The sequence below is a fragment of the Conexibacter arvalis genome (genome assembly GCF_014199525.1).
Taxonomy (GTDB): Bacteria; Actinomycetota; Thermoleophilia; order Solirubrobacterales; family Solirubrobacteraceae; genus Conexibacter; species Conexibacter arvalis.
Map to the genome: position 1 here is coordinate 1 of NZ_JACHNU010000007.1, position 57265 is coordinate 57265.

Genomic DNA, 57265 nt, shown 5'->3' on the forward strand with positions numbered 1-57265 from the left:
CTGGACCTACAACCATCGCCGCCCACACGGCGCCCTCAGCCACAAGCCCCCGGCAGCCCGCCTCCGCGAGCTGAACAACCTGCTCAGCACTTACACCTAGCGATCTCGCGCGTCAGCAGTACCGTCGCGGTTCACGGCGGCTCCGGTCGGACCTTGCGAGTTTTCGAGTTGCGGCACGGAGCCTCCAATTCCCGGAAGGAGGCATTGGGTGAGCACGACCTTCTTGATGGGTTCCACGTGCGACGAGTGCCGTCTCGAGGTCGCGGACGCTTCGATGCGAGCCGCCGCAACTGCGATCTCGGATGAGAGAGCTCGACGATCCCAAGACGAAAGCTCTGCAAACAGCTGAGAGCCATCAAAATGGGCTCTTAGCCGTCAGAGCACCCACGACCGGGGTTTCATAGCCAGGGGAAGATCGACTTCAACGAATCCAGGACGACCCACCACGATCGCCGTCTGCTCAGACGGCCAGTCGCTGACGCACCTCCTCGAAGAGGCTCTCCCATTTCGAGACGTGGCGACCGATGCGTTGCGACGCGCCCCACTTGCCAGCGTGTTTCGCGAGCTTCTTGCGTCGACGGCTGTTCCCGACCGACGTCGACAGCGCTTCGAACCAGTCGCCGTCCGCAACCAGTTCGCCGCCTTGCTTCTCGCCGAGTCCCAGGTAGGGGCCGACAGGGGACGCGAGCCAGGGGACACCGAGCACCGCGTACTCCTTCAGCTTCACGTTGGACCGACAGCGGTTGAAGGGGATGTCGGCGATCGGCGCGATACCCACGTCGAACTCGGCGACGTGTCGGTCGAGATCCATGAAACGAATGTCGCGCACGTTGCGATATCGCGGATGGTCGATCTGCAGGCGCGCGCCGATCGTCACAACCTCGACGGCGGCGTGTGCGTCGAGCAGTGCCGCACAGGTCTCGCTGATCTTCAGCAGCGAGACGTCGAGGTGGTGCTCGGCACCAGCGAGCCACCCCACAACGACTCTGCCTCCGTTCCATCGGTTGGTCGGTCGCAGGTCATCACGAACGTAGTTCTCCAGAACGCGCACGTCAGAGGCACCGAGCTCGCGAAAGCGCTCCGCGAGCCCATGGCTTGGTGTGGTCACGACATCGACTGCCTGCAGTGTCTTGCTGAGGTCCCGCCGAAAGGTCGCACCTGCCATTCCTCTCATGGCGCTCGCGGCGATGTTGTTCTTCGGCACGGCCGTCTGATCGTCATCGTTGTCCCAGATGACGCCGACGCCACGCTGCTTCGCGTGGGCGATCGCATCGAGAATCCCGCGGTCGGAAGCGCGATGGATCAGCAAGACATCGCAGCCGAGGACCGGATCGAGACTCAGAGCGCCGCGTCTGTCGAAGGCCGGCACAGCCTCGTGGCCAAGACGCTGCAGCGCCTGCAGCGGGCCGAGCGCCCGATACCACGAATTTGGCGTTCGCAGATCGGCGAAGAACGCGATCCTCATCCCGCAGCCCCCTTCTGTCGCGGCAACCCCCGATATTCCGCCCTCGCGGAATCCAACAGCGCCTCGCAACTTCGCGACGGCATCGAAGCCACCATACCGATTGTCGACCGCCTCGGCACGATTCATCGCAAAAGCAACAGGTGCGCTGGGAGGATTGTCGGCTTCCGATGGTTCACGCAGCAGATTGCCGCATTTCCGGCCGCCGCCTGACCGCAATCTTGCTTGTGGTAATGCCGCTCTGGTATGTTGCGGCTGCTCGGCGTTGCGGCCGCAAGGGGGACTTGCTCCATGGTGCCGCGCACTGAGTTCTGGTCGCGGGCGAACGCAGCAGTCTGCATTCGCGTCTGCGTGCACCCATCACGAGAAAGGGGGGATGCCACCCGACCTTGCACAGCCGTGCGCGAGCACGGTGATGGCGGTCGTAGTCACGACCGCGTATGAACGTATGTGATAATCCACTCGCCAGTATAACTGGCGAAAACCGAGGAGAAACCATGAAGAAGCTGCTTCTGAGCGCGGCTCTCGCCGTCACGGCGATGCTCGCGTTCACTTCGGTCGCGTCGGCGACCATCATCTCGCCGGATCCTGGCAGACCGGCGACTGCTAACGGCACGATCGAGTTCCAGGGCAACATACTCACGGCGACGTGCAGCATGACGCTCAGCGGTACCGTCGCGACGACGACCACAGTCGACGTCGGTGGTGGCAGCGGTAACTGCAGCGCCGGTGCCCTGACCCTTTCAGGGTTCAACTGGCTGAAGACGGTCAACCTAGATGGAACGTGGAGCCTCTCGACGATAAGAGCGACCGTTGCCGTTCCGGTGGTCGGCAACTGCTCGTACGCCGGGACGATCGGCGGAACGTGGGCGTCCGATGGCGTCAACACCATACTAACCGTGTTCGATGAGCTGAGCTCTGTCGAGAAGACCGGCGGTAGCCCCCTGTGCATCAACGACCCGGTGCTCGCCGGGACCATGACCCTACTAGGGGTTGTCACGGGCTGAGCATTGCTTGTGACCGTGCCGTGAAGCGCGGTCGCTTGCACATGTAGTTGACGGGGCCGGCCTGAGGGCCGGCCCCGTCTGGCTTGTACCGGAGTTTGAACTGCGTGAGGGGGCGTGAGAATGCGAATCGCGGTGCTGTGTGATAGACGGATCGTGAATTCGCTGTATCGAGCGTCGATCCCGTTCGGCGCGCTGCAGGAGCGCGGACATGACGTACGGTGGGACGGGAACAAGGGCGCGTCATTCGACGTTGAGATGCTCGCCGGATGTGATCTCGTCTTCGTGCATCGGCACTTCGACCGCGACATGCAGCGTCTCGCCGGCGCGTTGCGCGACCGAGGCGTTGCGCTGTGGTGGGACAACGACGACGACATACTTGCCGTCCCAAAAGGTGCGCCCGGCTATGAGTCTGTCGGAGGGTTGCGCGGGAAGCAGATCTTCGCGGGGATGGTGAAGATGATGCAGGCGGCCGATGTGGTCACGACACCGAGCGCCGTGCTCGCCGATAAGTACAGGGGCCATGGCGCTGCTGTCGTCACGGTGCTGGAGAACTACCTCCCGAACGGCGCTGTTGTTGGTCGCAGTCGGAGACGCCGAGAGGGTCCGGTCATCGGATGGATCGGCGGGCTGGAGCATCAAATCGACGTCGAGGCGCTCGGAATCGCATCGGCGCTCGATCGTGTTTGTGGCCGACACAGAGGGGCGCGAGTGGTCTCGGTCGGCGTCAAACTGTCGATGGACGCTCCGTACGAGCACATCCCCGGCGTGGCGTTCAGTCGCCTTTCCGAGGTGGCCGCGGGCTTCGACGTCGGTATCGCGCCTCTCGCGGACATTGCGCTCAATCGTTCGCGCTCGAACGTGAAACTGAAGGAGTACGCGGCGGCTGGTACGCCGTGGCTGGCATCCGCGATGGGCCCGTACGTCGGCATGGGTGAGCGTGAGGGCGGGCGGCTCGTCGCCGACGATGGATGGGCGGAGGCGGTGGAGCGGCTGTTGTCGTCGCGGTGGGAGCGCGGCCGGTTGGCACGTCGGGCGGCCAAGTGGGCGCACAGCCAGACGATCGGTGCGAATGTCGAGGCTTGGGAGCAAGTGGCGCGCGATGCGGTCGACCGTGCACGTGTCAGGCGGACAGCTGGTGCGCGGAGGCACGTTCGACCAGCTGCGGGTTCGTAGTTGCATCCGGCGCGTCTTAGCCCGATACTGGGAGACAGAAGCGTTTCTGCAAAGCGTTGTCGTAGGTCGCGCGCGACGCGTCGAGGAGAGGGAAGTTGATGACTGTGGAGGAGCAGGCATGTCGTGTCGTGTGACTGAGCGCGGCACTCGGCGTCGAGGTCGCGTGCTCGCGAGCCTGGTGGCGGTTGGTGCGTCCGGGGTGGTGCTGTTCGCGCCCTTGCAAGCACAGGCCGCCCCGGAAGGCATGGCCTATGAGATGGTCTCCCCGCCAGCCAAGTACAACGGCGGCGTCGTGTTCGGTCAGCGTGCGTCCGACGACGGCGATGCGATCGCGTTCATCATGAATGCTGCGACTGGTGGTGACGCGGCCGCCTACGCGCTCGCACCCTACGTCGCTCGTCGTGGGGCCACCGGCTGGGAGACGTTGCGTGGGGCGCCACACATCCGATCGGAGTTCCGCGGATCGGGAAACGTCCAGGCGCTGATGGTCGACTTCAACGACGACTTCTCGTCGATCGTGCTGCGCACGAACGATCGCATCGATCCCGCTGACATGGAAGCGCCCGCCAGCAGAAGCGCTGACTTCGGTTACGACTTCTATCGCTTCGGGCTCGGGACCGATACGGGCACGTGGCTCAGTCGGCCGATCCCATCCCTCGCAGCGGAGTATGCCGCCGGCGGCAACCTCAGCACCGCCTACGCTGGGCAGTCGCGCGACGGGGAGCACGTCTTCTTCCTGACGACGAGACGGTTGACCGCAGATGCTCCGAACAACACGTCGCCAAAGCTGTACGAGGCGTTCGACGGAGCGGTCCGACTCGTCTCCGTCAGACCGGACGGGACACCGCTCACGACCCAGGCGTTCCTCGGGACCAGCACGTCGACTCGCACCGAGAGCGACCGTGGCACGAGCGCGATCTCGGACGACGGCGCTCGCGTGTTCTGGTCCGGAGGGATAATACCCCGAGCACTCTACGTGCGAGAGAACGGGAACACGACGATCCCGATCTCGGTCTCGCAGAGAACGGGCTCAGTCGGGACGCTGGCTGCCGGGGACTTTCTCGCGGCGTCGCGCGACGGGTCGATCGTGTACTTCTCCAGCTTTACGCAGCTCACGGACGATGCGACGGCCGGGGGAGGTGTGTACCGCTACGAGCTCGATAGTGGTGACCTGACCTTCCTGGCAAGAGGAGCGACGACGAATCCGGCGATGGCCTCCGACGACGGCTCTCGCCTGTACTTCCTCACGACTGCTACGCCGACGCCTGAAGGGCAAGCCGGTGCAAGCAATCTCTATCTCTGGGATGACGGTCAGCTCAGATTCGTCGCGGCGACCGGTACTTCGGCGCCGGTCAGCGATCCTCGCCTGAACGTCTCGCGTGATGGACGGTTCGTCGTCTTCACGTCGCGTCGCCAGATCGACCTCCGGCACGCGGACGGCGTCAACCAGGTGTACCGCTATGACGCTCAAGCCGACGAGGTGAGCTGCGCCTCGTGCCGGCCTGACGGCGAGGTCACCGAGGGCGAAGCGCGAATGCGCCCCTCGACATCCAGATACGCGATACTCGCCTCGCCGGCGCTCGTCGCTCCGCGCAACATGTCTGTGGACGGGCGCGTCTTCTTCGAGACGGACGAGCCACTCGTGACCGCCGACCGCAACGGCTCGACGGACGTGTACTCGTTCGACGGGACGGACGTGACGCTCATCTCGAGCGGTACCGGGGATGGCAGCGACTACGTCGACAACAGCGAGGACGGCGACAGCGTCTTCTTCTCGACCGCAGAGTCGCTGTTGCCGCACGACCATGACGGCGGGTATCCGGATATCTACGTGGCTCGCACCGGTGGTGGCTTCCCGTTTGAGATCAACGAGCAGACGCCGTGTCGCGAGGATGCCTGCCAGGGCTCGCCGACAGCCCCGCCGCTGATCTCGATCCCTGGAAGCGCGCAGACCGCGCCGGACGAGTCGGGCGACGAACCGGCTCCGAGAAGCGTCACGTTTCGGTTGACGCGGCCCTCGGCGAAGCAGCGCCTTGCCTTCGCGAGACGTGGACGCATCACGCTCCGAGTCGGCGTTAGTGCACGCGGTACGGTCACCGCCGTCGCACGCGCGAGAGTCGGAAAGAGAGTGCGCGGTGTCGGCAAGGGTTGGGCCGTCGCGTCGAGACGCGGCTCCGTCCGCCTGACGATCCCGCTCAACCGAGCAGTCCGCTCGAGGCTCGGGCGCAGAGGCGTCGCCGTGACCGTGGTCGTGCGCCACTCCGCCGCTGACACCAGCAAGCGGATGAACCTGCGGCTGAGACGCGGTGCCCGATGAGAGCGAGAACCGAGAAGAGGACGACCGTGACCACGTCGAACGCGCGCCGGATGCTCGCAGCACTGGCGCTCGCCACCATCGTCGCCGTCGTGTCGGCTGCGCCGGCGTCGGCGGAGTTCGGCTTCGAGTACTTCGAAACCGACACCCATACGCCCGTGCCGGACCCGGACGGCCCTCCGGCACCACCGAGCAGACACGTCAACCAGGCCGGCGCCCACGCTGACTCGACCCTGCGGTTTCGGATGAGAACCAAGGTCGACGAGTACGGCAACACCATCCCGGATGGATCATTGAAGGACGTGGTCGTCGACCTCCCCGCTGGCTTCGCTGGCAACCCGCAGGCCGTGCCGCAGTGCCACCCGGCGGTCTTCAACAACCTCGCGGCAGGGAGCTGCCCGCCCAGCACACAGGTGGGGGTGGCGAAGACTGAGATCCCCGCCGGCAACCTCGGTGAGCCGAACGCCATCTACCAGAGCGCAATCTATAATCTGGTTCCTTCCGAGGGGGAGACCGCGGCGTTCGGCTTCTACGTCGTGTTCACGCCGGTGAAGATCGTCGCTTCGGTTCGCACGGACGGCGACTACGGCCTGCGCACCACAGTCTCGAACATCAGCCAGGCTGCGACGGTCTTTGGGCAGGAGTTGACGTTGTGGGGGGTTCCTGCAGACCCGGTCCACGACTACCAGCGCGGCCGGAACACCGTCATAGAGAGCCGTCCTGCAGGCATTGCGCCCAGACCGTTTCTGACGCTCCCGGCGACGTGCCCCGGTCCGATGACCAACACGATGAGAGCGCGCCCGTGGGGTGGCGGCGACTGGGAGACGATCACCGAAGTCACGACGAACCCCGACACGGGCCTGGAGGAAGGCCCGCAGCACTGCGAGAAGGTGCCGTTCGATGCCAGACTGACGATGCAGCCGAGTGATACGCGCGCCGGACAGCCAGCGCCGTACACGGCCAAGCTCAACGCCGCGTTCGATGACCACCCATCAGCGCTCGGTAACGCCCACATCAAGGATGTGCGGGTGACATTGCCGGAGGGGACCGCGATCTCACCGCCCAATGCTGACGGCCTCCAAGCGTGCTCGCCCGAGCAGCTCAAGCTCGGAAGCACCGATGACGCGACCTGCCCGCAGGCATCCAAGATCGGTGAAGTGCAGGTGGACACCCCGCTGCTGTCCGGCCCGCTCACGGGCGAGGTCTACCTTCGCAGTCCGACGAGAGAGCAGCTGTTCGCGATCGCCCTCGTCGTTCGCGGGCATGGATTGATCATCAAGCTGCCCGGCGAGATCTACCCCGACCACAGAACCGGACAGATCACCACCGAGTTCAGAAACAACCCGCAGCTGTCATTCGAGCGGATGACGCTCAGATTCAAGGGTGGGCCGCGGGCGCCGTTGACGAATCCGCAGACATGCGGCGTGCACACGACCACGACGACGATCACGTCGTGGGCCGGGCACAGCCAGACGTCGACCGATTCGTTCACGATCGACAAGGGGCCTGATGGCGGTCCTTGCCGTCCGCTCGGCTTCTCGCCGAGCTTCCAGGCTGGCTCCGTCGACCCGACCGGCGGCGGCTCGTCGACCTTCTCGCTGACGTTCGGCCGCTCTGATGCCGACCAGGACCTGCGCGACATCACCGTGCAGATGCCCGAGGGCGTGACCGGCAAACTGGCGCTCGCCGAGCAGTGCGCTGACGCCCTCGCGGCGGTCGGTGCCTGCGGCGAGGAGTCGAAGGTCGGCAGCGTGACGGTCGGTTCCGGCGCGGGCAGCAACCCGTTCTACCTGCCCGGTCGGGTCTACATGACCGGTCCGTACAAGGGCGCGCCGCTCGGACTCGCGATCGTCGTGCCGGCGGTCGCAGGACCGTTCGACCTCGGGACGGTCGTCGTTCGCGCTGCCGTGCACGTCGACCGCACCAGCGCGGCGCTGCGCGTCGTCGCCGATCCCATGCCGACGATCCTCGAGGGAGTGCCGCTGCGGGTCCGCACCGTCAACGTGCGGATGGACCGGCCCGGCTTCATGGTCAACCCGACCAGCTGCCGCGGCAAGACGGTCAGCGGCGTCATCAACTCGACGGCCGGCGCCAGCGCCGCAGTCAGCAGCCGCTACGCGGCCGCCAACTGCGCTCGCATGCCGCTCAAGCCGAAGATGGTGTTGAGAGTCGGTGCGAGAGGGCGGACGCGGGTCCGGATCACGACGCCGTTGACGGTGACGTTGACGCAGACGCCGGGTCAGTCGAACCTGCGGATCGCCGACGTCGACCTGCCGCGGTCGCTGGCCTCGCGGTTGGAGGTCGTCACCGAGCGGGTCGCCTGCACGCCGGAGCAGTACGCGGCGGAGAGATGCCCGGCGCATGTCGGCACGGCGACGGCGGTGACGCCGCTCCTGCGGGATCCGATGGAGGGCAAGATCTACCTCGTCAGAAAGCCCAACCAGTCGCTGCCGGACCTCACGGTGCGCCTCAAGGGCACCGGGGTGACGAGAGCGATCGAGATCGACCTCGTCGGAACGATCAACATCGAGCGCGACCTCTCGCTCCGCACGAGATTCCGCGAGGTCCCGGACGTGCCGATCTCGAAGTTCACGATGCGGCTGACCCCGGGCAGAAACGGCGCGATCGGCGTCGCGACCAACCTCTGCTCGCGAGAGGGCAAGCGGGACAGAGCGACGCTGCGCTTCCGCGGTCAGAACGGGAGATTCGTCATCCGCAAGCAGCGGCTGAAGATCAGCGGCTGCGCCGCGAGAAGAGCCGGCAGACCGGCGGCGAAGAAGAAGGCCGCGGCCAAGAAGAAGGCGGCCGCCAAGAAGCAGGCCAGCAAGAAGAAGTAGCGCCGAACGACGACGGCCGGGAGCGATGCCGCTCCCGGCCGTGACGCGCGACGAGGGCGCGGGCGGCCGGGAGGCCGGCCGCGCCCTTCGCGTTTCTCAGTGGTCGGCGACGGTGCCGTCGGGATCGGAGAGCGGGAGGCCGCCCTCGACCCAGGCGACGATTCCGCCGCTCATGTTGCGCGCGTCCCAGCCGGAGGCGCGGAAGGCGTCGGTCGCCATCTGCGAGCGGCCGCCAAGGCGGCAGTAGAAGACGATCGGCCGGTCGCGGTCGAGCTGCTCGGCCGCTCCCATCAGCTCCTGCAGCGGGACGTGCTTGGCGCCGGCGATCGCGCCGGCCTCGTGCTCGTGCGGCTCGCGGACGTCGATCAGCTGGATCTCGCCCTCGTCGGCGAGCAGCGCGTGGACCTCGGCGGGCGTGTGTTCCGTGGGCGTTGACACGGTCGCAAGGATAGCCGCGGATCGCTGGCCTGCCCGCGCGAAGGCCCATGCCACGGCAGTAGGCTCGGGACATGTGGCGCAACTGGGCAGGAGACGAGAGCTGCCGGCCGACCGCGATCGAGCGGCCCGGCAGCGTGGCGGAGGTCGTCGTGGCGCTCGAACGGGCCGCGACCGCGGGGGAGCGGCTGCGGGTGGCCGGCTCGGGCCACTCCTTCAGCGACGTCGCGTGCAGCGACGGGCGGCTGATGACGCTCGAGCGGATGGGACGGGTGCTCGACGTCGACCGCGCCGGCGGGCGGGTCCGCGTCGAGGGCGGCATCACCCTCAACGCGCTCAACGCCGCGCTCGCCGAGCACGGCCTCGCGATGGAGAACCTCGGCGACGTCGACGCGCAGACGGTCGCCGGCGCGATCGCGACCGCCACCCACGGGACCGGCGCGCGGCTGCGCAACATCTCCGCGCAGGTCGAGTCGCTCGAGCTCGTCCTCGCCGACGGCAGCCAGCTGACGGTCGCCGCCTCCGACGCCGACGCCGATCCGTACCTCGCCGCGCGCGTCGCCGTCGGCTCGCTCGGCGTCGTCACCGCGGTCACGCTCCGCTGCGTCCCCGCCTTCACGCTCCACGGCGTCGACGCGCAGGCGCCGCTGGAGGAGACGCTCGACCGGCTCGAAGAGCACGGCGCCGCCAACGACCACTTCGAGTTCTACGTCTTCCCGCACACGCGCACGGCCCTCACGCGCACCAACAACCGCGTCGACGGCCCGGCGAGACCGCGCTCGCGCAGCCGCGAATGGGTCGAGGACGTGCTCGTCACCAACCATCTCCTGCACGCCTTCTGCCTCGCCGGCCGCGCCGCGCCGCCGCTGATCCCGCGCATCAACCGCGTCGTCACGCGCCTCGCAGGCACCCACGAGGTGACCGACCGCAGCGACCGGATCTTCGCGACCAGACGGCTCGTGCGCTTCACCGAGATGGAATACGCCGTGCCGCGCGAGCACACCGCGACCGCCGTCCGCCGCGTGCTCGACCTGATCGACGAGCGCGGCTTCCGCATCCCCTTCCCGATCGAGGTCCGTCTCGTCGCCCAGGACGACGCCTTCCTCAGCCCCGTGCAGGGCCGACCGAGCGGCTACATAGCGGTCCACACCTTCAAGGGGATGGAATGGAGACCGTACTTCCGCGCCGTCGAGCAGATCATGGACGAGCTCGACGGCCGGCCGCACTGGGGCAAGCGGCACTTCCAGACCGCCGCGACGCTGCGCCCGCGCTACCCAGACTGGGACCGCTTCCAGGCAGTCCGCGCGCGCCTCGATCCCGACGGCCGCTTCGTGAATATGCATACCGACCGGGTGCTCGGACCGATCGCGGCGCCCGTGTCGGCGTGATCATGTCGCGAACGTCGCCGCGGCGGACGATCTCACCCTGATGCCTCACCCTCTGGTCGAGGGTGAGGTTACGCGCTTGACACCATGTCGACGTGGTGTCAGGGGGACATAAAGCGCCGCGGGGGGCATAAGCGCCGCGCGCGGCGGCTCACAGGAAGCACTGGCCCTCGCCGCGATAGGTCGGGACCGATTCGACGACGCGGTCGCCTTCGATCAGGTGAAGCGTCTCGAACCGCTCGCACAGCTCACCTGCCTTCGCGTGGCGGAACCAGACGCGGTCGCCGATCCGCAGGCCGTCGGCGGCGCGCCCTATCAGCGGCGTCTGGACCTCGCCGGCGCCCTCGCGGCCGTCGAGCCGCAGTCCGGTCGGCAGCACGGGGCGGGGGAGGCGACTGCGCTCCGCCGGTCCCGAGGCGACGTAGCCGCCGCCGAGCGCGGTCGCGACGTTGCGGCCGGGGCGGCGCACGACCGGCAGCGCGAACAGCGCCGCCGGCAGCGGCGTGAAGCGGGAGTAGGCGTCGAACAGGGTCGGGCCGTAGAGGCCCGAGCCGGCGGCCAGCTCGGTCACCGCAGGCTCGGCGGCGGTCAGCTCGAGGCTGCCGGTCCCGCCGCCGTTCACGAGCTCCAGCGGCGCGACCGCCTCGACCGCCGCGACGATCGCCGCCCGCCGCTCGGCCAGCTCGCGCGCCGACGCCCGTTGCATCGCCCGCAGCGCCAGGCCCATCGCGGGATTGCCCGGCGGCCGGTCGCCGACGCCGGCGATCTGCGCCTCGTAGGCCATCAGCCCGACGAGGCGGAAGCGCGGGCGGGCGACGATCGCGCGGGCGAACGCCGCCACCTGGGCCGGCGTATGCAGCGGCGAGCGCCTCACGCCGAGCCGGACGCGGCCGCCGAGCGGCCACCAGCCGGCGTCGGCCTCGATGCAGAGCCGGATCGGACGCGGCTCCGCCTCCTCGGCACGCCGCCCACGGCGGCGCACGCCGGGCGCGCCGCCCGCGGTGCTCGTGCCGCCGCGCGTCGGGCCTCCGTCGCCCGCGTCGGCGACCGCCCGCTCGATCAGGTCGAGCTGCGCGACGTCGTCGACCATCAGCGCGATTCCGGCGTCGTCCTCGCGCGCAGCGAGCCGGCGCAGCGCCTCCCGGTCGGTCGTGGGGTATGCGACGACGAGATCGCGCAAGCCGTGGTCGGCGAGCCACAGCGCCTCGGACAGCGTGAAGGCGAGCGTGCCCTGGAAGCCGGGGTCGGAGGCGAGCGTCCGCTCCAGCAGCGCGCGGCAGCGGATCGACTTGCTCGCCAGCCGGATCGGACGGCCGCCGGCGCGGCGCAGCAGGTCGCCGGCGTTGGCGTCGTAGGCCGCGAGGTCGACGGCGGCGAACGGCGCGTCGAGGTGCTCGGTCGCGCGGTTCAGGCGGTCGAGTCGGTCGCCGTCCACGCGCCAACCGTAGCGGGCACGCGCCGGCTTGGGTTCATAAAGCGTTTTTGCTGGACATAACCTGGCGCCCAGGCCTGCCGGCGCTCCATAAGGCGCCCCTACGCGCGCGATGCGTCCAGATCCAAGGGCTCGGCTCCATAACCGTTCGACATCGCTCCGCGGGCCTTGCTAGCCTGCTCGCCGTCGTTCGAGAACCCAGCCGAATCTTCGACGTCGCAACCGTCGGAGAGCGGGGGAACCAAAGAGTCCGGCAGGACTCCGGGGCGAATCGTCGTAGTCCCCACGACGTAGCGCTGCTCTTTCTGCGCGAGCCCGACAGCTAACCCCGCAGGCGCCCGAAAGAGAAGGGGTTGCACCTTGTCGTCCAACGCTGGTCGGTCTGCCATACGCCTTTCCGCGGTCGTTTTCGCGGCTGTGGCGACCGTGCTGTTCATCTCCTCGACGGCGTTCGCCGCCGCGCTCGGGAGACGCACCCTCACGCAGGGCATGAGCGGCCAGGACGTCCGCGTCCTGCAGGACTTCCTCACGAGAGCTGGTTTCTCCACCCCGATCGCCGGCGAGTTCGGCCCGATCACGGTCAGAAACGTCAAGGCGTTCGAGAAGCGCCACAGACTTCGCGTCGACGGCGTCGTCGACTCCGCGTTCGTCGCGAAGATCCGCTCGATCGTCGAGCCCAACGGCTCCCGTCGCGGGACGCGCGCCGTCGTCGGCAGAGGCAGCCGCCACCTCGGCGACCGCGTCCTCCGTCGCGGCATGAAGGGCCAGGACGTCCGCGTCCTGCAGGACTACCTCAACCGCGCGGGCTTCGACACGTCGATCGACGGCGCGTTCGGCCCGGGCACGCTCCGCATGGTCAAGCGCTTCCAGCAGGCGCAGGAGCTGAAGGCCAACGGCGTCGTCGACGCCAAGACCGTCGCCGCGCTCCGTCGCATCGGGGACGCCGACAGCGCCGGCGGCGCGAACTTCGACATGACGACCGTCGAGGCGCCGGTCGGCAGAGCGAAGCTCCTCTCCAACGGCCTCGCGGTCGCTCCCGCCGACGCCCCGCAGGCCGTCAAGGACGTGATCGCGGCCGGCAACGAGATCGCCACCAAGCCGTACGTCTACGGCGGCGGCCACGGCAAGTGGATCGACCGCGGCTACGACTGCTCCGGCTCGGTCAGCTACGCGCTCTACAGAGCGGGCCTGCTGAAGAACTCGATGCCCTCGGGCGGCTTCATGAACTGGGAGCAGCCGGGCAAGGGCGACTGGATCACCATCTACGCCCATGGCGGCCACATGTACATGGTCGTCGCCGGTCTCCGCTTCGACACGAGCGGTGCCAAGCCGTCGCGCTGGCAGACCGCCATGCGCTCCTCGTCGGGCTTCACCGTCCGTCACCCCGCCGGCTACTAGCCGCGCGGATCGCGCAAACGCTTCGCCCGAAGGGGCCGTGCCGGGAGACCGGCGCGGCCCCTTCGGCGTTTCGGGGTCGTGTGCCGACAGCTTCCGACCAGGTGGTATGTGCCCATCCTCGCAATTGGCGTTCCCGGCGGCGTCGCGCGAGTACGATCGGCCGCATGTCCGCACTTGCCGATGCCTACGCCCTCACCGACGAACAGCGCGACTTCCGCGACACGATCCGCAAGGTGGCCCAGGAGCGCGTCGCTCCCCGCGCCGCGGAGATCGACGCGAAGGCCGAGTACCCCTGGGACCTGCGTGAGCTGTTCTCGGAGCTGAACCTCTTCGGGCTCCCGTTCGAGCCTGAGCACGGCGGCACCGGCACGGGCGTGCTGATGCTCAACATCGCCGTCGAGGAGATCGCGAAGGCGTGCGCCTCGACCGCGCTGATGCTGATGGTCCAGGAGCTCGGCACGCTCCCGATCAAGCTGTTCGGCAGCGAGGAGTTGAAGAACCGCTTCCTGCCGAAGTGCGCGACGGGCGAGTGGACGCCCGCCTTCGCCCTCTCCGAGCCGGAGGCCGGCTCCGACCCGGGCGGCATGATCACCAAGGCTGTCAGAGATGGCGACGAGTGGGTCATCACCGGCACGAAGAACTGGATCTCGAACCTCGGCGTCGCCGACTTCTACATCGTCTTCGCCGTCACCGACCCGACCGCCGGCCACTCCAAGGGCATCAGCGCCTTCGTCGTCGAGAGAACGCGCGAGGGCTTCTCGGTCGGCAACTACGAGCACAAGCTCGGCATCAAGGGCAGCCCGACCGGCCAGCCGATCTTCGACGAGGTCCGCGTCCCGGCCGAGAACCTCATCGGCGAGGTCAACAAGGGCATGCACGTCGCGCTCGGCACGCTCGACTACTCGCGCCTCGGCGTCGCCGCGCAGGCGCTCGGCATCGCCCAGGGGGCGACCGACTACGCGGCCGCCTACGCGCGCGAGCGCAGACAGTTCGGCAAGCCGATCAACGCCTTCCAGGGCATCCAGTTCAAGCTCGCCGACATGGAGACGCAGACGGCCGCCGGCCGCGAGCTGCTCTACCAGGCGTGCGCGAAGGCCGACCGCGGCGACGCCGACCGCGGCAAGTACTCGGCGATGGCCAAGCTCTACAACGCCGACAACGCGATGCGCGTCACCGTCGAGGCGGTGCAGATCCTTGGCGGCTACGGCTACGTCAGCGAGTACCCGGTCGAGCGGATGATGCGCGACGCGAAGATCACGCAGATCTACGAGGGCACGAACGAGATCCAGCGCGTCGTGATCGCGCGCACGATGCGCTAGACCGCATTGCGCGGGCGGGTGGAGGCCGCCTGGGGTGGCCTCCACTTGCCGGTGCGACTAACGTAGGGGCAGGCCATGCCCGCTCCGACGCCTCAGCGCATCCTCCTCTCCGCCGCAGCCGCGCTGCTGCTCGGCATAGCGGTGATCACCGCCTTCAACGGCTTCTCGCCCGACTACCCGATGCGGCTGTTCCAAGGGATCGCCGTCGTCGTCGCCGCGGTGCTGGCGCTCGCGTTCGTCGCGTCGCTCGTCACCGGCTCGCTCGCCAACTGGCGCACGCCGGAGAGCGACGAGGAGTTCGAGGAGCTGGTCGAGCGCAGCGAGCGGCTCGCGCGCCAGGGCTCGTGGGGCGAGGGCGAGGAGGACTGGGAGGAGCTCGACGACGACGATGACGACGACCTGATCGATCCCTGGAACGAAGAGGACTTCAAGGCGATCGTCCGCTCCGCGATCGACGAGCTGCCGCTCGAGTTCCACCGCGCGCTCGAGCACGTCGCGATCGTCGTCTCCGACGGCGGCCGACGGCGCGGCGCCTACGGCCTCTACCACGGCGACACCGTCGCCCGCGACGGCTTCGCCGATCGCATCATCATCTACCGCGACACGCTCCTGCGCGACTTCGGGCACGACATCGACCTGCTGCGCGCGCAGGTGGTCCGCACCGTCCGCCACGAGCTCGCCCACCATCTCGGCTGGGACGAGGACGGCGTGCGCGGCCTCGGCCTCTGAGCCGGCGGCGCGCGGGCGCGCTACGCGAGCCCGAACCGGCGTCGGTTCCGGAAACGCCGGTTACCCTGGAGGCAGGCCCCCGTGGAGTGCGACCGCCGGGGATGACAACGCCCGTGGAGTGAGACCGCCGGGCACCTCACGAAAGGAAGCACCATGGCTGATGCCGTGATCGTCGACGCCGTGCGCACGCCGATCGGCCGCGCCGGCAAGGGATCGCTGCGCTCCGTGCGCGCCGACGACCTCGCCGCAATCCCGCTGCGAGCGCTGCGGGAGCGCAACCCGCAGCTCGACCCCGCCGACGTCTCCGACGTGATGATGGGCGCCGCCAGCGGCGAGGGCGAGCAGAACTACAACATCGGCCGCAACGCGCTGCTGCTGGCCGGCTACCCGATCTCGGTGCCGGGCTGCACGCTCAACCGCTTCTGCGCCTCGTCGCTGCAGACGCTGCGGATGGCCTTCCACGCGATCCGCGCGGGGGAGGGAGACGTCTACGTCGCCGCGGGCGTCGAGGCGGTCTCGCGCGCCGGCGGCTCGCCGATGCCCTTCCACCCCAAGCTCGACGGCTCGCCGGGCTCGCTGATGAACGTCTACATCCCGATGGGTCTGACGGCCGAGAACGTCGCCGAGCGCAAGGGGGTCTCGCGCGAGGAGCAGGACCGCTGGGCGCTGATCTCGCAGACGCGCGCGGTCGCCGCGCAGGCCGACGGCCACTTCGACCGCGAGATCGTGCCGGTCGACGTCCCCGAGCACGTCGAGACGACGCCGGAGGGCGAGGAGGTGACGGTCGCCGAGACGACCGTGAGCAGAGACGACGGCCCGCGTCCCGGCACGACGGCCGAGAAGCTGGCGGCGCTGAGACCGGTCTTCAGAGCCGACGGCACCGTCACCGCCGGCAACGCCTGCCCGCTCAACGACGGCGCCGCCGCGGTGCTGGTGACGAGCGCCGAGAAGGCCGCCGAGCTGGGCCTGAAGCCGCGCGCCCGCATCCTCGCCTCCGCGATCGGCGCGCTGGAGCCGGAGTACATGGGCCTCGGCCCGATCCCGGCGGTGCGCAACGTGCTGAAGCAGGCCGGCATGACGATCGACGACGTCGACGTCGTCGAGCTGAACGAGGCGTTCGCCGCCCAGGTCGTCCCCTGTCAGCGGGAGTGGGGGATCGACGACGAGAAGCTCAACCCGTTCGGCGGCGCGATCGCGCTCGGCCACCCCTTCGGGATGACCGGCGCGCGCATCATGACGACGCTGCTGAACGACCTCGAGACGCTCGACAAGAGCATCGGGCTGGAGACGATGTGCGTCGCCGGCGGCATGGGCCAGGCGATGATCGTCGAGCGGCTGAGTTAGCTCGATCGATGGCGCTCTGTACAGGACCATCCTGTGCAGAGCGCCGGTGATCGCTCACTTCGGCGGCATCCGCAGCGCGCCGTCGAGCCGGATCACCTCGCCGTTGAGCATCGGATTCTCGGCGACGTGGACGGCCAGGGCGCCGAACTCGTCGGGATCGCCGAGCCGGGACGGGAAGGGGACCTGGCGGCCGAGCTCGGTCCGGGCCGGCTCCGGCAGCGCCGCCAGCAGCGGCGTGTCGAAGGTGCCGGGCGCGATCGTGCAGACGCGGATCGCGTGCTGCGCCAGGTCACGCGCCGCCGGCAGCGTCAGCCCGACGACGCCGCCCTTCGAGGCCGCGTAGGCGATCTGGCCGATCTGCCCGTCGTAGGCGGCGATCGAGGCGGTGTTGAGGCAGATGCCCCGCTCGCCGCCGGCGTCGGGCTCGTTGCCCTTCATCGCGTCGGCCGACAGGCGCAGGACGTTGAACGTGCCGAGCAGGTTGACCGCGATCACGCGCTCGAAGGAGGCGAGGTCGTGCGGGCCGCGCTTGGAGGTGACGCGCCCGGCGTGGCCGATGCCGGCGCAGCAGACGCTGATCCGCAGGCCGCCGGGCAGCGCCGCCGCCTGCGCGACGGCCGCCGCGACCGCCTCGGAGTCGGTGACGTCGGCGCGCGCGAAGCGAGCGCGGCCGTCGCCCAGCTCGGCGGCGAGCGCCGCGCCCAGCTCCTCGTTCAGGTCCGCGATCACGACGTTCGCGCCGGCCGCGTGGAGCCGCCGGGCCGTCGCCGCCCCGAGGCCCGACGCGCCTCCGGCGACCAGTGCTGCGCTGCCTTCGATCTGCATCCGCGGGACCCTAGCCGCCGCGCGCGGCGACGAACGCCGGCAGCGCGGGGAGGCAGCGCGGGTCCGTGAGCGCTGCCCGGCAGCGCGGGCGCCCGCCGGTCAGGCCGGCGCCGCCAGCGACAGCGCGAACCGCTCGTCGCCGTCGGTGTGCCAGCCGGCGAGCCGCAGGCCGGCGGCGGCGAAGTCCTGCTCGACGCGCGTGCGCGTGAACTTGGCGCTGATCTCGGTGCGGATCTCCTCGCCGGCGGCGAGCTCGACGCGCAGGCCGAGCGCGCCGACCATCACCGAGCAGGGGCGCAGCGCCCGCAGCCGCATCTCGATCCACTCGTTGCGGCGGTCGAAGAAGGCGACGTGGGCGAAGCCGTCGAGCGGGAAGTCGGCCTCCAGCTCGCGGTTGACGACCCGCAGCACGTTGCGGTTGAACTCGGCCGTCACGCCGGCCGCGTCGTCGTAGGCGGCCTCGATCACCGCCGGCTCCTTGACGAGGTCGGTGCCGAGCAGCAGGTGGTCGCCCGGCCCGAGCAGCGCGGCGATCCGGCGCAGCAGCCGCCGCCGCGACCCGGGCGGGAAGTTGCCGATCGTGCCGCCGAGCAGCGCGACGATCCGCCGCTGCCCGCCGTCGGGGCCGGGGATCCGGTCGAGGTGGCGCTCGAAGTCGCCGACGACGCCGTGGACCCGCAGACCGGGGTACTCGGCGACGAGCTGCTCGGCGCTGGAGCGCACGACCGACTCGGCCACGTCGAAGGGGACGTAGCGGCGCAGCCTCGACGCGTCGCTCATCGCGTCGAGCAGCACGCGCGTCTTGGCCGCCGTCCCGGAGCCCAGCTCGACCAGCTCGGTCGCGCCGGTCGCGGCGACGATCGCCTCCGCGTCGCTCTCCAGGATCGACCGCTCGGCGCGGGTCGGGTAGTACTCGGGCAGCTCGCAGATCGCGTCGAACAGCTCGCAGCCGCGCTCGTCGTAGAAGTGCTTCGGCGGCAGCTCCTTGAACGGCCGCGTCAGGCCGTCGAGCACGTCGTCCGCGAGCCCGCGCTCGTGCGCCTCGTCGAGGTGGCTGTCGATCATGACCGCGGCGTCGGCGGTGCTCGGCGGGGCCATCTACACGTCCTTTGCGATCCGGAAGCCGGCGAAGATCTGGCGGCGCTGCGGGTGGTCCCAGTTGCGGAAGGTCGGCGTCGCGACGCGCGCGCGGGTCGCCCACGAGCCGCCGCGCAGGACGCGGTAGCCGTCGTCGCCGAAGAAGACCTCGCTGTACTCGCGGTAGGGCTCGGCGACGAAGCCCGGGTAGCCGTCGAAGCGGCCGGCGGTCCATTCCCACGTGTCGCCGACCATGCCGAGGCAACCGCTGGGGGCGGGGGCGCCGGCGGCGCCGACGGGCACCGTCCCGAAGGTGCGCCAGTCGACGTTGCCGGTCGCGGCGGCGAGCGCCTCGTCGCCGGCGGCGGCGCCGATCTCCTGGTCCCAGGTCGCCGCCTTCTCCCACTCGAACTCGGTGGGGAGGCGAGCGCCGTGCGCGCGGGCGAAGGCGTCGGCCTCGAACCAGGAGACGTGCACGACCGGCCGATCGGGATGGAGCGGCTCCAGCCGCCCCGCTCGCCACTCGCGGCCGTCGGCCGTCCAGCCGGCGGGGCGCTCGATGTCGTACTCCTCCTTCCACGCCCACGCCTCGCGCGACCACCACTCGCGGCGCTCGTAGCCGCCGCCCTCGACGAAGGTCAGGAAGGTCGCGTTCGTGATCGGCGTGCGGCCGATGCGGAAGGCCGGCAGCTCGCGCAGGTGGCGCGGCCGCTCGTTGTCGTAGGAGAAGCCGTCGGCGCGGTCGCGCCCGATCGCGCACGGACCGGCCGCGATCTCGATCAGCTCGAGGCCGCCGGCGCCCGGCGCGGCGGCGCCGGCGCTCCGCTCCTCGCGCTCGGCGGCCCGCGGCGGCAGCGGCAGCCGCGCCAGCTCGATCGCCTGCAGCATCGTCTCGCCGTGCTGCTGCTCGTGGCGCAGGACCAGCTCGTGCAGCAGCCCGTCGCCGAGCCCGCGGCGGGCGACCGCGGCGAGCGTCCGCTCGCGCACCGCCTCGAGGTAGGCGAGCGCCTCCCGGCGGCGCAGGAACGGCAGCGTCCCGCGATCGGCGCGCGGCGTCTCGAAGGCGTCGTAGACCTGCGCGAGGTCGGGGCGGAGCAGCGGCTCGCCGCCGAAGCGGTGGACGGCCCACAGGTCCTCGAACGCCGCGATGTGGCCGAGGTCCCAGACGAGCGGGCTCATCAGCGCCGAGTGGACCGACTCGACGGCCGCGTCGTCGAGGTGGGCGACGAGCGCGAGCGTCCGCTCTCGGGTCTCGGCGAGGAGGAAGAGCAGGTCGGTCGAGGGAGCTGCCGTCTGGCCCGGCATCGAGCCACAGTCTTTCACCGCATGCTCGAAACCGAAACCTGGAGCGTCGAAGCGCCCGGCCTCGGGCGCCCGGCGGCATCGATGCCGCCGCCTACTGCGGCGCGGCGGTGTGGTCGACGATCAGCTCGACCTCGCTGCGATCGCCGTCGAGCAGGCTGGCGGGGATCCGCTCGCTCGGGCCGGCGAGCATCTGGCCGATCGCCCACGCCTTGCCGGCCCCCTCGGCGAGCACGATCACTCTCCGCGCCGCGCGCAGCATCGGCAGCGTGAACGTGATGCGCTCGAACGGCGGCTTGGTGCCGTGGACGGCGAGACAGAGCTTCGACTGCTCCTCGAGCACGGGGTCGTTGGGGAAGAGCGACGCGGTGTGGCCGTCCTCGCCGAGCCCGAGCAGCGCGACGTCGAGCTGCGGCGGGTCGCCGTCGACGGTCGCGCGCAGCAGCGCCTCGTAGGCCGCCGCCGCCCCGGCCGGGTCGTCCTCGACACCCTCGACCGCGTGGACGATCGGATGCGGCCGCGCCGCGCTTGCGAGCAGAGTGTCGGCGACGAGGCGGTGGTTGCTCTCGGGGTCGTCGAGCGGGACGCAACGCTCGTCGCCGAACCACAGGTGGACGCCGCTCCAGTCGGTGACGAGCCGCGCGAGCATCCGGTAGGTGCGGCCGGGCGTGCGGCCGCCGGCGAGCGAGACGTGGGCGATGCCGCGCTCGGCGCGGGCCTCGGCGATCGCCGCCGCGATCCGCTCTGCGGTCGTGCGAGCTGCGGCGTCGGCGTCCCCGGCGACGGTCAGTTGGATCATGCGGCCTGTCCTCGATCAGTGGCGGTCTCCCTGAGCCTAGCCCGCCGGGCTGCTGCGCAAGCATCCGGCGCACGACGGGGCGCGACGAGCCTCCGCGCCGCTCATCGCACCCGGTAGCGCAGGTAGAGCGAGCCGCGCCGCTCCAGCGCCCACAGCAGCTCGAGCGCGTCGGGGGGCGTGAGCGGCGCCCCGGTCGTCATCGGATCGGCGCTCCCGCCGCCGGCGAGCAGCGGAGCGACCGTCAGGAACAGCTCGTCGACGAGCCGCTCGTGCAGCAGTCCGCTCAGCAGCGCCGGGCCGCCCTCGCAGAGGACCGACCTGATCCCGCGGGCGCGGCGCAGGTCTCGCAGCGCGCCGGTCAGCAGCGGGCGATCGCCCTCCTCCAACCGCACGACCTCGACCCGCGCCGGCACGTCCGGGACGGCCATCTCGATCGTCGTGTAGACGATCACATGGGCCTCCGGGTCGTGGAACAGCGGGATCTCCAGCGGCAGTCTGCCGCTGCGCGTCACCGTCACCAGCGGCGGCACCGGCTCCAGCCCGATCCGCTCGCGGATCGCGCGCAGGTCGGCTCTGCGGATCGGGCGCGAGTACTCCTCCTGCGCGATCGTCCCGGTGCCGACGAGCAGCGCGTCGCCCTGCGTCCGCAGCCGGCGGAAGAGGTCGTGGTCGCCGTCGTCGCCGATCCCGCCCGAGCGGCCGTCGATCGCGATGCGGCCGTCCACCGTCGCGGCGAAGTTCGTCACGACGTACGGCCGGTCGGCGTGCGCGCGGGCGCCGAGGCCGAGGTCTCCGAGCAGCTCGGCGGTGTCGACGACGCCGGCGGAGGGGAAGAGACGGGTGAACTCCATCGCGCGCCACGCTATCGCGCCGTGTGCGCGGCCGGCATACGGTCAGACATTTCCGGGGGACGGTGGTAGCGTCCGCCACTCCGGCGCCCTCACACCACCCGAACGCGCCACTTCACACATGACTTCGACTCCCCCGCATGACCGTCCCGATCGCAACCTCGCGCTCGAGTTGGCGCGCGTCACCGAGGCCGCCGCGCTCGCCGCCGCGCGCCTCGTCGGACGCGGCGACAAGGAGGCGGCCGACCAGGCCGCCGTCGACGCGATGCGCTTCGTGCTCGACTCGGTGCCGATGAACGGCACGGTCGTGATCGGCGAGGGCGAGAAGGACGAGGCGCCGATGCTCTACAACGGCGAGCAGATCGGCGACGGCTCCCCGCCGGAGGTCGACATCGCCGTCGACCCGCTGGAAGGCACCCGCCTGTGCGCGCTCGGCATGCCGTCGGCGATCTCCGTGATCGCGCTCGCCGAGCGCGGCACGATGTTCGACCCGGGGCCGATCGTCTACATGGAGAAGATCGCCGGCGACGAGGAGCTCGCCGACCTGCTCGACCTCGATCGCCCGCTCGCCGAGACGCTGAGACTGGTCGCCCAGCGCAAGGGGATGGCGATCGGCGACGTGACCGTCGTGATGCTCGACCGCCCCCGCCACGAACAGGCGATGAAGGAGGTCCGCGAGGCCGGCGGCCGCATCAAGCTGATCACCGACGGCGACGTCTCCGCGGCGCTGCTCGCCGTCAGCGAACGCTCCTCGGTCGACCTCCTCTACGGGATCGGCGGCACGCCCGAGGGCGTCATCACCGCCGCCGCGCTCAAGTGCATGGGCGGCGCGATCCTCGGCCGCCTGTGGCCGCGCGACGAGGAGGAGAGACAGGCGGCGATCGACGCCGGCTACGACCTCGCCAGAGTTCTCACGACCGACGACCTCTGCTGGGGCAGAGACGTCTTCTTCTCCGCCACCGGCGTGACCGACGGCGACGTCCTCCAGGGCGTCCGCTACCGCGGCAGAGGGGCGACGACCGAGTCGCTCGTGATGCGCTCCCGCTCCGGCACCGTCCGCCGCGTCCACGCGACCCACGACCGCTCGAAGCTGCGCGCGATCACGGGCGAGCGGTACGGCTGAGCCGAACCGGCCCGGCGGCCGATTCGGGCGGGAGCTCCACGGCGGCGCGCCGCAGCGCGCGCCGTCGGGGGAGCTCCCGCTAGGTGGGGTCCGGCACGTCCTCGACGCGCTCCGGCGCGAAGCGGCCGACGCGCGACTCGGCGAGGTCGAGGCGGGCGAGCGAGCGCAGGAAGCCGTGCGTCACGAGCACGTGCACGAACGACTGCGTCCATCTGTACACGTGGCGGCTGATGCTGTGGGCGATCGCCGGGTAGAAGTTGGCGACCTCGACCTCGACGTGGAGGCGCTCCATCCCCGGCTCGCGGCCGGCCGGACCGCAGCGTCTGACGTCGATCTGCAGGCGCCCGTCGCCATGGCGCCCGGCGCGGGCGACCAGCAGACCGTCGTCGATCCGCCAGCGGACGATCCCGCGCTCGCCGTCCATCTCGTACTCGGGCGCCTGGAAGCGCAGCAGCCGCAGCGGCTGGCGCAGCAGCACGACCGTCCGCTGCGTCTCGCTGTAGTCGACGCGGATCAGCCCCAGCGTGACGCGCGAGAGGAAGCGCCAGTAGGTCGCCGCCAGCCGCTCCAGCTGCGCCGGCGTCCACAGCTGCTCGAGCACCTGCGCCGGCATCGTGAGGTCGGCCGCCTGGGTCGAGCGGACGGCGCCGCGCCGGTCGAGCGTCGTGTGGTCCTCCGCGCTGACGATCCGCGCCCGCGCCGGCCACGCGCGGCGGGCGCGGCGGCGGACCGCGACGGCGGCGGCGGTGAAGAGCGCGAGCATGGCGGCGAGGAGCGGCACGTCTCCCTGATTGTGCCGCGCCGCGCGCATCGCCCGCTCAGATCCGCTCGACCGGGATCGACTCGCCGGCCGCGACCTCGCCGTCGCCGATCGCGACGAACGCCAGCCCGTCGGCGCCCAGGAGCGAGCGCGTGATGTGCGAGCCCTGCGGCCCGGTCGGCGTCGCGGTCGCGTGCGGCCGCCCGTCGGCGCCGGGGGCGGTCGCGAGCCGGACGCGGACGACCTGCTCGCGTCCGCGGCGCGGCAGCGCCGTCGTCAGCACGGCCTCCTCGCGCGGCGGCAGCGGCGCGCTCGCGCCCTGCAGCGCCCGCAGCGCCGGGCGGGCGAACAGCAGGAAGGTCACGTAGCTGGAGACCGGGTTGCCGGGCAGCCCGAGCACGAGCCGCTCGCCGCGCGTCCCGAACCAGGTCGGCTTGCCCGGCTGGAGCGAGACGCGCCAGAAGCGCTCCTCGACGCCGAGCGCCGTCAGCGCCGGCTTCACGTGGTCGTGCGGGCCGACGGAGACGCCGCCGGAGGCGATCACGAGGTCGGCGTCGTCGAGCGCGGCGGCGAACGCGGCCTCGGTCGCGTCGCGCTCGTCGGCGACCCGCTCGTCGGCGACCAGCTCGGCGCCTTCTCGCCGCGCCAGCGCGGCGAGCATGACCGCGTTGGAGTTGTGGATCTCGCCGGGACCGAGCGGCGCGCCCGGCTCGCGCAGCTCGTCGCCGGTGCAGAGGATCGCGACGCGCGGCCGGCGGGCGCAGACGACGGCGCCCGCGCCGGCGCCGACGGCGACCGCCAGCTCGGCGGCGCCGAGCCGCGTGCCGGCCTCCAGCACCCGCTCGCCGGCGCGCAGGTCCTCGCCGGCGGCGCGGACGTTCTGGCCGGCGGCGACGGCTGCCGTCAGCTCGACGCGGCCGTCGGACTCGGCCGTGTCCTCGACGCGGGCGACGGCGTCGGCGCCGGCCGGCACCGGGGCGCCGGTCGAGATCCGGATCGCCTCCCCGGGGCCGACGCTGACCGGCGAGGGGCGGCCGGCACGCGACTCGCCGACGATCGGCAGCGGGCCGCTGGACGCGTCGTGGCGGACGGCGAATCCGTCCATGGCCGAATTTCCGAACGGCGGTACGTCGGCGGCCGCGGCGAGCGGCTCGGCGAGCGTGCGATCGAGCGCGATCCCAAGCGGGATGGGCTCGGAGGGCAGCTGGACGACTGCCGCGAGGACCGCTTCGCGAGCGGCTGAGATCGGCATGAGGGCTCCGGACACAGGTCCATTGTGTCCACTGGAGCTTGGCCTTGTCTGCCGACACTGGTATAGACCCTTGGATGACGGATTCGAGGACGCCTCGTCCTCACCGCCCCGACCCGATCGCGTGGGGGGCGGTCGAGACGCTCGCGGGGCGCGCTCAGACGATTGCCAAGGGATGGCTGCTGCTTCTGCTCGAGCGAGCGCCGCTCGACGCCGCCGGAGCGATCCCGGCGGCCGCGCTCGCGGCCGAGGGACCGGGCCTCAGCGCGGCGTTCGCGCGCGGCCTCGGCTCCGACGTCGAGCTCGCGCGCCTCGGCGAGGCCGGCGATCTCGCGGAGGGCGTCCGCCGGCTCCCGCTGCTGGCCGGCGCCCGCGACGCCACCGAGACGGTCGCCGCCGTCGACGCGCTGCGCGCCTGCGTCTGGGAGGCCGCGCTCGACGGGCCGGTCGACCGCGCCGACCCGGCCGCCGTCGCGCAGCTCGCCGCCCGCCTCGCCGCCGTCACCGCCGCCGTCGCCGCGACCGCGCTCGCCGGCGCGCCGCGGGCCGTCGCCGCGTCGCCGGCGGAGCAGCCGTCGGCCGCCGAGCCGCCGTCCGCCGCCGAGCCGCCGCCCGCCGCCGCGCCGTCGCCGGTCGCGCCGGCCACGCCGCAGGGCACGTCTCATGCCGTGTCGGCGGAGCCGCCGCCGTTCGCCGATCCGCCGCCCGCCGCCGCGCCGTCGCCGGTCGCGCCGGCCACGCCGCAGGGCACGTCTCATGCCGCGTCGGCGGAGCCGCCGCCGTTCGCCGATCCGCCGTCCGCCGCCGCGCCGTCGCCGGTCGCGCCGGGGCAGACGGCGTCGTTCGCGCCGCCGCCGGCGCCCGCGACCGCCTCCAACGGCCATCTCCCGAACGGACCCGCGTTCGCGGAGCCCGGCGCTGGCCAGCAGAGCGGGCCGACGCTCCACGACCTGCGTGGCGGCGACGGGGAGGAGGAGGCCGGCGCGCCGGCGGCCGGCGTCACCCACCTGCCGCCGCGGCCGGCGAGCGACCCGCGCGACGGGCCGGCCGGCGCGATGGACGACAGCGACCTGTGGATCGCGACGCTGGAGCGCCACATCGACCGCTGCCAGCGCGAGGGCGGCGGCCTGGCGCTGCTGCGCGTCGAGCTGGTCGACGGCGACCGCGTCGCCGCGAGCGCGCCCGAGGGCGAGGCGCACGTCCCGTACGGCCGCCTCGCCCAGGCGATCCGCCGCGCGATCCGCCGTCAGGACCTCGTCGCCTCCGACCACCAGGGCCGCGCCTGGGTGATCGCGCCCGGAGTCGGCCGCGCCGGAGCGATCGCGCTCGCAGAGCGGATCGGGGCCGGCGTCGAGAACGGCGAGAGCTGGCAGGGAGCGCCGCTGGCGGCGACGATCGGCTTCGCCGTCTACGGCGAGGACGGCCAGGATGCCGCGACGCTGATCGACCGCGCCGAGGAGGCGATGCTGGCGGCGACCGCCGCGGGCGTCCGCATCGGCGAGGCCGTCCCGCAGCCCGACGGCAACCCGGACCGCCCGGGCGCCGGCGGCCCGCGCCTGCTGCGCTGAGCGGCCGGCGGGGGTCCGCGCGTCGGCGGGTGCGCGGCGCGACGCGACGGCGCGGTGTCAGCGCGTCCGCGACCGGCGGGAAGTCAGCGCGCCCACGACTGGCGGAAGGCGGCGCGCCCGCGACCGGCGCGAAGAGAGCGCGCGCGACTGGCGGAAGGCGGCGCGCCAGCGACCGGCGCGAAGAGAGCGCGCGCGACTGGCGCGAAGAGAGCGCGCGCGACTGGCGCGAAGAGAGCGCGCCCGCGACCGGCGCGAAGGCGGCGCGCTGCGTGGCGCGAACGGCTGCGCGCGCCCGCAGCCGGGCGCGCTCGCTGCTAGCGGCGGATCGCCGGCGCGTCGTAGGGCGTCTTCAGGCGCGGCTTGCCGTTCAGCGGCAGCGCGCCGACGGTGATCAGGCCGCGCTCGACGTCGCCGAGCGCCTCGGCGGTCGCCTTCGTCAGGTCCCACGTGCGTCCCGTGATGAACGGGCCGCGGTCGATCACGGGGACGACGATCGTCGCGCCTCTGTAATAGAGCTGCACCTGCGTCCCGCATCTCAGCGTCTTGTGCGCGACGCCGAGCGTCGTCGTGGTGAGCGGGACGCCGCAGGCGGTCTTCCCCGGCTTCTTCGGCGATGCCGGTCCGTACCAGCTGGCGACTCCGGGGCGGTAGACGGTGACGTCGACCTGCGGAGCCTCGTCGGCCGCACGGGCGGCGACGGTTCCGGCGACCGCGCGCAGCTGCTGGGCGCCGACGGCGCGCGGGCGCCAGGCGGCCTTGAAGGAGCCCTTCGCGGAGATCGTCGCGGTCGCGACCTGCTGCCAGCCCCGCTTCGCCGTCAGCTGCTGGATCGCGACCCGTCTGAGGCGGGCGGGGGCGCTGCCGCTGACGGTCGCGCGGCGGTTCAGCAGCACGGCCCCGTTCGAGGAGATCGTGATGCCGTTGGCGCTCGCGGTCGCGACCGGCAGCGGGGTCGTGAGCGCGGGCGCCTCCTCGGGCGCGGCGGGCGCGGCGTCGGCGGAGGCGCCGCCGTGCATGGCGGCGTGCGCGCTCCCGGCGGGGAGCGCGACCGCGAGCATGGCGGCAGCGAGGAAGGCGACTGGGCGGCGGCGAACGATCATGGATGGGCGCCTGTGCCTACGAGGTGAGCTGTCGGGCTCGCAACGCCTGTCGGCGCCGCTACGGTCCGAGACTGCGACCGATTCGCCCCGGCGAGCCAGCGGCTCGCAGTGGGTCCCCCGTCGGTCCCGCGCTGGGCGCGGAGCCGTTCGGCGTGGCGGCGGGCAGTATACGAAACTCTGCCGGAGCAAAGAGGTTTTGGCACGCCGCTCATCGCTCCGGGAACAGGAGCGCTCAAGCGCCGTCGCGCCGAGCCGATCAGGATGGGTGAAGGGCGCGCAACTTGAAACGTTCGCGACCGTTCTGCGTAGTAGGTACAGGACCTCGACGCGCGCGCATCGGACCCGGCATCCGGGCATGGCTGCATCCCCACAGGCGACGACGCGTTGACTTCAAAAAATGAAGTAGCTAGACTCCCGTCCATGTTTGGATGGCAGTGGTGCGCGCTTCGGAGGGCGCTTCTGCCGGATGACCGCGCCGAGGGCGGGATGTCGGGGTGGCGCACGCGACGAGAAACGGAACCAGATGTCTGTAGCTGAACTTCAGGAACTCGAAGAGATCAAGGGTCTCGTCACCCGCGGTACGCAGCTTGGCGTCCTGACGTACGCCGAGATCGCGACCGCGGTCAGCGAGCTCGACCTCGACGAGTCCGACGTCGAGGACCTCCACGGCTTCCTCGAGAGAGCCGAGATCGAGCTGGTCGAGGAGATCGATCCGGCGACGGCCGCCAACAACCAGGTCGAGCGGGCGCCCGACAGACGGCGCGGCCGCCGTGCGAGAACGGCGCTCGACCTGAAGCCGGACATGACGACCGACTCCCTTCAGCTGTTCCTGAAGGACATCGGCAAGGTGCGGCTCCTGACCGCCCAGGAGGAGGTCGACCTCGCCAAGCGGATTGAGCGCGGCGACCTCGACGCGAAGCAGAAGATGGTCGAGTCGAACCTCCGCCTCGTCGTCTCGATCGCGAAGAACTACCGCAACCAGGGCCTGCCCTTCCTCGACCTGATCCAGGAGGGCACGCTCGGCCTCGTCCGCGCCGCGGAGAAGTTCGACTACCGCAAGGGCTTCAAGTTCTCGACCTACGCGACCTGGTGGATCCGCCAGGCGATCGCCCGCGCGCTCGCCGACAAGGCGCGCACGATCCGCATCCCCGTCCATGTCGTCGAGAAGCTGAACAAGATCGGCCGCGCCGAGCGCAAGCTCGTCACCGAGCTCGGTCGCGAGCCCACCGCCGAGGAGATCGCCGAGGTCACCGGGATCGATCCGGAGGAGGTCGACTCGATCAAGCGCTCCGCGCAGGCGCCGGTCTCGCTCGAGAAGCCGGTCGGCGACGAGGAGGAGTCGGAGTTCGGCCAGTTCATCGCCGACGAGAGGGCAGAATCCCCGTACGAGCGGGCCGCCGAGATCCTCACCAAGGAGGCGCTGCGGGAGGCGCTCGAGAACCTCTCCTACCGCGAGCGCCGCGTGCTGGAGCTGCGCTACGGCCTCGGCGGCGAGCATCCGCGCACGCTCGACGAGGTCGGTCGCACCTTCAACGTCACGCGCGAGCGGATCCGCCAGATCGAGAACCAGTCGCTGAAGAAGCTGCAGTCGCTGGCGGAGGCGCAGAAGCTCCGCGACGTCGCCTAGTCCCGCCGCTCCGACGTCACCGTTTCTCGAAGGGCCCCGGTTCGCCGGGGCCCTTCGCCGTTCTCGGGCGTCCGCGCCGCCTCGCGTCCGCGTTTGCCTCTCCCGGTCGGCAGACTGAGGGGAGCTCTCCGGTTCTTCGCGCGCCGGGGCGCACAGGCACGCCGTCCCGGTACTTCAGTTCGTGAAGTCTTGCGCTACCATCGATACATGTCGTACGACGACAGCTGCCCCGTCTGCCGCACCGCGGAGATCGTGTGCGGCAAGTGGACGCTCCTCATCATCCGTGACCTGGCCGAGGGCCGCTCGCGCTTCTGCGAGCTGGAGCGCTCGCTGAAGGGCATCAGTCCGCGCACGCTGTCGCTGCGTCTGCGCGCGCTGGAGGAGGAGGGGATCGTCGAGCGCCAGACCTTCCCCGAGGTCCCGCCGCGGGTCGAGTACGCGCTGACCGAGAAGGGGCTCGCGCTCGTGCCGCTGATCGAGGACATGCGCTCCTACGGCCGCCGCTGGCTCGGCGCCGACGGCGAGTGCACCCCGGCGAGCGGGGAGGCCGAGCTGGTCGTGCCTGCGCCGCCCGCCGCCGCCGCCGCGTAGCCGGCCTGCCGCGCGCCCGCCTGGCGTCCGTGTCGCCGCTTGCGCGCGCCTGCTTCCTGCAAGCCCGCATGCGGCGGCAGGAGTCACCGCCGCGGCCGGCGAACGCCTCCGCATGCGCAACCGCACGCTCCATCAGCTGCTCCGGGCGTTCACCGAGGACGCCGGCCTCCAGCTGGCCGCTGAGACCGCGCGCGGTGCCGAGATCCCGTTCGAGGTCGTCGAGGAGCCCGGCGCCCGCTCAGCGCTCTACTGCTACCGGCCGCTGACAGGCAACTTCATCCGCTCGCGCATGGGGATCCTCGACAGGCTCCCGTCCTACCTGCCGGCGGCCCGCACGATCGGCGCTATCGCGGGGCTCGACGGCTACCTGCGCAAGCGCGGCGAGCCGCGGATCCCGCCGGACGAGCGCGAGCGGGCCGACGCCGCCCTGCGCTCCTTCCTCTCCGCCGTCTACGCCGACACGAGCGAGTTCGGCTTCCAGGCCGATCGCTTCGACGCCGCCTACGCTGAGCTCGAGGCCGCGCTCTACGAGGGGCGCCAGGTCGCGCTCGTCGTCGCGCCGGTGCTCGGGCTGGCGCTCGAGTCCGACGACGTGCCGCTCGGCGAGGGGCTGTCGCTGGCGCGCGGGGAGAGCGTCCCGGACGTGCCCCCGGAAGCCGTCTGGTCGACGCCCGGCGAGGTCGAGCACGGCAGCGTGCTGGCGGTGCTGACGCTCGAGGGCGAGCGGCTCGCCGGCCCGCCGCTGACGACGGCGCGGACCCGCTTCCGCCGCCTGCTCAGCGCACTGCGGCTGTTCGACGAGGGCGTCTACGCGCTCGGGCCGGTCGCGTGGGCGCGGCTCGACGCCGGGCCGTGGCAGGTGGTGCCGCTCGGCGCCAGCGGCCGGGCCCGCGGACGCCGTACGCTCGTGCTCGAGCAGGAGGACGAGCTGCGCGCCTTCTGCAACCTGATCGCGCGACGCACGCCGCGCGCGGGCGAGGTCGCGTGGGCGCTGAGCCGCTTCGAGATGGCGCGGGAGCGGGTCGTCCCGTTCGAGTCGCTGACCGACGACCTGCTCGCCCTCCGCGCGCTGCTCGAGCCCGAGGGCCCGGACAGCGGCCGGCTGGCGCAGCGGCTGTCGGTGATCTGCGCCCAGCCGGAGGAGCGCGCCGCGCTCGCCGAGCGCATCGCGCGGGCGGTGACGCTGGAGCGGGCGGTGATAGCGGGGCTGGCGCAGCCCGGCGAGAACGTCGACCGCCTCGTCGAGGAGATATCGGGCCACCTGCGCGCGCTCCTGCGCGACATCCTCTGCGGCCACCTCGACAGCGACGTCCGATCGCTCGCCGACGAGCTGCTCGCCGAAGCGGCCGCGGCGTAGCCGCCGCCGCGCAGAGACGGCGCGCCCCGCGCCCCACACGCCACATCTTCCTTGCCACGCTGGCCGGGTGCCCGATCCGCGCCACGAGCTGCGTCAATCTGCCTACCGCAGCGGTAGGCAGATTGACGCAGCTCCCGATCGGGTGATGGCGCGGTGTGCAGATCGCCAGCACGGTGTGGTGAGCCGCGCGCAGCTGCTCGACATGGGGATGACGGCGCGCGTGGTCGACCGGCGGGTGAGAGCAGGGTTGCTCGTGAGACTCCACCGCGGTGTCTACGCCGTCGGGCACCGTCGGCTGACGCGGGAGGGGGAGTGGCTGGCGGCGGTGCTCGCCGCCGGGCCCGGGGCGGCGCTCAGCCACCGCAGTGCGGCCGCGCTCCACGGGCTTCTGCCTGAACGGGGGAGACGGGTCGACGTCACGACCGCGGCACGACGACGGACGACCAACTGGGTCGAGGTCCACACCGTGCGGCAGCTGGGGGCCGAGGACGTGATCGGACGGGCGGGAATACCGGTGACGACGATCGCGCGGACGCTGGTCGACCTCGCCGGGCTGGTCGCGCGCGACGACCTCGAGCGGGCCGTCAACGAGGCCGACGTGCTGAGAGCGCTCGATGTCGAGGGGGTGCTCGCGTGCGCGGCGCGGGTGCGCGGGCGGCGGGACGGGGGACATGCGGCGCTGGAGGCGGTGTTGGCACGACACCACGGCCCGGTGGTGCTGCGCTCCGGGCTGGAGCGGCGTTTCCGGGCGCTGCTGCAGGCGCACGGCCTGCCGGCGGCCGAGCACAACGTGCGTGTCGGACGGTGGGAGGTCGACGCGCTGTGGCGGGCCGAGCGGCTGGCGGTCGAGCTCGACAGCGCGAGATTCCACGACACCGCCGCCGCGCGGGCGCGCGACGTGCGGAAGAGCGCCGAGCTGGAGGCGGCCGGCTGGACCGTGCGCCGCTACCGCAAGCGACACCTCGTCGGCGCGCGTGGGAACGCGACCGCCGCCGAACTGCGCGGGCTGCTGGGGAGGGCGGCCGCTGATGGGGCGGGGCCGGAGGGCGGCGTGGCGGCGGCCGCCGGTGGGGCGGGGCCGGTGGGGGCGGCGCGCGCTGGTGGGGCGGGCGATGTGGGCGCAGCGGCGGACGGCGGTCAGCCGGAGGGCGTGGGGTCGGCGGGGCGGACGCGGTAGAGGGGGACGGGGTGGTCGACGCCGCGGAGGCGGCGGTTGGGGAGCGACGACCAGCGCCAGTGGGCGTCGTCGCCGATCGCCTCGCGGGTCGCGCCGGCGGCGACGACGCTGCCGGGGCGGGCGATGCCGGTGATGCGGCTGGCGATGTTGACCGGGCTGCCGTACCAGTCGCCGGCGCGCCCGAGCACGGGGCCGGTCGCGACGCCGGCGCGCAGGCGCGGGAACTCGTCGCCCTCCTCCTCGGCGGCGGCGACCAGCTCCAGCGAGGTCTCCAACAGCGCGTCGGGGTCGGGCGAGACGAGCATCGCCGCGTCGCCGATCGTCTTCACCAGCCGCACCGGCGGACGGGCGGCGGTCGCCTCGCCGGCGAGCTCGCCCAGCCGCCGCGCGATCGCACCCAGCTCCTCCGCCGGCACCCGCTCGCCGAGCTTCGTGAAGCCGACGAGGTCGGCGAAGGCGATCGACATCGGCACCGCGCCGAGCACGCCGCCGCGCGCCAGCTCCGCACGCCCGACGACGTCGGTCCGGAGCTGGTCGCGCAGGTGCATGTTCAGCACCTGCTGCATCACGACGCCGAGCTGCGGGCCGAGCGTCGCGCTCGCGGCGGCGTAGCGGTCGCTCAGCTCCTGCTCGCCGATCCCGGGCTGGAGGAAGGCGTCGCGCACGAGCGTCCGCAACGTCGCGGCGACCCGCGCGAGCCCCTCGCCGAGCACGCGCGCCACCTCGAGGATCCCCTCCTCCGAGAGGCCGGCGGCGTGGAACAGCTTCAGCCGCGCGGCCGCCTCGACGTCGCTGTCGGTCAGCACGCGGTCGTCGGGATCGGGGCGCGGCAGGCCGAGCTCCTGACGCATCTTCAGCACCAGCTCCAGCGGCAGGCCGACCCGCTCGGCGACCTCGCGCGCCGTGTACTGCTCGGTGCCGAGCATCCGCTCGACCTGCAGCAGCACGAGGCGGTCCTCGGCCGCCGCCCGCTTCAGCTCCTCCAGCGGGATCCCGTCGGCGAGCAGCCGCTCCAGCAGCACGATCCGATCGGCGCGCGCCTGCGCGTCCTCGATCCCCTCAAGCAGCCCCTCCGCGGCGAAGTCCATCGCCGCGGAGCCTACCGGCGGCGCGAAGAGGGAAGGGGCGGCCGACGAGGGTGGCGGGCGGTGCGGGCGCGGGCGGTGGGCGAGCGAGCGGGGGGGCCGGCGCAGCGGGCGGGCGGCGGCGGACGGTGGGCGAGTGAGCCCGGGCGGGCGGGCGGCGTCGGCGCGGACGGTGGGCGGGCGAGCGGAGGCGAGCCGCGCAGCGGGCGGGCGGCGAGCGGTGACGTGGGCCGGCGGCCGCTCAGGCGAACAGGAAGCCGCCGACGCGCAGCAGGCCGGCGGCGTCGTGGACGTCGTCGTCGAGGTGGGGGACGAGCACGAGCGGCACCTCCGGTCCGAGCCGCTCCTGCAGGTGGGCGACGTTCTCGCGGTCGCGCAGCGCGAGCGCGTGCTCGTCGGCGAAGCAGGCGGCGACGCTGCGGGCGACGCCGCCCGGCAGACCGGTCTCGGCGACGATCCGCGCCGCGAGCCCGTCGAGCGGCTCGTCGCCGAGCTGGTCGGCGTGGACGCGGTTGACGATCGCGCCGCCGAAGCCCATCCGCGCGGCCTTCAGCTTGCGGTGGAAGTAGATCGCCTCGTCGATCGGCTCGCGCTCGGGCGACGTGACGAGCAGGAAGCGGGTCGCCGGGTCGTGCAGCAGCGCCTCGACCTGCGCGGCGCGCGCTCTGAACCCCTCCAGCAGGCCGCCGAGCAGGCGGAAGAAGTTCGACAGGTCGGTCAGCAGGTCGACGCCGGTGATCCGCTTCAGGACGCTCATCGCCATCCCCGCCGGCCGGCCGAGCAGCCGCATCCCGACGTTGCCGGGCCGCAGCAGCGCCTGCAGCGCGCGGCCCTCGAAGAACTGCGTCAGGCGGTCGGGCGCGTCGAGGAAGTCGAGCGCGTTGCGCGACGGCGGCGTGTCGAGCACCAGCAGGTCGAAGCGTCCGCTCTCGGCGAGGTCGTGCAGCTTCGCGATCGCGGTGAACTCCTGGGAGCCGGCCACAGCGCCCGACAGCTCACGGTAGATGCGGTTGGAGAGGATCTCCTCGCGCGTGCGCTCGTCGGGCGCGAGCCGCTCGATCAGGTCGTCGAAGGTGCGCTTGGCGTCGAGCTGGAGCGCCCACAGCTCGCCGGCGAGCGGCGCACCGGCGGTCGCGAACGCGGCCGGGTCGACGCGCACCGGCTCGTTGCCCAGCGCGTCGAGGCCGAGCGCGTCGGCGAGGCGCTGGGCGGGGTCGATCGTGACGACGCAGACGGTCAGCCCGCGCGCCGCCATCCCGGCCGCGATCGCCGCCGAGGTCGTCGTCTTGCCGACGCCGCCCGAACCGCCGCAGACGCAGACCCGCGTCCCCTCCAGCCACCGCTCGACGCCCATCAGAGCGCCGCCTCGAGCCGGTCGGCGAGCAGCTCCAGCCCGTCGCGGTCGACGGTCGGGGCGAACAGGTACGGCAGCGTCAGCGGCTCGGCGCCGAGCCCGGCGGTCAGCCGCTCCACCTGCTCGCGCTGGGCGCCGGCGCGGACGTGCTCGGAGTGGGCCGCCTGCAGCGCCGCGGCGACCGCCGGCGAGGTGCCGGGGCCGGCGAGCGCGAGCGCGTCGGCGACTCTGCGCGCCTGGCGCGGGCCGAGCCGGTCGGGCACGAGCGCGTTGACGACCGCGAGCGCCAGCTCGATCCCCAGCTCGTCGCGCAGCCGCCGCCGCAGCCCGAGCGTCTCGTTGACCGGCATCTCCTCGGCCAGCGCGACGGCGACGACGGCCGTCTGCGCCGGGTCGGTGAAGCTCTCGTCGAGCGCGCGGCCCTGGCCGGCGATCGGCCCGACCCTCGCGATCTCGGCGAAGGTCCGCGGCGTGCGCAGCGCCGCGATCCCGTGGCCGGTCGCGTGCGCGTCGACGACGACGAGGTCGTACGGCTCGGTGCCGGCGGCGCGCCGCTCCGGCTGCGCCAGCTCCCATGCCTTGCCGAGCGTCAGCAGCTCGCGCATGCCGGGGGTGGCCGAGAGGAAGGCGTGGAAGGTGCGCGAGCCCGACAGCACCCCGCCGAGCGCGCCGGCCTTCAGGTGGAGGTAGTCGTCGAGCGCGTGCTGCGCGTCGATCGAGATCGTGAAGAGGTTCTCCGCGAGCCGCAGCTCGTGCGCGTGGCCTGCGCCGTCGGTGCGGCCGAAGGCGGCCGCGACCCGGTCCTGGCCGCTCAGCTCGGCGACGATCGTGCGCAGTCCGCGGCGCGCGGCGGCGATCCCGAGCGCGGCCGCGACGGTCGACTTGCCGACGCCGCCCTTGCCGGTAACGAACAGCATGCGCTTGTCGGAGAGGCCCGCCACGCGCCGTCAGCCTACCCGCGCGCCCGGTCTGCCGGCGGTGCGCCGGCGCGAGGAGGAATCGCCGCCGGGGCTGCGAATAGAGGCGCGTATGGGTTTTCGGACGCATCGGAGTCATCAGTGAACGGCCAGGCCAAGGTCATCGCCTTCGCCAACCAGAAGGGCGGCGTCGCGAAGACCACCACGACGCTCAACCTCGCCGTGGCCTTCGCCGAGGAGGGCCACCGCGTGCTCTGCTGCGACATGGATCCGCAGGGCAACCTGACGATGTCGCAGGGGATCGACCCGGACACCGTCGAGACCTCGATGTACCACGTGCTGGTCCATCACGTCTCGATCCGAGAGGTGATCCGCCGCCGCGAGATCGACGTCGCCTGCGCGTCGATCGACCTCGCAGGCGCGGAGATCGCGATGTCGACCCAGATCGGCCGCGAGCGCTCCCTGGAGAAGGCGTTCCGCCCGATCAAGGACGACTACGACTTCATCTTCATCGACACCCCGCCGAGCCTCGGGCTGCTCACGATCAACGCCCTGACGGCGGCGGACAAGGTGATCGTCCCCGTGCAATGCGAGTATCTGTCGATGCGCGGGCTCCTCCAGCTCCAGAACACGCTCACGATGATCCGCGAGAACCTGAACCCGAACGTCGACATCGAAGGCATCCTGCCGACGCTCGTCGACACGCGGACGCTGCATGCCAAGGAGGCGATCGAGCTGCTCGAGGAGAGCTTCGGAGAGCGCGTGTTCGCGTCGCGCATCCGCAAGACGGTGAGGTTCGCGGAGGCGCCTGTGCAGGGCATGTCCGTGCTGAAGTACGACCCTGACGGCATGGCAGCCCACGCCTACCGGCAGCTCGCGAAGGAGGTTCTCCACAATGGCCAGCGGTAGACGCGCGAGCATGAGGGAGGGGCCGCTCGCGGCGCTCTTCCGCAGAACCGAGGAGGAGGGGCTCGACGGGCGCGGCGCGTCCGCCGACGGCGCCTCCGCCCCGCAGGCTCCGGCCGCTCCCGCCGCGTCGCAGGCGCAGGCGGCGACGCCGGCGCAGCCCGCGCAGCAGCCGCTGCCGCAGGTCGACCGCGCCCCGGCGCCGGCGACGCCGGCCGCCCGCGAGGCCGACGACCGCCCGCACCCGTCGCTGCGCCGCGACCTCCCGCCCGCTCCCGTCGAGCAGCCGCCGGCGATCCCGTCGCCGCAGGAGCGGCTGCGCCAGGCATTCTCGGCCGACATCCCGGAGAACATGATGGAGCCGCCGGCCCCCGTCTCTGCCCCGCGCGACGTCTACGACACGCGCATCGACGACCCCGGCCTGCCCTCGGCCGCCTACGGCACGGGCCGCCAGCACGGCCCCGTCCTGCGCGTCGTCGGCGTCGGCGGCGGCGGCGTCAACGCCGTCAACCGGATGGTCGAGGCCGAGGTCCACGGCGTCGAGTTCATCGCCGTCAACACCGACGTGCAGTCGCTGCAGCAGTCGGCGGCCCACCTGACCCTCCACATCGGCGCGAACGTCACGCGCGGCCTGGGCTCCGGCTCGGACCCGTCGATCGGCCACAGAGCGGCGATGGAGGAGTACGACAAGATCAAGTCGCTGCTGAAGGGCTCCGACATGATCTTCATCACCGCCGGCGAGGGCGGCGGCACCGGCACCGGCGCGGCGCCGGTCGTCGCGCGGATCGCCCGCGAGGTCGGCGCGCTGACCGTCGGCATCGTCACGAAGCCGTTCGGCTTCGAGGGCTCCCGCCGCAAGGCCCAGGCCGACGAGGGCATCGAGGCGCTCGCGACCGAGGTCGACACGCTGATCGTCGTCCCCAACAACCGGCTGCTGTCGGTGCTGGAGCGCGGCACCTCGATGGTCGACGCCTTCCGCGTCGCCGACGACGTGCTGCGCCAGGGCGTGCAGGGGATCTCCGACCTCGTCACGCTGCCGGGCCTGATCAACCTCGACTTCGCCGACGTGCGCACGATCATGGCCGACGCCGGCAGCGCGCTGCTCGGGATCGGCATGGGCGCCGGCGAGCGGCGCGCGATCGACGCCGCCGAGCAGGCCGTCGCCTCGCCGCTGCTGGAGACGAGCATGGACGGCGCCCGCTCGATCCTGCTGTCGATCACCGGCGGGCACGACCTCTCGCTGTGGGAGGTCAACGAGGCGGCGAAGGCGGTCTCCGAGGCGGCCCACCCGGACGCGAACATCATCTTCGGCGCGACGGTCGACGAGAAGCTCGACGACCAGGTGTGGGTGACGGTCGTCGCGACCGGCTACGGCGATCCGCGCCCGCCGCGGCTGACGCGCGAGGAGCTGCTCGGCGCCGACATCGGCCGCCCGCGTGACGAGCGCCCGGCCCACCGCGAGCCGCGCCCGGCGCCGACGCAGTACGCCGAGCCGGCCGGCGAGGTGCGCGTCGCGCGTACGAGCGAGCCGCGCCCCGAGCCGGTCCGTGCGCAGCGGCGCGAGCGGGCCGCCGGCGAGATCGACGTGCCCGAGTTCATCCCGGTGCGCTGAGGCCGGAGGCCGGAGCCGGCGCGCTCCGGCCCGCGACAGCTCATGACCGGCGGGGCCGGCGCGCACGCGCCGGCCCCGCCGTCGTTCGCGCCCGGCCGACGGCTTCCGCCACGCGCGCCCGCCGCACGTGGGATGCTGGCGCCGTGACCGCAGTTCCGAGCAGAGGGCGCGGCGTCGTCGCGGCCGGCCACCCCGTCTCGGCCGAGGCGGGGGCGGAGGCGCTGCGCGCGGGCGGCAACGCGGTCGACGCCGCGCTCGCGGCGATGGTGACCTCGTTCGCCGCCGAGCCGTTGCTGACCGGTCTCGGCGCCGGCGGCTACATGCTCGTCGTCCCCGGCGAGGGGCCGACGTGGCCCGGCGAGGAGCGCGACCCGGTGCTGCTCGACTTCTTCGTCGAGGTCCCCGGCCGCGGCGCCGACCACGACGGCCGCGGCGAGCTGGTGCCGGTCTCGGTCTCCTTCGGCGACGCCGTCCAGGTCTTCAACGCCGGCGCGGCGTCGGTCGGCACCTACGGGATGCCGCGCGGCGTCTGCGACGCGGCGGAGCGGTTCGGGCGGATCCCGCTGGCGGAGCTGGTCGCCCCGGCGGCCGCGCTCGCCCGCGCCGGCGTCCCGCTCAATCCCGAGCAGGCGTACGTCGTCGAGATCCTCGACGGGATATGCCGGCTGACGCCCGGCGTCGCGGCGATCTTCGCGCCCGACGGGCGGCTGCTCGGCGAGGGCGAGGCGATCCGGCAGCCGGAGCTGGCGGCGACGCTGGAGCTGCTCGCCGGCGAGGGCGCGCGGCCGTTCTACGAGGGCGAGATCGCGGCCGCCGCGACGGCCGTGCTCGCCGAGCAGGGCGGCCTGCTGACGGCCGCCGACCTCGCCGCCTACGAGACCGTCGCGCGGCCGCCGGTGCGCGCCGCCTACCGCGGCCGCGAGGTCCTCTCCAACCCGCCGCCGTCGGCCGGCGGGACGCTGATCGCCTACGCGCTGGCGCTGCTGGAGCGGGAACGCGACGCGGCGGGAGACGGCGGCGGGCCGACGGCGCGTCAGCTGGTGGAGGCGATGCGCGCCTCCCAGGCGGAGCGCACGCCCGACTTCCTCGACGGCCTCGCGCGCGAGGGCTTCCTCGACGAGTTCCTCGCCGCGCGGCTGGGCTCGACGACCCACGTCTCGGTGCTCGACGGCGCCGGCGGCGCCTGCAGCGTCACCTGCTCCAACGGCGAGGGCGCCGGCATCGTCGTGCCGGGCACCGGGATCCACCTCAACAACATGCTCGGCGAGCAGGACCTCAACCCGCTCGGCTTCCACCGCTTCGCGCCCGGCCGCCGCCTGCCGAGCATGATGGCGCCGACGGTCGTGCTGCGCGACGGCCGGCCCGAGCTGGTGCTCGGCAGCGCCGGCTCCAACCGCATCCGCTCGGCGATCCTGCAGACGATCGTCGCCGTCGTCGACCACGGCCTCACCGCCGACGCCGCGGTGCGGGCGCCGCGGATCCACTTCGAGGACGGGATCGTCTACGCCGAGCCGGGCGCCGACACCGACGAGCTGGAGCAGGACGGCCACGCGATCGCCCGCTTCAGAGCGCGCAACCTCTTCTTCGGCGGCGTCCAGGCCGTCGAGCGCGATCCGGCGACCGGAGCGCTGTCGGGCGGCGGCGACCCGCGGCGGGGCGGAGCGGCGGTGGTCGCGTGATGCTCGGCTGGCGCCTCGCATCCCGTTCGAGAACGCGCCAGCGGCTCGTGCTCGGGGCGGAAAGCGGAAGGCCTCAGAACTCGCCAGGGGCTCGTGCTCGACGGCGCTCGCTGCGCCGGCGGCTCGTTCTCGGGGCCGCGGCCGCGGTCGCGCTCACCGCGGCCGGCTGCGGCGGCGCCTACTCGGACCTGCTGGCGATCGAGCGGACCGGCTCGCTGCCGGACGCGCGGGTCTCGTTCGTCATCAACGACGGCGGCACGATCCGCTGCGACGGAGGGGAGGAGGAGCAGCTGCCGTCGAAGCTGCTGCTGGAGGCGCGCGACATCGTCGACGCGCTGAGAGCCGAGTTCGAGGCGAGAACGGTCTATCCGCGCTCGTCGTCGGCGCTGCTGCGCTTCAGAGCGGAGACGGCCGACGGCGAGATGGCCTTCAGCGACGTCGACGGGCCCCGCGACCCCGACGTCGCGCGGCTCGTGCTGCTAGTGCGCAGAACGGCGCAGCAGATGTGCGGGACCGCGCGCTGAGCGCTCAGTCCTGGCCGGCCTCCTTGGCGGCCTCCGCCGTCCCGCTCCAGTCGCCGGCGGCCTCCTCCGCGGCGTCGTCGGGCGGAGAGTCCTCGCGCGGGCGGGCGCCGGGCACGCTCGGATCCTCGCGCAGCGCCTCCCACTCCTTGCGCGTCGCCTCGATGTCGCGCTCGACGCGGTCGCTCTCGCGCTGCATCGCGGCGACCTCGTCGTCGCGGATCCGCTCGAGGTGGTGGATCCCCGCCTCGTCGTCGGGGGCTCGGTCGGTCGCTCTGCTGCGGTCCATGCGACCTGGCTACCCGCCGTCGCCCCGGCGCAAGCGGTTGGCGTCGGCGCCGCCCGCCCTGCGCGGCGCGCCGCCGGGCGCCCTCAGGCCGGAGGCCGCCGCCGGCCGCGTGCGGGAAGCGAGAAGCCGGCGAGCCGCTTGGCGGTTCGCCCGAGCAGGTCGGCGCGGGTGCCGCGCTCCTCGCGGCTCTCGGCCCGCTGGACGGCGTCGCGGACGGCGAGCGCGCCGGCGAACCGCAGCGGATCGGGGGGCAGCAGCCCGGGCGGTCCGCCGACGAGCGCGCAGCGGGTGTAGGGGTCGTCGCGCCGCAGCGCCCGGCGCGCCAGGATCCGGCCGATCAGGGCGCTCGGTCCGACGCCGTTGCCGGAGTAGCCGATGCCGTAGTGGATGTTCTCGTGGTCGCCGAGCGCCCCGACGAACGGCAGATGGCCGGGGGCGCGGTCGACCGGGCCGCCCCAGGCGTGGGTGAGCGGGACGTCGGCGAGCTGCGGGAACCAGCGGCGGAAGTCGGCGGCGACGACGTCGGCCGTCGCCTGGTCGGTGAAGTGCTTGGGGATGACGCGATTGGCGGCGCTGATCGCGCCGCCGCCGCGGCCGAAGACGATCCGGCCCTCGGGCGTCACCTGCGCGTAGTGGACGAACATCCGCGCGTCGCCGAACAGCATCCCGTCGCGCCACGGCCACGGCGCCACCCGCTCCGGGATCGGCTCGGTCGCGACCATCTGCGTGCCGACGACGAAGACGGCGCGGCGCAGCTCGCGCACGCGTGCCGCCCAGACGTTGGTCGCCAGCACGACCTGGTCGGCCTCGACCCGGCCGCTGGCCGTCACGACGGCCGCAACCGGACCGCGCTCGAGCCGCAGCATCGGCGAGCCCTCGTGGATCGTCACACCCGCTCTGAGCGCGGCGGCGCGCAGCCCGCGCGCCAGCAGCGCCGGCTGGACGGCGGCGCTGTCGTGCAGCAGCAGGCCGCCGCGGGCGATCGCCGAGCCGGTCAACCGCTCGACCTCGGCGCCGTCGACGGCGGTCGCGACCTCGCCGCGACCGAGCCGGCGGCATGCCGCCAGCGGGCCGGCGACGACGGCGTCCTGCGACGGCGCGTTGGAGGTCCACAGCGAGCCCTGCGGGCGGAAGCGGCAGTCGAAGCCGTGCTCCTCGGCGGTCTCGCCGATGCGCGCGACCGCGGCGCTCGACTGGTCGGCGAGCCAGCGGCCCTGCTCGTCGCCGAAGCGTTCGACGAGGCGGTCGAGCTCGTCGTACCAGCTGGTCGCCCAGCCGCCGTTGCGCCCGCTCGCGCCGAAGCCGCATGCCTGCCCCTCGACGACGACGACGCGCAGGTCGGGCGCATCGGCGCGCAGCTCCAGCGCCGTCCAGAGGCCGGTGTAGCCGCCGCCGACGATGCAGACGTCGGCGCGCACGGTGCCGGCCAGCGGCGGGCAGGCCGGCCCGTCGTCGGAGGCCATCGCCTCCTCGAGCCAGAGGACCGGACCGGAGCGGGGGGCGGCCGTCGCGGCGCGCCCGGTGCGGCGGGAAAAGGGCATGAGGCGACATGGTGGCGGCTCCCGGCCGGAGGGGAGCCTGCGAAACGTCGCAAGCTCGCGTCCAGCTTTTGACGTTCACGACGCTGACCGCACCCGCGCGCCGCTGCGATAGTGACGCCGCGGCCGGAGGAGAGAGATCGGCCGAGTCCAAGTCGAAGTGCGAGGTGCAGGCAGCAGTGGATCGCCCGCGTCGACGCCTGAGCCGATTCGGCGGGCGATGATGATCGTGTCCGACAGAGCCGAGGCCGACACGACCGCAGCGGCCGACGGCGGCGCGACCGGCGCGCTGTCGGTCGCGGCGGCGCTGAGACTGGAGGCGCTCGCCGTCGGCGCGCCCGAGCTGCTAGCCGGCGCCGCCGGGCTGGACCGGCCGATCCGCCGCGCCCATGCCGGCGAGGTCCCGAACCTCGCCTCCTTCCTGCGCGGCGGCGAGCTGCTGCTGACGACCGGGATGGGCCTGAGGGACGACGCCGCGATGCGGCGGTTCGTCGCCGAGCTGGCCGATCGCGGCGTCGCGGCGGTCGTGCTCGAGCTCGGCAGCGCCTTCGAGAGCGCGCCGAGAGCGCTGGTCGACGCCGCCGCCGAGCACGACCTGCCGCTGATCGCGCTCCATCGCGAGGTCCCCTTCGTCGAGGTCGTCGAGGCGGTCGACCACGAGCTGATCGACCGGCAGCTGCTGCACGTCGCGCGCGCCGAGGCGATCCACAGCCAGCTGACCGGGCTGATGCTCGACGGCGCCGGGATCCCCGAGGTGCTCGGCGCGCTGGCCGCGATCGTCGCCAACCCGGTCGTGCTCGAGCGCGAGGACGGCGAGCTGCTCTTCCACGCCGTCCACCGCCGCGACTCGGCCGAGGCGCTCGCCGCCTGGGACGCCGTCCGGCGCGAGCTGCCCGGCGCGCCGCCGTCGATCGCGGTGCCGCTGCCGAGCGGCCGCGACGCGCAGCGCGGACGGCTGGTGACCGTCGCCGTCGACTCGCCGCTGGCCGAGGTCTCCGAGCTGGCGCTGCAACGCGCCGGCGGGCTGGTCGCGCTGATGAGCCGGCAGCTGCGCCAGGAGGAGATGCTCGTCGCGCGCGAGCGCGGCAACCTGCTGCAGGGGCTGCTCGAGCAGGAGCTGGGCGAGGCCGAGATCGCGCGCCAGGTCGACGCGATGGGGTTCCCGCGCCGCGTCCCCTACCTGCTCCCGTGCGTGCTGGCGGGAAGGGGACCTGCCTGGTTCGTCCCGCAGGGCTCGCGCGCGACCGTCTGGACGATGGTCTGGCGGGAGGTCCGCCAGGAGCTGGAGTCGCAGCTGATCCCGGTGCTCGGCGGCCTGATGGCCGGCGACCGCCAGATCGCGCTCGTCGTCGGCCTCTCCACCGCCAAGCAGCGCGAGGCCCGCGCCGACGCCCTCACCGCCCTCTTCGCGGCGGCGCTCGAGCGCCAGTTCGGCAGCCGCGAGGCCGGTCTCCTCTACGTCGGCGACACCGCGCCGTCGTGGACCGGCGTGATCAGCTCGCTCGGCGAGGTCGTGCAGGCGGCGGCGTCGCCCCGCCCGGAGATCAAGGGCTGGTACGACGCGACCCGCCCCGACCTCCAGCGGCTGCTGTGGTCGCTGCGCGAGGCCGCCGACCTGCGCGCCTTCGTCGACCGCCGCCTCGCCACGCTGATCGAGTACGACCGGCGTCGCAACGCGCAGCTGCTGCCGACGCTCGAGGTCTACCTCGCCTTCGGCGGGCGCAAGGCCGACGCGGCCCGCGCCCTCCATCTGGAGCGGCAGTCGCTCTACCACCGGATCAGCCGCATCGAGACGCTGCTGGAGGAGTCGCTCGACGACGAGGACACGCGGCTCGGGCTCCATCTCGCGCTCCGAGCGCGGCGCATGATGCGCAGGCCGGAGGCGCCGCCGCGCTGAGCGTCGCCGTCGGCCGGCGAGCCCCCTCCGACCCCTTGACGTTTCGTCGGGATGCCCGCGATTCGTTTGACGCGCGGAGGCTGGGAAGGGCGAACCGGCGGCACGACACTCGACGTGTCCACAAGACGAGGAACACATGACCGCTCTTCGCCGCATCGGAGTCGACACGGGAGGCACCTTCACGGACTGCGTCCTGATCGACTATGAGACCAACGACATCGTCGTCGCCAAAGTGCCGTCGCGCCCCAGAGCGCCGCACGAGGCGATCATGCACGGCATCGGCGAGCTGGCCGTCCCCGCCGACGCCGGCGACGGCGCCGCCCACCGCGTCGAGTCCGTCACGCATGGCACGACGATCGCGACCAACGCCGTCATCACCGGCGACTTCGCCCGGATCGGCTTCATCACCACCGAGGGCTTCCGCGACGTGCTGGAGATCGGCACGCAGATGCGGCCGAAGCTCTACGACCTCCACCAGAGCCCGCGCGCCCCGATGGTCGCGCGGCGGCTGCGGGCCGAGGTCTCCGAGCGGATCTCCGCGACCGGCGAGGTGATCGCGCCGCTCGACCGCGACGAGGTCGAGGCGGTCGCGCGGCGGCTGCTCGACGAGCAGGTCGAGGCGATCGCGATCGGCTGCATGTTCTCCTTCGCCAACGCCGAGCACGAGGAGCGGATCCAGGAGATCGTCGAGGCGATCGCCCCCGGCCTCTACGTCGGGCGCTCCTCGCGCATCAGCCAGGAGCCGCGCGAGTACCCGCGCTTCGCGACCGCGGCCGTCAACGCCGCGCTGGCGCCGCGGATCGACGCCTACATCCGCGGCCTCGAGGAGCGGCTCGCCGAGCACGCGCCCGGGACGCGCCTCTACGTGATGCAGAGCAACGGCGGCATCGGGACGGCCGAGCGGTCGGTCGGCGAGCACGTCCACCGGCTGATCCTGTCGGGCCCGGCGGCCGGCGTGATGGGCGGCGCCCGCGCCGCCGCCGAGTGCGGCTTCGACGACTGCATCACCTTCGACGTCGGCGGGACCAGCGCCGACGTCGGGGTCGTCACCGGCGGCCGGCCCCGCACCGGGATCGAGATGGAGCTGCCGAACGGCGTCCCGTGCAAGCTGCCGCACATCGAGGTCGAGGCGATCGGCGCCGGCGGCGGCAGCATCGCCTGGGTCGACCTCGGCGGCGCGCTCAACGTCGGGCCGCAGAGCGCCGGCGCCGACCCCGGGCCGGCCTGCTACGGCCGCTCGGGGACGGAGCCGACCGTCACCGACGCCCACCTGCTGCTCGGGCGGCTCTCGCCGCGCGGCCTCGTCGACGGCGGGCTCGAGCTCGACGTCGAGCGGGCGCGCGAGGCGCTGGCGGCGCTGGCCGGCAAGCTCGGGATCGACACCGACGCGGCGGCGCTCGGCGTGCTGGCGCTGCTCGAGCAGAACATGGCCGGCGCGATCCGCCGCGCCGCCGCCCGCCACGGCGACGACCTGCGCGACTTCGTGCTGGTCGCCGGCGGCGGCGCCGGGCCGCTCCACGCCGTCAGCGTGATGCGCTCGCTGGGGATGGCCGGCGCGGTGATCCCGCCCCATCCCGGCCTGCTGAGCGCGCTCGGGCTGCTCGCCGCCCATCTCCGCCACGACCGCGTCACGCCGCTGCTCGGCCTGACCGGCACGCTCTCCGACGACGCGATCGAGGACGCCTTCGCCGCGCTGGAGGGGGAGGCGGCGCTGGCGCTCGCCGAGGACGGCGTCGCGGCCGAGGACCGCCGCTTCGAGCGCCTCCTCGACCTGCGCTACCTCGGCCAGGAGTACACGCTGCGCGTCCCGACCGCGGCCGGCGAGTCGCAGGCGGAGGTGGTCGCCCGCTTCCACGAGCTGCACGAGCGGACCTTCGGCCACGCGGCGCCCAAGGAGCAGACCGAGCTGGTCGCGGCGCGGCTGGTGGCGATCGGCGTGCGCGCCGCGCCGCTGATCGAGCAGGCGCTGCCGCGCGAGCCGGGCGCGCCGTACGACCGCCGCCGCGTCACCTTCGACGCCGCGAGCGGTCCGGTCGAGGCGGCGATCTACCAGCGGGAGCGGCTCGCCGCCGAGCAGCGGGTCGACGGCCCGGCCGTGATCGAGCAGCTCGACTCGACCACGCTGATCCCCGTCGGCTGCCACGCCGTCGTCCACCCGTCGGGCAGCCTCGTCGTCACGGTCTCGGAGGAGAGATGACCATGGATCCGGTCACCGTCGCGGTCATCGCCAGCTCGCTGCAGGCGACCGCGCAGGAGATGTCGGAGGCGCTCCGGCGCAGCTCCCACTCGCCGATCATCCGCGAGATGCTCGACTACTCGTGCGCCGTCTTCACGGCGGACGGGGAGACCGTCGCCCAGGACGACCTGATCCCGGCCTTCCTCGGCACGATGGCCTCGACGCTGCCGCACGTGATCGCCGCGATCGGCGACGCGCCGCTGCGCGACGGCGACGCGTACATGACGAACGACCCCTACCGGGGCGGCACCCACACCCCCGACATCCAGGTGTTCGTGCCGGTGCTCCACGACGGCAGGCTGGTCGCGTGGTGCGGCAACATCGCCCACCACAGCGACGTCGGCGGCACCAACCCCGGCTCGGAGGGGTACGCCAACAGCTCGATCTTCGAGGAGGGGCTGCGGATCCCGCCGATCCGCTTCAGCGACGACGGCACGCTCAACGACGCCGTCCTGACGCTGATCGGCAACAACATCCGCGACCCCGCCTCGACCGCCGGCGACCTGCGCGCCCAGCTGGCGGCCGCGAAGCTCGGCCAGCGCCGCCTCGGGGAGGCGATCGCGCGCTACGGGACCGGGAAGCTGACGGCGGCGATGGACGCGGTGCTCGACCAGTCCGAGCGGCGGATCCGCGCGGCGATCGCCGCCCGCAGAGACGGCGTCGCGACCGCCGAGGGCTGGCTCGACGACGACGGCCTCGGCTCGGACCCGGTGCGGATCGCCGTCGCCGTCGAGGTCCGCGGCGACCGCGTCGCCGTCGACCTGACCGGCACCGACCCGCAGATGCGCGGCGGCCTCAACGTCTCCGCGACGGCCGCCCGCGCCTCGATCATCTTCGCGGTCAAGGCGATCTTCGACCCCGACGGGCCGCAGAACGGCGGCGCGATGCGGGCCGTCGACATCGTGCTGCCGGAGGGGTCGATGGTCAACCCGCGCTTCCCGGCGGCGGTCAGCCTCCGCCATCTCGGCGTGCAGCGGCTCGCCGACACGCTCGTGCGCGCCTTCGGCGACCTCTACCCCGAGCACGCGACCGCCGGCGCCTTCGTCGGCTTCTCCAGCCTCGCGGCGGCCTGCCGCCATCCGCGCGCCGGCAACGAGGTCGTGATCCAGGACGACCTCGGCGGCGGGATGGGCGGCCACGCCGGCGGCGACGGGCTCGACGCCGTCGACGTCTACCTCGGCAACGTGCAGATGCTGCCGGCGGAGATCTGCGAGCTGCAGTACCCGGTGCGGATCGTGCGGACCGAGCTGGTCCCCGACTCGGGCGGGCCGGGGCAGTTCCGCGGCGGGCTGGCGCTGCGCCGCGTCTACGAGTTCCTCGACGAGGCCGACGGCGTCTTCTACAGCGAGCAGACCCGCGACCAGTTCGCGCCGTTCGGCGTCAACGGCGGCCGCGCCGGCACCGCGGCCCGGCTCGAGGTCGAGCGGGCCGACGGCAGCCGCGAGGAGCTGACCAAGCGGCGGCTGACGATGCTGCCGGGCGACCGGCTCGTCACGACGACCGGCGGGGGAGGGGGCTACGGCGATCCGGCGCGACGGGAGCGCGCCGCCGTCGTGCGGGATCTGGAGGAGGGGAAGGTGAGTCTGCGGGTCGCGCTCGACGTGTACCAGCTGGACGCCGCCGCGATCGCGGCCCGGGGTTCGGACGGTCACGTCGGCGTACCCGTCGGGTCACTGGACGGCACAGCGTTCACGAGCATCAGGAGGTAGTCCCGTGGCCCGGTTCAGCGATAGCACCAGCCTCGCCCAAGGCGTCACCCGCGCCGTCTTCCTGCGGCGGGCGGCCGCGGCAGGCGCGGCCGTCTCGCTCGCCCCGCTGCTCGCCGCCTGCGGCAGCAGCGGCGGCGGCGCGGGCACCACCGCCTCGAGCGCCGGCGTCGCGCTCGACGAGCTCGGACAGGTGGAGGGCACCCTGCGGCTGATGACCTACGCCGGCTACGAGGGCGGCGACCCGATCAAGCCGTGGCTGCGCAGAAGCGGCGTCGACCTGAAGACGACGTTCATCAACAACCAGGACGACGTCACGACGAGATTGCGCACGCCGGCCGGCAGACGGACCGACGCCGCGCAGCTCGGGCTCGCGCAGCTCGACCAGTACCGCGAGCTCGGGCTCGCCTACCCGCTCCAGCCCGAGTGGTTCTCCAACCTCGACGCGATGATCCCGTTCTTCAAGGACCTCGTCGCCGACGACGACGGGACGCTGACGACGATGCCGTTCGTCTGGGGCGGGCTCGGCTGCAACTACCTGCCGAGCAAGACCGGCGAGCTGACCAGCTGGAGAGAGCTGACCGAGCCGCGCTTCAAGAACCGCATCGCGATGATCGACGACCCGGTCTCGACCGTCCAGACCGGCGCGCTGGCCGTCGGCATCAGAGATCCGAGCAGGATGACCGTCGACCAGCTCGCCGAGGTGAAGGAGTTCCTGCTGGCGGTGAAGGCCAACGCGCGCACGGTCGCGGCCGGCTACGGCGACATCGCCGACCTGCTCGCCGCCGGCGACGTGTGGGCCTCCTTCCAGGGCTGGAACGCCGTCGAGAGCTTCGCGGGGGCGAAGGGGGCCGTCGTCAAGACCGCCTACCCGCAGGAGGGGACGGTCGGCTTCGTCGACTCCTTCTTCGTCCAGGTCGGCGCCGAGAGCAAGGGCACGGCGGTCGCCTTCATCGACCAGATGATCTCCAAGGAGATGCAGGCCTACTGCGGCAACGACCTCGCCTCCGGGATCGTGCGGCTCGACGCGGCGCCGCTGGTCAGAGGGCCGGCGGCGAGAGCGTTCGACTACGACCGGCTCGACGAGCTGTTCAGAACGAAGCTCGTCTTCGCCCTCGACGCGCCGCTGAGAGGGGACGGCGACGTCGCGACGCACGAGGACTGGGTCGCGACGTGGGAGGACGTGAAGGCGGCGTGACCCGCACGATGCGCGCCCGTCTCCTCGGGGCGACGCTGCTGGCGCCGCTCGGCGCCGTCTTCGCCCTGCTGCTCGTCGTCCCGCTGGGGATCGGGCTGTGGTACTCGTTCCGCGTCGGCTCGATCTTCGGGATCGAGACGACGCTGACGCTCGACAACTACCGCCAGGTGTTGGAGCGCGACGCCTTCTGGACGGCGCTGCGGACCTCGGTCGTCTACGGCGCCGGGACGGCGATCGCCTCGCTCCTCGTCGGCTTCGCGATCGCCCGCTACGTCCGCTTCGAGCGGCCGCGGCTGGCCGGCTTCATCGTCGGCGCGGTGATGCTGTCGGTGCTCGGCGGCTACCTCGTGCGCATCTACGCCTGGCGGACGCTGCTCTCCGACAACGGCGTCTTCAACTCGGCGCTGGAGCAGGTCGGGGCGATCGACGGGCCGCTGAGACTGCTGTTCTCGCCCGGTGCCGTCATCCTCACCCTCGGCAGCATCTACGCGCCGTACGCGACGCTGCTGATCCTCGCCGGCCTGGAGAACGTCCGGGACGACGAGCTCGACGCGGCGCGCGACCTCGGCGCCGGGACGGTGCGGACCTACCGGCTGGTCGTGCTGCCGCTGATCGGCCGCTCGCTGCTGCTCGCCTTCTCGCTCGTCTTCCTGCTGGCGGCGGCCGACTACGTGATCCCGCCGCTGGTCGGCGGGCCGGGGACGCAGATGGTCGGCGCGCTGGTCGCCAACCAGTTCCTCGCGACCGGCGACACGCCGATGGGCGCCGCCTTCGGCTTCATGACGCTGCTGCTGCTCGCCTTCGTCGTCACGCTGGTGTGGGCGGCGATGCGCGTCCTGCGGCTGCTCCCGCGCGAAGGAGGCCGGCGATGAGGCGCGCGTCGACGTGGCTGCAGCGCGGCGTGATCGTCGCCGCGCTCGCCTTCCTCCTGCTGCCGGTGGCGATCGTCGTGCTGTTCGCCTTCCAGGACGCCAACCGCACCGGCCTGCCGTTCGAGGGGCCGTCGCTGAGATGGTTCGACCTCGTCGTCAACGACGCCACCTTCCGCGACGCGCTGTGGGCGACGCTGCGGGTCGCGGCCGGCTCGGCGCTGACGGCGACCGCGATCGCGCTGCTCGGCGCCTTCGCGACCGCGCGCGGCCTGATCCGGCGCGCCGGACTGGTCGGCGCGGTCGGGCTCGCCCCGATCGCCGTGCCGCCGGTCTTCATCGGCTTCTCGCTGCTGCTGACCTTCGGCGAGATCGGCGCGACGCCGTCGCTGCTGACCGTCTACCTCGCCCACGTGCTGCTGACCGTGCCGCTGGCGTGGGCGGTGCTGCAGGCCCGCTTCAGCCGCTTCGACTTCTCCGTCGAGGAGGCGGCGCGGGACCTCGGCGCCGGCGTCTGGAAGACGCTGTGGAAGGTGACGCTGCCGCTGACCTGGCGCGCGATCGCCGGGGCGGTGCTGATCGCCTTCGCCTTCTCCGTCGACGAGTTCGTCGTGACGCTGTTCGTCGTCGGCGACGACAACACGCTGCCCGTGCTGGTGTGGAGCCGGCTGCGCCGCAGCATCGACCCGTCGATCAACGCGATCGCGACCCTGCTGCTGCTGGTGATGCTGCTGAGCGCGCTGCTCGGCGCGCTGCTGCTGCGCACGAGACGGCGCGGACCCGCCGCGCCGGAGCGGCCCGGCGCCGACCCCGACCCGACCCAAGCCGAGGAGTACGCCCATGCCTGATGCGTCCAGCCCGCCGCTCGTCCGCGTCAGCGGCGTGCGCAAGGCGTTCGGGGGAGCGACCGTGCTCGACGGCGTCGACCTCGACGTCGAGCGCGGCGAGTTCCTCTCGTTCCTGGGGCCGAGCGGCTGCGGCAAGACGACGCTGCTGCGGATCGTCAGCGGGCTCGAGCAGCCTGACGCCGGCCGCGTCCACCTCGACGGCGCCGACATCACCGACCTGCCGCCGAACAAGCGGCCGCTGAACATGGTCTTCCAGCGCTACGCACTCTTCCCGCACCTGACGGTGAACGAGAACGTCGGCTTCGGGCTGGCGCTGCGCAAGCGCGGCAAGGCCGAGATCGCGCGGCGGGTCGCCGAGATGCTCGACCTCGTCCAGCTCGGCCACCTTGGCGACCGCTACCCCGACCAGATCAGCGGCGGCCAGGCGCAGCGCGTCGCGCTCGCCCGCGCGCTCGCCAACGATCCCGAGGTGCTGCTGCTCGACGAGCCGCTGGCGGCGCTCGACCGCGCCGTCCGCGGCGACCTCCAGGAGCAGCTGAAGCGGATCCAGCGCGAGGTCGGCACGACCTTCGTCTACGTCACGCACGACCAGGAGGAGGCGATGGCGATGTCCTCCCGGATCGCGCTGATGCACGGCGGTCGCATCCGCCAGCTGGCGACGCCGGCCGAGCTCTACCGGCGGCCGGCCGACAGCTTCGCGGCCGGCTTCGTCGGCGACGCCAACGTGCTCGACTGCTCGGTCGCGGCCGGCCGGCTGGTCTGGCAGGGCGTCGAGCTGGGCGACTGTCCGGCCCGCACCGGCAGCGCGCCCGAGCTGCGCGTGATGGTCCGCCCGGAGGAGGTGAGGCTGACCGCGCGCGACGGCGCCGCCGCGATCCGCGGCCGGCTGGTCGCCAGCACCTACCACGGCTTCTACTGGATGCACCGCGTGGCGGTCGGGGAGCAGACGCTCGCGGCGCGCGAGATCGCCTCGACCCCGGTCGCCGCGCTCGGGGAGACCGTCTCGGTCTCCGTCGACCTCGCCGGCGCGGTCCCGCTCGAAGACTGAAGCGGCCGTCCGCGACAACACGCAGCAGGAAAGGAACCCATGACGACCGTCGACAGTCCCGAGATCCCGCTCTACGAGACGCTGAAGCGCCAGGGCGTGAGACGCGAGCTGGCCTTCCCGGAGGAGGAGTACCGCCGCCGGATCGCCGCCGTCCAGGCGTCGATGGCCGAGCGCGGCCTCGACGTGCTCGTGCTCCACAACAACGCGAGCACCAACTACGTCACCGGCTACGACTCGCACATGCCGCCGTCGTACGCCGTCACGGTGATCCCGGCCAGCGGCGATCCGGTCTTCAACTGCGCGGAGCTGGAGTCGCCGGTCGCGCTCTACCACGGCATCGTCGACGACATCCGCATCTTCGACTGGACGCGGGCCGAGAACACGGCCAGCGACCTCGCCGGCGTGCTGAGCGACCTCGGCTTCGCGCGCGGCCGGATCGGGATCGAGCTCTCCAACGACGAGAACTTCGCCAACGGCGCCTACGACGCCGGCTCCTACCTGAGGCTGCGGGCGCTGCTGCCGGAGGCGGAGATCGTCGACGCGACCCGCGTCGTGCTCGAGCTGCGGCTGATCAAGAGCGAGGCCGAGCTGGAGTACATGCGGATCGCCGGCACCTACACGTGGGCGGCGCTGCAGGCGTCGATCGCGGCGACCCGCGAGGGCGTCAACGAGAACGAGATCGCGGCCGCCGCCTACCAGGGCGCGGTCACGGCCGGCAGCGAGCTGATGTCGATCGACCCGATGCTGATCACCGGCTGGCGGACCGGCCTGATGCCGCACCTGCCCTACCGCCGGCACGTCGTCGAGCGGGGCGACCTCGTCTACATGGAGTACAGCGGCACCCATTGGCGCTACAACGCGCCGTCGATGCGCACGACGGTGATCGGCGAGCCGACCGCCCGCCAGCAGCAGCTCGCCGAGGTCAGCATCGAGGTGCTCGAGACGCTGATCGCCGGGGCGCGGCCGGGCCGCACCGGCCACGACGTCGCGATGGCGGCCAAGGCGCTGTGGCACAAGGTCCCCGGGGTCCACTTCCACGGCGGCTACGGCTACGCGATGGGGATGGCCGTCCAGCCGACCTGGTGCGAGCAGTCGGTCTACCTCGCCGAGGGCGACGAGAGAGTGCTGCGCCCCGGGCAGACCTTCCACCTGCCGATCAACCCCTGCTACCCGGGCGAGATGGGGGTCGGCTTCTCCGAGAGCATCGTCATCACCGAGACCGGCGCCGAGCTGCTGACCCCGGGGCTCGACCGCCATCTGGTCGTCCGTTGAGCGCCGTGACCGCGTCGGCCCGCGACTGGCCGCTGTTCGTCGCCGGCGCCTGGGAGGAGGCCGGCCCGCGCGAGCGGATCGAGGTCGAGAACCCGGCGACCGGCGAGACGGTCGCGACCGTGCCGGTCGCGACCGCCGCCGACCTCGACCGCGCGCTGGCGGCGGCCGAGGCGGCCCGCTCGACGTGGGCGCGCACCGACGCCTGGACGCGCAGCGCGCTCGTCCGGGCGGCCGGCGCGGCGCTCGCGCGGCGGGCCGAGGAGGTCGCCGCGACGATCGTGCGCGAGCAGGGCAAGCCGCTGGCGGAGGCGCGGGCCGAGGTCGGCTACGCGGTCGAGACCTTCGACTGGTACGCCGACGAGGCCCGCCGCCTCTACGGCCGCACCGTGCCCGGCCACCGCGGCGACGCGCGGTTGACCGTGCTGCGCGAGCCGGTCGGCCCGGTCGCGGCCTTCACGCCGTGGAACTTCCCCGCCGTGACGCCGGCCCGCAAGGTCGCCGCGGCGCTGGCCGCCGGCTGCCCGGTGATCCTCAAGCCCTCCGAGGAGACGCCCGGCGCCGCCTTCCACCTCGCCGAGGCCTGCGAGGAGGCGGGGCTGCCGCTCGGCCTCCTGAGCGTCGTCTGCGGGGTGCCGGCCGAGATCAGCGGCCGCCTACTCGCCTCCCCGACGATCCGCAAGGTCTCGCTGACCGGCTCGGTGCCGGTCGGCAGGACGCTGATGGCCCAGTGCGCCGAGCACCTGCAGGTGCCGACGCTCGAGCTGGGCGGCCACGCCGCCGTGCTGGTCTTCGCCGACGCCGATCTCGACGCCGCCGTCGAGCGCTGCGTCACGGCGAAGTTCCGCAACGCCGGCCAGGTCTGCCTCGCGCCGAGCCGCTTCTACGTCGAGCGGGCGATCGCCGAGCCGTTCGCCCGCCGCTTCGCCGAGCGGGCCGCGGCGCTGACGGTCGGCGACGGCTTCGATCCCGCGACCGAGGTCGGCCCGCTCGCCAGCGCCCGCCGGCTCGAGGCGACCGAGCGGTTGGTCGCCGACGCCGTCGGCCGCGGCGCCGAGCTGCTCTGCGGCGGCCGCCGCCCGCCGGGCCGCGAGCGCGGCTGGTTCTACGAGCCGACGGTGCTGACCGGGGTCGACCCGGCGAGCGCGCTGATGGTCGAGGAGCCGTTCGCGCCGATCGCGCCGCTGCTGGGCTTCGACGGACTGGAGGAGGGGCTGCGGCTGGCCAACGCGACGCCGTACGGCCTCGCCCACTACGCCTTCACGCGCGACCTGCGCACCGCGCAGCTGGCGCTCGAAGGGCTGGAGGCCGGTGTCGTCGGGATCAACACCTGCCTGACGAGCACCGTCGAGGCGCCGCTCAGCGGCGTCAAGCAATCGGGGATCGGCGCCGAGAACGGCGTCGAGGGAATCGAGGCGTACACCGTGGTCAAGTACGGGCAGGTGCAGCTGTGAGCGCCCATCGCGTCGCCGTGATCGCAGGAGACGGCGTCGGGCCGGAGGTGGTCGCGCAGGCGCGCCGCGCCGTCGAGGCGACCGGCGTCGAGATCGCATGGACCGAGCTGCCGTGGGGCTCGGACCACTACCACCGCACCGGGCGGATGATGCCGGCCGATGCGCTGGCGACGCTGCGCGGCCACGACGCGATCCTGCTCGGCGCGGTCGGCGACCCGTCGGTCCCCGACCACATCTCGCTGTGGGAGCTGCTGCTGGCGCTGCGCCAGGGGCTCGACCTGTGGGCCAACGTGCGCCCGGCGCAGCTGCTGCCGGGCGTGCCGGGGCCGCTCGCCGGCCGCGCGCCGGGCGAGGTCGACATGCTGTTCGTGCGCGAGAACACCGAGGGCGAGTACGCCGGCGTCGGCGGGCGCGTCCACGCCGGGCTGGCCGGCGAGACCGGGATCGAGGTCAGCGTCTTCACCCGCCCGGCCGTCGAGCGCGTCGTCCGCTTCGCCTTCGAGCGGGCGGAGGAGCGGCGCGGCCGCCTCACCAGCGCGACCAAGTCGAACGCCTCGCGGTACGGCTACGTGCTGTGGGACGAGGTCGTCGCGGAGGTCGCCGCCGACCATCCCGGGGTCGAGGTCGACTCGGTGCTCGTCGACGCCCTCGCCGCGCGGATGGTGCGCGATCCCGGCAGCCTCGACGTCGTCGTCGCCTCCAACCTCTTCGGCGACGTGCTGACCGACCTCGCCGCCGCGCTGCAGGGCGGGATGGGGGTCGCGGCGAGCGCCAGCCTCGCGCCCGGCTCCGACGCGCCGCCGCTGTTCGAGCCGGTCCACGGCTCGGCGCCCGACATCGCCGGCCGCGGCGTCGCCAACCCGATCGGATGCCTCTGGAGCGCCCAGCTGATGCTCGAGCAGCTCGGCGAGCCGGAGGCGGCCGCGGCGCTGAGGGCGGCGATCGCCGCGGTCTGCCGGCAGGGCCCGCGCACCCGCGACCTCGGCGGCACGGCGTCGACGGCCGAGGTCGGCGACGCGGTCGTCCGCGCCGTCGAGGCGGCGCCGGTCAGGTGAAGCGGACCTTGCCGTTCGATCTCGCCCGCGCCTGCGCGCGCGAGACCAGCTCGAGCCGCTTGCTGGCGGCGCGGAACAGCCGCGTCACGAGCCGCAGGCGGGCGTTCTCGGAGCGCAGGTCGAGCAGGCCCTGCTTGGCGTCGTGGCCGAAGTCGACGGTCGCCGCCATCGCGTAGGCGCCCATCTCGCCCAGCTCGCCGGCGTCGGGCCGTCTCTCGGTCGCCTGCTCGACGAGCAGCGCGTAGGTCTCGCGCGCCGTCTCGAGCGCCTGCGCGTCGGCCGCCTCGTCGCGGTCCTCGAGGAACTCGACCGTGCCGGCCGGCCACGGCAGCCGCTCCTCGCGCTCGACGATCCGGAACGGCCGCGTCCCTCTCGCCAGCAGGTTGAGGCGGCCGTCCTCCATCCGCTCCAGCACCTCGGTGACCTCGCAGGCGCAGCCGACCGGCCGCAGCCCGTCGTCGGAGAGCCAGACGATCCCGAACTCGCCGCCCGACCGCAGGCAGCGCTCGATCATCGCCTTGTAGCGCTCCTCGAAGATGTGCAGCGGGACGATCTCGCCGGGGAGCGCGACGATGCCGAGCGGGAAGAGCGGGAACTCGCGGACGAGGCGGGTCGGCATCAGCAGGAGTCTAGTCCCGCGCCGCGCGCGGTCGCGGGCGGTCGAGCGCGCGCGGCGGGCAGGGCGCGCCCCGGCGCGCTCAGCTGTCCCCGCTCGCCGCCACCTCATCGCGCGCCAGCGCGGCGAGCAGCAGCTCGCGGGCGACCGGCGCGGCCGTCCCGCCGCCGGTGCCGGCGCGCGTCAGCACGACCGTGACGACGGCGCGCGGGCGCTCCCCGTCGCCGGCGGGCGCGTAGCCGGTGAACCAGGCGTCGGTGTCGGTCGGGTCGTCCTCCTCCACGCACGGCTCGGCGCCCGGCTCGGGCTCGACCGGGCAGCGCTGCGTGACGCCCAGCTCGGCCGTGCCGGTCTTGCCGGCGACCTCGGTCCCGTCGATCGCCGCCGCGGTCCCGGTCCCGTCGCGCACGACGGCGCGCATCGCCGCCTGCACGTCGGCGGCGACCGCCGCGCTCGTCGCCCGCTGCGGCGGTCTCGCGCCCCTTCTGCGCGCCTGCGCGGCGGCGACCGCGTCGACGGTCAGGCGCGGGCGCCGGCCGTCGCGCGCGATCGCCGCGGTGACCACCGCGATCTGGAGCGCGGAGGCCGACACCTTGCCCTGGCCGATCGCCGTCGACCCGAGCGCGAGCGCGTCCTCGTCGCCGCTCACGGTCCCGACCGTCGAGGTCGCGGCGCCGGGCAGGTCGGGTGCTCTGCCGAAGCCGAAGCGGGCGGCCGTCGCGGCGAGGCGGGCCATCCCCAGCTGCGCCCCGAACGGCGCGAAGACCGAGTTGCAGGAGTGGGCGAAGGTCTCGTACAGCGTCCCGCCGCACAGCTCGCGATCGGCGTTCTGCAGCGGCGCGCCGTCGAGCAGCGCCTGCTGCTCGTGGGGGTAGACCGCGCGCTCGCTCGTGATGCCGGCCTCCAGCGCGGCGACGAGCGTGACGATCT

47 protein-coding genes and 1 riboswitch (1 of these 48 cut by a window edge) are annotated in these 57265 nt (G+C 72.9%); of the genes, 29 read left to right on the forward strand and 18 right to left on the reverse strand.

The genetic code is table 11. The features are described 5' to 3' along the window. Positions 1-460 precede the first annotated feature (460 nt). Positions 461-1465 (reverse strand): glycosyltransferase family protein, encoded by a 1005-nt coding sequence (locus BDZ31_RS19540; RefSeq protein WP_183344302.1) that lies wholly within the window; start codon positions 1463-1465, stop codon positions 461-463. Between the two features lie 494 nt (positions 1466-1959). Here BDZ31_RS19540 and BDZ31_RS19545 point away from each other — a divergent pair, with 494 nt between their 5' ends. The 4 genes from BDZ31_RS19545 (at position 1960) to BDZ31_RS19560 (ending at position 8793) form a co-directional block, all read left to right on the forward strand. Next, positions 1960-2469, forward strand: a complete 510-nt coding sequence (locus tag BDZ31_RS19545; protein ID WP_183344304.1) for a hypothetical protein — start codon at positions 1960-1962, stop codon at positions 2467-2469. A 120-nt stretch (positions 2470-2589) separates the two neighbouring features. Next, a complete protein-coding gene (locus BDZ31_RS19550; RefSeq protein ID WP_183344306.1) occupies positions 2590-3642 on the forward strand; it encodes a glycosyltransferase family protein in 1053 nt (350 codons plus the stop codon). A 163-nt stretch (positions 3643-3805) separates the two neighbouring features. Then, positions 3806-5959, forward strand: a complete 2154-nt coding sequence (locus tag BDZ31_RS19555) for a TolB family protein (protein ID WP_183344308.1) — start codon at positions 3806-3808, stop codon at positions 5957-5959. Between the two features lie 26 nt (positions 5960-5985). Then, positions 5986-8793: a hypothetical protein gene (locus BDZ31_RS19560; protein ID WP_183344310.1), complete on the forward strand. Its 2808-nt coding sequence runs from the start codon at positions 5986-5988 to the stop codon at positions 8791-8793. A gap of 96 nt (positions 8794-8889) precedes the next feature. On the opposite strand, the gene BDZ31_RS25610 is transcribed toward BDZ31_RS19560, so the two are convergent. Further along, a complete protein-coding gene (locus tag BDZ31_RS25610; protein ID WP_183344312.1) occupies positions 8890-9231 on the reverse strand; it encodes a rhodanese-like domain-containing protein in 342 nt (113 codons plus the stop codon). A 71-nt stretch (positions 9232-9302) separates the two neighbouring features. Here BDZ31_RS25610 and BDZ31_RS19570 point away from each other — a divergent pair, with 71 nt between their 5' ends. Beyond that, positions 9303-10616, forward strand: a complete 1314-nt coding sequence (locus tag BDZ31_RS19570) for a D-arabinono-1,4-lactone oxidase (protein WP_183344313.1) — start codon at positions 9303-9305, stop codon at positions 10614-10616. A gap of 148 nt (positions 10617-10764) precedes the next feature. On the opposite strand, the gene BDZ31_RS19575 is transcribed toward BDZ31_RS19570, so the two are convergent. Beyond that, a complete protein-coding gene (locus tag BDZ31_RS19575) occupies positions 10765-12048 on the reverse strand; it encodes an alanine racemase (protein ID WP_183344315.1) in 1284 nt (427 codons plus the stop codon). A 187-nt stretch (positions 12049-12235) separates the two neighbouring features. Next, positions 12236-12397, forward strand: a riboswitch (cyclic di-AMP (ydaO/yuaA leader). Between the two features lie 65 nt (positions 12398-12462). Between BDZ31_RS19575 and BDZ31_RS19580 the strand changes: the two genes are divergently transcribed. The 4 genes from BDZ31_RS19580 (at position 12463) to BDZ31_RS19595 (ending at position 16835) form a co-directional block, all read left to right on the forward strand. After that, a complete protein-coding gene (locus BDZ31_RS19580; RefSeq protein ID WP_183344317.1) occupies positions 12463-13443 on the forward strand; it encodes a peptidoglycan-binding protein in 981 nt (326 codons plus the stop codon). 164 nt (positions 13444-13607) lie between these two features. Beyond that, positions 13608-14762 (forward strand): acyl-CoA dehydrogenase family protein, encoded by a 1155-nt coding sequence (locus tag BDZ31_RS19585; protein WP_183344319.1) that lies wholly within the window; start codon positions 13608-13610, stop codon positions 14760-14762. A 75-nt stretch (positions 14763-14837) separates the two neighbouring features. Further along, entirely contained in the window at positions 14838-15491 is a 654-nt protein-coding gene (locus BDZ31_RS19590) for a metallopeptidase family protein (protein ID WP_183344322.1), read from the forward strand. A gap of 153 nt (positions 15492-15644) precedes the next feature. Continuing rightward, positions 15645-16835, forward strand: coding sequence for an acetyl-CoA C-acyltransferase (locus tag BDZ31_RS19595; protein WP_183344324.1), 1191 nt, complete (start codon positions 15645-15647; stop codon positions 16833-16835). A 54-nt stretch (positions 16836-16889) separates the two neighbouring features. On the opposite strand, the gene BDZ31_RS19600 is transcribed toward BDZ31_RS19595, so the two are convergent. The 5 genes from BDZ31_RS19600 to BDZ31_RS19620 all read right to left on the reverse strand — a co-directional run bounded on the left by BDZ31_RS19600 (position 16890) and on the right by BDZ31_RS19620 (position 21689). Further along, on the reverse strand, positions 16890-17660 hold the full coding sequence (locus BDZ31_RS19600) for an SDR family NAD(P)-dependent oxidoreductase (protein ID WP_183344326.1): 771 nt from the start codon (positions 17658-17660) through the stop codon (positions 16890-16892). Positions 17661-17759: 99 nt separating this feature from the next. Beyond that, the gene (gene egtD / locus BDZ31_RS19605; protein ID WP_183344328.1) at positions 17760-18758 is read right to left on the reverse strand and encodes an L-histidine N(alpha)-methyltransferase; all 999 of its coding nucleotides are present in this window, start codon (positions 18756-18758) and stop codon (positions 17760-17762) included. Next, positions 18759-20042: an ergothioneine biosynthesis protein EgtB gene (egtB, locus tag BDZ31_RS19610; protein ID WP_183344330.1), complete on the reverse strand. Its 1284-nt coding sequence runs from the start codon at positions 20040-20042 to the stop codon at positions 18759-18761. It lies immediately after the preceding gene. A gap of 91 nt (positions 20043-20133) precedes the next feature. Continuing rightward, positions 20134-20838, reverse strand: a complete 705-nt coding sequence (pgl, locus tag BDZ31_RS19615) for a 6-phosphogluconolactonase (protein ID WP_183344332.1) — start codon at positions 20836-20838, stop codon at positions 20134-20136. Positions 20839-20939: 101 nt separating this feature from the next. Next, positions 20940-21689, reverse strand: coding sequence for a RibD family protein (locus BDZ31_RS19620; protein WP_183344334.1), 750 nt, complete (start codon positions 21687-21689; stop codon positions 20940-20942). Positions 21690-21807: 118 nt separating this feature from the next. Here BDZ31_RS19620 and glpX point away from each other — a divergent pair, with 118 nt between their 5' ends. Next, positions 21808-22809: a class II fructose-bisphosphatase gene (glpX, locus tag BDZ31_RS19625; protein WP_183344336.1), complete on the forward strand. Its 1002-nt coding sequence runs from the start codon at positions 21808-21810 to the stop codon at positions 22807-22809. A 79-nt stretch (positions 22810-22888) separates the two neighbouring features. Here the strand turns inward: glpX and BDZ31_RS19630 are convergent, their stop codons facing one another. Continuing rightward, on the reverse strand, positions 22889-23590 hold the full coding sequence (locus BDZ31_RS19630) for a hypothetical protein (protein WP_183344339.1): 702 nt from the start codon (positions 23588-23590) through the stop codon (positions 22889-22891). A gap of 37 nt (positions 23591-23627) precedes the next feature. Then, positions 23628-24821: a molybdopterin molybdotransferase MoeA gene (locus BDZ31_RS19635; protein ID WP_183344341.1), complete on the reverse strand. Its 1194-nt coding sequence runs from the start codon at positions 24819-24821 to the stop codon at positions 23628-23630. 74 nt (positions 24822-24895) lie between these two features. Here BDZ31_RS19635 and BDZ31_RS19640 point away from each other — a divergent pair, with 74 nt between their 5' ends. After that, positions 24896-26386, forward strand: a complete 1491-nt coding sequence (locus BDZ31_RS19640; protein WP_183344343.1) for a GGDEF domain-containing protein — start codon at positions 24896-24898, stop codon at positions 26384-26386. 314 nt (positions 26387-26700) lie between these two features. Here the strand turns inward: BDZ31_RS19640 and BDZ31_RS19645 are convergent, their stop codons facing one another. Beyond that, positions 26701-27486: a septal ring lytic transglycosylase RlpA family protein gene (locus BDZ31_RS19645; protein WP_183344346.1), complete on the reverse strand. Its 786-nt coding sequence runs from the start codon at positions 27484-27486 to the stop codon at positions 26701-26703. 523 nt (positions 27487-28009) lie between these two features. On the opposite strand from BDZ31_RS19645, the gene BDZ31_RS19650 reads away from it, so the two are divergent. From BDZ31_RS19650 to BDZ31_RS19665, 4 genes are all read left to right on the forward strand, one after another. Beyond that, on the forward strand, positions 28010-29113 hold the full coding sequence (locus tag BDZ31_RS19650; RefSeq protein ID WP_183344348.1) for a sigma-70 family RNA polymerase sigma factor: 1104 nt from the start codon (positions 28010-28012) through the stop codon (positions 29111-29113). Between the two features lie 207 nt (positions 29114-29320). Then, positions 29321-29704, forward strand: a complete 384-nt coding sequence (locus tag BDZ31_RS19655) for a winged helix-turn-helix transcriptional regulator (protein ID WP_183344350.1) — start codon at positions 29321-29323, stop codon at positions 29702-29704. Positions 29705-29816: 112 nt separating this feature from the next. Then, the gene (locus tag BDZ31_RS19660) at positions 29817-31061 is read left to right on the forward strand and encodes a hypothetical protein (RefSeq protein WP_183344352.1); all 1245 of its coding nucleotides are present in this window, start codon (positions 29817-29819) and stop codon (positions 31059-31061) included. 145 nt (positions 31062-31206) lie between these two features. Next, a complete protein-coding gene (locus BDZ31_RS19665; protein ID WP_281381771.1) occupies positions 31207-32238 on the forward strand; it encodes a type IV toxin-antitoxin system AbiEi family antitoxin domain-containing protein in 1032 nt (343 codons plus the stop codon). On the opposite strand, the gene BDZ31_RS19670 is transcribed toward BDZ31_RS19665, so the two are convergent. From BDZ31_RS19670 to BDZ31_RS19680, 3 genes are all read right to left on the reverse strand, one after another. After that, on the reverse strand, positions 32199-33326 hold the full coding sequence (locus BDZ31_RS19670) for an adenylate/guanylate cyclase domain-containing protein (protein WP_183344356.1): 1128 nt from the start codon (positions 33324-33326) through the stop codon (positions 32199-32201). The two genes, BDZ31_RS19665 and BDZ31_RS19670, sit on opposite strands and share 40 nt — an antisense overlap. 238 nt (positions 33327-33564) lie before the next feature. Beyond that, positions 33565-34677 (reverse strand): ArsA family ATPase, encoded by a 1113-nt coding sequence (locus BDZ31_RS19675; RefSeq protein ID WP_183344359.1) that lies wholly within the window; start codon positions 34675-34677, stop codon positions 33565-33567. After that, the gene (locus BDZ31_RS19680; RefSeq protein ID WP_183344361.1) at positions 34677-35618 is read right to left on the reverse strand and encodes an ArsA-related P-loop ATPase; all 942 of its coding nucleotides are present in this window, start codon (positions 35616-35618) and stop codon (positions 34677-34679) included. Before BDZ31_RS19680 ends, BDZ31_RS19675 begins: the two co-directional genes overlap by 1 nt. A 117-nt stretch (positions 35619-35735) precedes the next feature. On the opposite strand from BDZ31_RS19680, the gene BDZ31_RS19685 reads away from it, so the two are divergent. The 4 genes from BDZ31_RS19685 (at position 35736) to BDZ31_RS19700 (ending at position 40315) form a co-directional block, all read left to right on the forward strand. Then, the gene (locus BDZ31_RS19685; RefSeq protein WP_183344363.1) at positions 35736-36503 is read left to right on the forward strand and encodes an AAA family ATPase; all 768 of its coding nucleotides are present in this window, start codon (positions 35736-35738) and stop codon (positions 36501-36503) included. A 418-nt stretch (positions 36504-36921) separates the two neighbouring features. Then, positions 36922-38112 carry a cell division protein FtsZ gene (gene ftsZ, locus BDZ31_RS19690; RefSeq protein WP_343075649.1) on the forward strand — a complete coding sequence of 397 codons (1191 nt, stop codon included), beginning with the start codon at positions 36922-36924 and terminating at the stop codon, positions 38110-38112. A 143-nt stretch (positions 38113-38255) separates the two neighbouring features. Then, entirely contained in the window at positions 38256-39791 is a 1536-nt protein-coding gene (locus tag BDZ31_RS19695; protein ID WP_183344365.1) for a gamma-glutamyltransferase, read from the forward strand. Beyond that, positions 39791-40315 (forward strand): hypothetical protein, encoded by a 525-nt coding sequence (locus BDZ31_RS19700; protein ID WP_183344367.1) that lies wholly within the window; start codon positions 39791-39793, stop codon positions 40313-40315. Before BDZ31_RS19695 ends, BDZ31_RS19700 begins: the two co-directional genes overlap by 1 nt. Before the next feature lie 4 nt (positions 40316-40319). Here BDZ31_RS19700 and BDZ31_RS19705 read toward each other — a convergent pair whose 3' ends face one another. Next, complete coding sequence (locus BDZ31_RS19705) at positions 40320-40601, reverse strand: hypothetical protein (RefSeq protein ID WP_183344369.1); 282 nt, start codon at positions 40599-40601, stop codon at positions 40320-40322. 83 nt (positions 40602-40684) lie between these two features. Next, a complete protein-coding gene (locus tag BDZ31_RS19710; RefSeq protein WP_183344371.1) occupies positions 40685-42142 on the reverse strand; it encodes an NAD(P)/FAD-dependent oxidoreductase in 1458 nt (485 codons plus the stop codon). Positions 42143-42368: 226 nt separating this feature from the next. On the opposite strand from BDZ31_RS19710, the gene BDZ31_RS19715 reads away from it, so the two are divergent. From BDZ31_RS19715 to BDZ31_RS19760, 10 genes are all read left to right on the forward strand, one after another. Continuing rightward, the gene (locus BDZ31_RS19715) at positions 42369-44036 is read left to right on the forward strand and encodes a PucR family transcriptional regulator ligand-binding domain-containing protein (protein ID WP_183344373.1); all 1668 of its coding nucleotides are present in this window, start codon (positions 42369-42371) and stop codon (positions 44034-44036) included. A gap of 136 nt (positions 44037-44172) precedes the next feature. Beyond that, on the forward strand, positions 44173-46233 hold the full coding sequence (locus BDZ31_RS19720) for a hydantoinase/oxoprolinase family protein (RefSeq protein WP_183344375.1): 2061 nt from the start codon (positions 44173-44175) through the stop codon (positions 46231-46233). A 2-nt stretch (positions 46234-46235) separates the two neighbouring features. Next, complete coding sequence (locus tag BDZ31_RS19725; protein WP_183344377.1) at positions 46236-47981, forward strand: hydantoinase B/oxoprolinase family protein; 1746 nt, start codon at positions 46236-46238, stop codon at positions 47979-47981. A 4-nt stretch (positions 47982-47985) separates the two neighbouring features. Beyond that, a complete protein-coding gene (locus BDZ31_RS19730; protein WP_183344379.1) occupies positions 47986-49176 on the forward strand; it encodes an extracellular solute-binding protein in 1191 nt (396 codons plus the stop codon). Continuing rightward, a complete protein-coding gene (locus BDZ31_RS26105) occupies positions 49152-50048 on the forward strand; it encodes an ABC transporter permease subunit (protein WP_183344381.1) in 897 nt (298 codons plus the stop codon). The genes BDZ31_RS19730 and BDZ31_RS26105 overlap by 25 nt, the downstream gene beginning before the upstream one ends. After that, positions 50045-50893, forward strand: coding sequence for an ABC transporter permease (locus tag BDZ31_RS19740; RefSeq protein WP_183344383.1), 849 nt, complete (start codon positions 50045-50047; stop codon positions 50891-50893). Before BDZ31_RS26105 ends, BDZ31_RS19740 begins: the two co-directional genes overlap by 4 nt. Then, entirely contained in the window at positions 50886-51941 is a 1056-nt protein-coding gene (locus BDZ31_RS19745) for an ABC transporter ATP-binding protein (RefSeq protein ID WP_183344384.1), read from the forward strand. The genes BDZ31_RS19740 and BDZ31_RS19745 overlap by 8 nt, the downstream gene beginning before the upstream one ends. Before the next feature lie 39 nt (positions 51942-51980). Beyond that, complete coding sequence (locus BDZ31_RS19750; protein ID WP_183344386.1) at positions 51981-53213, forward strand: M24 family metallopeptidase; 1233 nt, start codon at positions 51981-51983, stop codon at positions 53211-53213. 5 nt (positions 53214-53218) lie between these two features. Beyond that, complete coding sequence (locus tag BDZ31_RS25160) at positions 53219-54664, forward strand: aldehyde dehydrogenase family protein (protein ID WP_183344706.1); 1446 nt, start codon at positions 53219-53221, stop codon at positions 54662-54664. Next, complete coding sequence (locus BDZ31_RS19760; RefSeq protein ID WP_183344388.1) at positions 54661-55719, forward strand: isocitrate/isopropylmalate family dehydrogenase; 1059 nt, start codon at positions 54661-54663, stop codon at positions 55717-55719. Before BDZ31_RS25160 ends, BDZ31_RS19760 begins: the two co-directional genes overlap by 4 nt. Here BDZ31_RS19760 and BDZ31_RS19765 read toward each other — a convergent pair. Together BDZ31_RS19765 and BDZ31_RS19770 are read right to left on the reverse strand one after the other, a co-directional pair. Then, positions 55712-56338, reverse strand: coding sequence for an LON peptidase substrate-binding domain-containing protein (locus BDZ31_RS19765; RefSeq protein WP_183344390.1), 627 nt, complete (start codon positions 56336-56338; stop codon positions 55712-55714). The genes BDZ31_RS19760 and BDZ31_RS19765 overlap by 8 nt on opposite strands. Positions 56339-56417: 79 nt before the next feature. Continuing rightward, a protein-coding gene (locus BDZ31_RS19770; RefSeq protein ID WP_183344391.1) for a penicillin-binding transpeptidase domain-containing protein crosses the window boundary here: on the reverse strand, positions 56418-57265 show its final stretch. It continues 889 nt past the right edge of the window; only the last 848 of its 1737 coding nucleotides appear in the window; its start codon lies off the right edge, out of view; its stop codon occupies positions 56418-56420.

Coding starts and splice junctions, on each gene's coding strand:
- BDZ31_RS19720 (WP_183344375.1), top strand. CDS start 44,173: ATGACCGCTCTTCGCCGCATCGGAGTCGACACGGGAGGCACCTTCACG.
- BDZ31_RS19745 (WP_183344384.1), top strand. CDS start 50,886: ATGCCTGATGCGTCCAGCCCGCCGCTCGTCCGCGTCAGCGGCGTGCGC.
- BDZ31_RS19590 (WP_183344322.1), top strand. CDS start 14,838: ATGCCCGCTCCGACGCCTCAGCGCATCCTCCTCTCCGCCGCAGCCGCG.
- BDZ31_RS19540 (WP_183344302.1), bottom strand. CDS start 1,465: ATGAGGATCGCGTTCTTCGCCGATCTGCGAACGCCAAATTCGTGGTAT.
- BDZ31_RS19700 (WP_183344367.1), top strand. CDS start 39,791: ATGCTCGGCTGGCGCCTCGCATCCCGTTCGAGAACGCGCCAGCGGCTC.
- egtB (WP_183344330.1), bottom strand. CDS start 20,042: ATGCCGGGCCAGACGGCAGCTCCCTCGACCGACCTGCTCTTCCTCCTC.
- BDZ31_RS19550 (WP_183344306.1), top strand. CDS start 2,590: ATGCGAATCGCGGTGCTGTGTGATAGACGGATCGTGAATTCGCTGTAT.
- BDZ31_RS19660 (WP_183344352.1), top strand. CDS start 29,817: ATGCGCAACCGCACGCTCCATCAGCTGCTCCGGGCGTTCACCGAGGAC.
- BDZ31_RS19675 (WP_183344359.1), bottom strand. CDS start 34,677: ATGGGCGTCGAGCGGTGGCTGGAGGGGACGCGGGTCTGCGTCTGCGGC.
- BDZ31_RS19595 (WP_183344324.1), top strand. CDS start 15,645: ATGGCTGATGCCGTGATCGTCGACGCCGTGCGCACGCCGATCGGCCGC.
- BDZ31_RS19645 (WP_183344346.1), bottom strand. CDS start 27,486: ATGATCGTTCGCCGCCGCCCAGTCGCCTTCCTCGCTGCCGCCATGCTC.
- BDZ31_RS19655 (WP_183344350.1), top strand. CDS start 29,321: ATGTCGTACGACGACAGCTGCCCCGTCTGCCGCACCGCGGAGATCGTG.
- BDZ31_RS19765 (WP_183344390.1), bottom strand. CDS start 56,338: ATGCCGACCCGCCTCGTCCGCGAGTTCCCGCTCTTCCCGCTCGGCATC.
- BDZ31_RS19585 (WP_183344319.1), top strand. CDS start 13,608: ATGTCCGCACTTGCCGATGCCTACGCCCTCACCGACGAACAGCGCGAC.
- BDZ31_RS19640 (WP_183344343.1), top strand. CDS start 24,896: ATGACGGATTCGAGGACGCCTCGTCCTCACCGCCCCGACCCGATCGCG.
- BDZ31_RS19665 (WP_281381771.1), top strand. CDS start 31,207: ATGGCGCGGTGTGCAGATCGCCAGCACGGTGTGGTGAGCCGCGCGCAG.
- BDZ31_RS19570 (WP_183344313.1), top strand. CDS start 9,303: ATGTGGCGCAACTGGGCAGGAGACGAGAGCTGCCGGCCGACCGCGATC.
- BDZ31_RS19620 (WP_183344334.1), bottom strand. CDS start 21,689: ATGGAGTTCACCCGTCTCTTCCCCTCCGCCGGCGTCGTCGACACCGCC.
- glpX (WP_183344336.1), top strand. CDS start 21,808: ATGACTTCGACTCCCCCGCATGACCGTCCCGATCGCAACCTCGCGCTC.
- BDZ31_RS19650 (WP_183344348.1), top strand. CDS start 28,010: ATGTCTGTAGCTGAACTTCAGGAACTCGAAGAGATCAAGGGTCTCGTC.
- BDZ31_RS19635 (WP_183344341.1), bottom strand. CDS start 24,821: ATGCCGATCTCAGCCGCTCGCGAAGCGGTCCTCGCGGCAGTCGTCCAG.
- BDZ31_RS19740 (WP_183344383.1), top strand. CDS start 50,045: ATGAGGCGCGCGTCGACGTGGCTGCAGCGCGGCGTGATCGTCGCCGCG.
- egtD (WP_183344328.1), bottom strand. CDS start 18,758: ATGGCCCCGCCGAGCACCGCCGACGCCGCGGTCATGATCGACAGCCAC.
- BDZ31_RS19725 (WP_183344377.1), top strand. CDS start 46,236: ATGGATCCGGTCACCGTCGCGGTCATCGCCAGCTCGCTGCAGGCGACC.
- BDZ31_RS19670 (WP_183344356.1), bottom strand. CDS start 33,326: ATGGACTTCGCCGCGGAGGGGCTGCTTGAGGGGATCGAGGACGCGCAG.
- BDZ31_RS19710 (WP_183344371.1), bottom strand. CDS start 42,142: ATGCCCTTTTCCCGCCGCACCGGGCGCGCCGCGACGGCCGCCCCCCGC.
- BDZ31_RS19705 (WP_183344369.1), bottom strand. CDS start 40,601: ATGGACCGCAGCAGAGCGACCGACCGAGCCCCCGACGACGAGGCGGGG.
- BDZ31_RS19600 (WP_183344326.1), bottom strand. CDS start 17,660: ATGCAGATCGAAGGCAGCGCAGCACTGGTCGCCGGAGGCGCGTCGGGC.
- BDZ31_RS19545 (WP_183344304.1), top strand. CDS start 1,960: ATGAAGAAGCTGCTTCTGAGCGCGGCTCTCGCCGTCACGGCGATGCTC.
- pgl (WP_183344332.1), bottom strand. CDS start 20,838: ATGATCCAACTGACCGTCGCCGGGGACGCCGACGCCGCAGCTCGCACG.
- BDZ31_RS19750 (WP_183344386.1), top strand. CDS start 51,981: ATGACGACCGTCGACAGTCCCGAGATCCCGCTCTACGAGACGCTGAAG.